Source organism: Paenibacillus alkaliterrae, assembly GCF_021532375.1.
GTDB lineage: Bacteria > Bacillota > Bacilli > Paenibacillales > Paenibacillaceae > Pristimantibacillus > Pristimantibacillus alkaliterrae.
The window spans coordinates 1-47,201 of sequence record NZ_JAKGAP010000056.1 but is presented as its reverse complement, the minus strand read 5'-3'; the positions used below and the strand labels follow the sequence as shown (position 1 = coordinate 47,201).

Genomic DNA, 47,201 nt, shown 5'->3' with positions numbered 1-47,201 from the left:
CACTGCGTAAACTAGGGAACCGCCGTATACCGAACGGTACGTACGGTGGTGTGGGAGGTCGGCTACTCAAATAATGAGTAGCCTCCTACCCGATTAGATGGCGGCCACAACAATTGAACACGATTGACATCTTCAAATTATAGTTTATAATAAAGTTAACAAATTTGTTAAGTTAACATAATTATAATGTGTATCGTTTTGTATAATTTCAGGCCCTTTGGAGGAAAATAATGTTGATATTCAATGATCATGGCCTATTAGCAACACAAGACTATCCTATGACGTTAGATCAATTACGGGCTTCCTTGCTCGTAACTGGCCCAAAAGATGGATCTCCATGGGATATGAATAAAAGGATGACGTTAGTCAACAACTTGGAGGTATTGGTTAATCAACTTTGGAGAGTCGGTATAGTGGAAATTTTTATAGATGGCTCTTTTGTCGAAGACAAAGCGAGCCCCGGAGATATTGACGGTTATTTTGTAGCTGACGTCAGGACCTTACCGGATATTGTAAGGGAACTTAACTCTATCGATCCTTTTAAAATTTGGAATTGGAAAGATCGCATTTATGACCGTAACTCTGCAAAGTGGCAGCTGCCAATGTGGCATCGATACAAAGTTGAACTATATCCACACGTTGGCCAATCATCCGGAATTCTCGATGAGCATGGATTTGAGCAGATGTTTCCTGCGGCTTTTAGAAAAACACGTGATACATTTGAACCTAAAGGAATTGTGAAGATAATGAAATAAAGGAGCTGAGAACGATGATAAAAAACGAAACAGCTTACCAAAAAGCAATAGGAAAGTTGAAACAAGATAAGGAATTTATTGCGAAAGAAAAGCTGCGGTTTAAGGAAATGGGTCTTAATGATGAGCAAATTGACATGGCGATTGAACCATTACTATCATTCCACGAACAACTAAAAGAAGAAGTTGAGTATTATGAAAGAATAAAAAGGGGTTCATTCAATCCCATTCTCAAGTTCACGGATATAGGAAAAAGCCTAATCGCTTATAGAATATATATGAATATGACTCAATCTGAGTTGGCTAGAAAACTGGAAGTATCGGAAACACAGGTATCCCGAGATGAACGAAATGAATATTATGGAGCCACAACAGAAAAAATTGAAGCTGTCATGAGTGCCATGGGGATGAAGGCAACTATAAATATTGAAGTTGCTCCGGGGTTAGGAGCATAAAAGATAGTAATATCATTTAGTTACACAGGAGGAACTACCCTATGTGGTTTTGGAACAAACATAAGAAGGATGAGCAGCTTGAAGCGATCAAAAATATGAAAGAAGCTTTGCTCAACCAGTCAGAGGAGCAGAGCAAGACAAGCCAGGACCTGATCAGCAAGCTTACCCGTTTGCAATATAAAAATTATCAGGATATGCAGACCAGGCTCGAAAGGCTGGAGACGAAGCTGCAAGAAAATGATGCTTCAGAAACATTAAGGCAGCAAGCAGCCGCTGATCAGGCATGGAAGTCGCAAAGGATGGCAGAGCAATTGCTTCGCTGGCTGGATGACATGGATGCTCTTCGGCTGCAACTGGACGTTGAAGGGGAAGCTGCTTGGCAGAAGCTGATTGAGCAATGGTCGGCACAGCTTGTTTCCACGCTCGCGATAGCGGAAATTCATGAGCTGCCGGTGCTGGGAACGAGCTTTGACCCAAGGTGGAGCGAGTCGATCGCCACATCAGACGGCAAGAAGAATGGACAAGCGTCTATTCCGTACGAAGTATTGCAGGTGGTGCGCAGAGGGTTTGTCACTGGTAACGGTACTCTGCTGCGGAAAGCGCAGGTTATTACATTGAAGGAGGATTATGAACATGTCAAGTCATGAACAGGAGCGAACCGGGGCCCATGCTTTTCGGCCTACCGTAGGTATTGATCTCGGAACAACCAATTCAGCAGTCGCATTTATTAGAAACGGACAGCCTACTATTATTCGATCACCGAGAGATGAGGCCATTATCCCGTCGGTCGTATGGATTGACCCTAAGGACAAGGCTGTTGTCGGGGAGGATGCCCGGGCCGCTTTGGTCGCAATGCCGGATCGGACGATCGCTGCCGTCAAACGCAAAATGGGCTCGGAAGAGCGGATTGCCCTTGCAGGGAGAGAATTGCTCCCTCAGGAAATATCGGCGTTGATTCTCAAGGAGCTGAAGGGCTACGCGGATACCCTGTACGGGGATGGGGAGAAGGAAGCGGTTATTACGGTACCCGCCTATTTCACCGATGCACAGCGTCGTGCGACGAAGGAAGCGGGAGAGCTGGCCGGATTTGTAGTAGAGCGAATTATTAATGAGCCTACGGCCGCTGCGCTTGCATTCGGGTTAAATCATGTAGATGAGGATCGGGTTTTTATAGTTTATGATTTGGGCGGAGGAACCTTCGATGTATCCGTAGTCGAGATGATGAGCGGCATTATGGAGGTTAAGGCTTCTGCGGGAAATAATTTTCTCGGCGGAGAGGATTTTGATTGGAGACTGGTTGATCTGTTCGCGGAACAAATGCTGGCAGATCATGCCGTTGATCCGCGTGACGATATTCGGGCCAAGGCGTTGCTGAAGGAAGAGGCAGAGCGCGTGAAGAAACAGCTGAGCGACGAGCTGACTGCCGAGGTGTCGCTTCCTTTTGTTACGGTCAAAGATAACCGGCCTGTCGGCTTGACAATGCAGGTCAGCCGCGAGCAGTTTCTAAAGCTGATTGAGGACAAGCTGGATGAAACGATGGACTGCATCCGATCCGTGCTGCAGGACTCGGGTCTAAAGCCGCAGGACATCGATGAAATTTTGCTTGTGGGCGGATCTACGCGTATTCCGCATGTCCACACTCGAATTGCCGATTTCTTCGGCAAGCAGCCGCGCAAGGATGTTAACCCCGATGAGGCTGTCGCACTTGGAGCGGCTGTGCAGGCTGGCTTGAAATCCGGTTTGCTGTCGGAAAGCGGTCTGATTGCCACCGATGTAGCTCCTTATTCTATGGGGATTGCTGTGCTGAAGGAAAGTATCGGAATGCGAGTCAAGCCAGGAGGTTTCGCGCCGATTATTACCCGCAACACGACGATACCTGTAACGAAGACGGAACGCTTTCAAACCTCCAGTCCTGGACAAACAACGGTAGAAATTGAAGTCTATCAGGGTGAGCATGAATGGGTAAAGCGTAATTTGCTGCTAGGCAAGTTTTTGCTGGAGGATATCCCGGAAAACTGGAAAGAGCAGGAGAAGCTCGATGTCACCTTCAGGTATAATTTGAACGGCATTCTCGAGGTGACGGCGCAATGCGTCTCTACGGGCTATAATATGACGGTGACGCTGCAGGATGGATTAGACCGCAACTCACGCGAGCAGTTTTTGAATAGCACGGTTCAGCTTGAACAGCTGTGGTCTGGACCTGACTTGGAGCCGGACGAGGATGAGGAGGCTTTGGACTGGGCTGAAGCTTGGGAGGCTCTGGATGCTGAGGCCGAGATTGATCTGGAGGATGAGGATGAGCTTGATGAGCTTCCTGAGCGTATGAGTGAGGATGAGTTCCGCAAAGAATCTGTTCAGCTATTGGAGAGGTTGGATGCATTGGCGCGTTCTGGCGATAGGGCTGTACAAGAACAGGCAAAAGAAATGATCCGCGAGCTTAAGGCGGCAATGGAAAGTTCAGATTTGGATGAGTTGTCAGAGCAGATCGACAGCGCAACGGATTTGCTGATTGAGGCTGAGCTATAAGAATGAGAGGGGGAGCGAGCTTTGACAGAAGGCAAGCGACCAAGAAAGCCGAAGAAAGCGAAAATCGAAAATTACTATAAAATTTTGGGCGTACGTTCTAATGCAACACCCGAATCCATTAAAAAGAGCTATATTCAGATGGTTAAGCAATTTCCTCCTGAGCAGCATCCCGAGCAATTTCAAGTCATTCGCAGGGCGTACGATACTTTGCGAGATCCTGTGAAACGCAAGGAATATGATTTTCAACGCAAATACGGCGGATCGATTACGAAAATTATGGAGGAAGCGTTTGAGTGGATGGAGGCTGAGAACTGGGATAAAGCGGAAAAGCTGTTCCGTCAGGCACTGGATATTTCGGCTGAAGCAACAAGCGCTCACCTGGGATTGCTGCAAATATCTATAATGAAAGAGCAAGACGAGCAAGCGGAGCAGCATATACAGGCTATGATCGAAAAGTCGGATACGGATGAAAGCTTGCTCAGCACGTATGCCGTCGTTGCGAAAATATGGTACGACATGGATCAGCCAGAGCGCGCATTGAAGTATCTTGAATTGTTAATGGAGAAATTTCCGGAGCATCAGGTTATGTATACGCCTTTTCTGGCTGCCGTATATCAGTCGCTTGGCCGGGCAGATGAAGCTTACTTCATGATCGAAGCGAGTATGCCGACTGAAGAGGAGGCGGAGCCGGAGCAATTTGGGCTATTCATCAATTGGATTAATGCGATGATTCATCTTGGCAAATGGCAGTACTGGAGCAGAGTCAATCCCAGGGTGAAGAAGTTTTTGTTGTCTATCCGGGATGAGGACGATCGAACGATCGTGCTTGCTGCGCTTATGGATGAATATTTGCACTATCGGGATTGTTACAGGTTTAAGGAAGCGGAGCTGTATATCAATTTGGCTCTGTTGCTCGATAAAAGCAGCTCTGAGGTATTGAAGTTCAAAGCTGAAATCCAGCTGCTGCAGCGGATCTCGAAGGAAGTGGGCGAGCTGCCGCGTGATCGGAAGTTGAACCCTGCTGTCGGGGTGCGCATACATCAATATTTTTTGGAAGAGTTCGCTGAAAACGATGGATTTTTTCAATTTGCAAGCCAGATGTTTGAAGAAATGTTTGATGAGATGACAGAAAAGGAGCTTCAAGACTCGCTAAAGCATATAAAAGCGAAATATAAGCTTCTTTATGCCCGTTATCATGAGCAAATAGATGCGCTTATTGCAGAAAAAGCAAGCGACAGCGCTTCATGAAGCTATAATCTGCACAATTTCTGTGATTTGTTAGAAAATTCCGAATTAATAGAAAATAGTTTTACTCCATCCATGAGCATATGCTATAATAAGCACATGTAAAGGAGGCGTTTCCCCATGAACTACAACATTCGAGGTCAACACTTTCAAGTGACAGATGCATTGAGAGACTACGTCGAAAAGAAGCTCAGCCGATTGGATAAGTATTTTGAAGAACCAATCACCTCCGAAATGAACGTAACCTTATCCGTCACCAAAGGAAAACATACTGTAGAGGTGACCATCCCAATCATCGGCTCCATGCTGAGAGCCGAGGAGAAGAGCGAGGATATGTACGCATCCATTGATGTCGTTGTAGACAAACTCGAACGGCAAATACGCAAACATAAGACAAAGGTAAATCGCAAGTTCCGTCAAGGCAGCGGCGTACGCGCCTTGTTCAGGGAAGAAGGCTCGGCAGTCGGCGTTCTGGAAGAGGAAGACGATTTGGAGCTGGTTCGAACAAAGCGCTTCGATTTGAAGCCTATGGACGTAGAAGAAGCGATTTTGCAAATGAATATGGTTGGACATAACTTTTTCGTATTCTCCAACGTAGACAGCAAGGAAGTTAGTGTTGTTTATAAGCGGAGCGACGGGAAGTATGGATTAATTGAGCAAGGCTAGCACTCATACTTATTGATTACAAGAGCCTTTTCTCCTATTCGGGGAAGGGGCTTTTTCATTTCCAGCAACCCTCGTTGCGGCAATGTCGACAAACTGATACAATTTAAGGCAATGAGGCGTTAGACGAAAGGGGAAAACCATGCTAGGAATTGTGAGGAAGATATTTGGTGATCCAAACGAGAAAGAAGTAAAACGGCTCCAACGGACGGTAGATGAGATCAATGCTATAGAATCGAAGTTTACGGATCTGTCGGACGAAGCGCTGCGCGCGAAGACCGAGGAGTTTAAGGCGAGAATCGAAAAAGGCGAGACGATGGACAAGCTGCTGCCGGAAGCTTTTGCTACCGTAAGGGAAGCATCCAAGCGTACGCTTGGAATGCGTCATTTCGACGTGCAGCTGATGGGCGGCATAGTGCTCCACGAAGGCAAGATCGCGGAAATGAGAACGGGTGAAGGCAAGACGCTCGTTGCTACGCTTCCTACTTATTTAAATGCGTTGCTTGGCAAAGGCGTTCATGTCATTACGGTCAATAACTATCTGGCTCAGCGTGACAGCGAGATCATGGGACAGCTGTATAACTTTCTAGGCATGACCGTTGGCTGTAATCTCCATGGCTTGTCTCATGACGAGAAGCAGGCCGCTTACGCCTGCGATATTACTTATGGAACGAACAATGAGTTCGGCTTCGATTATTTGCGCGACAACATGGTGCTCTACAAGGAGCAAATGGTTCAGCGCCCGCTTTATTATTCCATTATTGATGAGGTTGACTCCATTCTGGTCGATGAGGCGCGGACTCCGCTTATTATTTCAGGACAGGCTGCGAAGTCGACGGAGCTTTATTTTGCCGCGGACCGGTTCGTGAGCCGGTTGAATACAGAGGAAGATTTCACGATCGACATCAAGCTGCGCAGCGTCATGCTGACGGAAGCGGGCGTGGAGAAGGCCGAGAAGGCGTTCCATATTGAAAACCTGTTCGATCATGCTAATGTGCTGCTTAACCATCATATTCAGCAAGCGTTGAAAGCAAACTTCATTATGAAGCGCGATGTTGATTACGTTGTGGAAGAAGACGAGGTTGTTATCGTCGATGAATTTACGGGACGTCTGATGTCCGGTCGCCGTTACAGCGACGGCTTGCACCAGGCGATTGAAGCTAAGGAGCAGCTGAAGGTTCAGAACGAGAGCATGACGCTCGCGACGATTACGTTCCAGAACTACTTCCGTATGTACCGCAAGCTGTCGGGTATGACGGGTACGGCGAAGACGGAGGAAGAAGAGTTCAAGCGCATTTACGGTCTTGACGTTATTCAAGTCCCTACGAACCGTACGATGATTCGTGAGGATATTGCGGACGTCGTGTATAAATCCGAAATGGGTAAATTCAAAGCGGTTGTTGAAGAGATCTCGCAGCGCCACAGCAAAAATCAGCCGGTGCTCGTCGGAACGATTTCGATCGAAAACTCTGAGAAGCTTTCGGACATGCTGAAGCGCAAAGGGATTACGCATAAGGTGCTGAATGCAAAATTCCATGCGGAGGAAGCGGAAATCATCTCCCGTGCGGGTCAGTCCGGATCGGTTACGATTGCAACGAACATGGCCGGCCGCGGTACGGATATTTTGCTGGGCGATTCGGTTGCCGATTTAGGCGGATTGCATATCATCGGTACGGAGCGGCATGAGAGCCGTCGTATCGACAATCAGCTTCGCGGCCGTGCCGGCCGTCAAGGCGATCCGGGCTCGTCGCAATTTTATTTGTCGCTTGAGGATGAGCTTATGCGCCGCTTCGGCTCCGAGAACATTATGGGAATGATGGATCGTCTCGGATTGGACGAAGACCAGCCAATCGAGAGCCGCATGATTTCGAGGGCGATTGAGTCCGCGCAAAAGCGCGTGGAGGGCAACAACTTCGATATTCGTAAAGTGGTCCTTCAATATGACGATGTGATGAACCAACAGCGTGAAGTTATTTATAAGCAGCGCCGTGAAATTCTTGGCTCGGAGAATATCCGTCAAGAAGTTATGGATATGATTAAGCCGGTTATCGAGCGGATCGTCGAAGCGCATTGCGCGGAGGATATTCCGGAGGAATGGGATCTGCAGGCGATCGTTGATTATGCGCATGCGAACTTCCTGGAGGAAGGCGCATTATCGAAGGACGAGCTGTGGGGCAAAGAGAAGGAAGAGATTATCGGCTATATCTACAACGAGGTCGTAGCGTATTACGATGAGCGTGAAGAGCGTCTCGGCGCGGAGACGATGCGCGAGTTCGAGAAGGTTGTCGTACTGAGAGCCGTCGATAGCAAGTGGATGGATCATATCGATGCGATGGATCAGCTTCGCCAAGGCATCCATTTGCGCGCTTACGGCGGTACGGATCCGCTTCGCGAATATCAATTCGAGGGCTTCGAGATGTTCAAGGAAATGATCGAGAACATTCAAGAGGAAGTCGCGAAATATATTATGAAGGCGCGCGTGGAAAGCAATCTGGAGCGCCAAGAGGTCGCTAAAGGGCAAACGACGACGACAAGCGGCGGCGGGGAAGCGAGCGAGAAGCGCCCGGCTAAGCGCAAGGAAACCGTCGGACGCAACGATGCATGTCCATGCGGGAGCGGCAAGAAATATAAGCAATGCCACGGTCAGTAAGGAACGGCTCTTAACGGCGGGGCATACGGTAAGGGATAAACAACTATTTTGAGGTGAAGCTTACGCTATGATAGACATAACGGTGAAACAAGACCTGCGCGAAATGGCGGGGCGTCTCCAAGAGCTCAGGGGGTCTCTTTGACTTAGATATTAAGCAGGAGATCATCGCGAACTTCGAGGAAAAAATGACGCAGCCCGATTTCTGGGACGATAACGAGAAGGCGCAAAGCGTTATTTCCGAGCTTAATGCCGTAAAGTCGGTCGTCGAGCAGTACGAAAGGCTGAACAGCGACCAAGAGGACCTGCAGATGATGCTGGAACTGGCCGAAGAGGAGAGCGATGAGTCGCTTGAGTCGGAGCTGGTGAACGGCGTGCAGGAGCTTTTGCAGAAGGTAAATGGTTTTGAGCTTCAGCTGCTGCTTAATCAGCCATATGACAAGCTTAATGCGATTCTCGAGCTTCACCCCGGTGCGGGCGGCACGGAGTCGCAGGACTGGGGCTTGATGCTGTACCGGATGTATACGCGCTGGGCGGAGAAACGCGGTTTCAAGGTAGAGCTGCTTGACTATTTGCCCGGCGACGAAGCAGGTATTAAGAGTGTGTCGATTCTAGTCAAAGGCTATAATGCTTATGGCTATTTGAAGGCGGAGAAGGGTGTACACAGGCTCGTTCGTATTTCCCCGTTCGACTCGGCAGGCCGTCGTCATACTTCGTTTGCGTCCTGCGACGTGGTGCCGGAGATCGATGACAGTATAGAGATCGAGATTCGTTCGGAGGATTTAAAGGTCGATACGTACCGGGCAAGCGGAGCGGGCGGACAGCATGTCAATAAGACGGAGTCGGCCATCCGGATTACGCATATACCGTCGGGCATCGTTGTCGCTTGTCAGCAGGAGCGGTCACAAATTCAGAACCGCGAGCGGGCAATGAACATGCTTCGTTCCAAGCTGTATGAACGGAAGATCGAGGAACAGCTCAAGCATTTGGCGGAGATCCGCGGCGAGCAGTCGGATATTGCCTGGGGCAGTCAAATTCGTTCCTACGTGTTCCATCCGTACAGTATGGTGAAGGATCATCGGACGTCCGTGGAGACGGGCAATGTCGGCGCGGTGATGGACGGCGATTTGGACGCATTTATCGACGGTTATTTGCGTAATCAGATCCGTCATGACTAGGGCGTCTTCATGAAAGAATGCATAGCATGGGGGAAGAGTTCCAACACTTAGAGGTGTGGAGCTCTTCTTTTTGCGAATATGAGGTTGTAAGGGGATTGAAGGTATGGCGGGCGGCACGGTAAAAAGAAGAAAAGGCCGAAAGACACTGAGTCCGCGGGCGCAGTCGGTTTGGAGCGTAGTGCAGCTGCTTATCGGCTCGATCATTGTTGCGATAAGCTTTAATATGTTCATGTTGCCGAACGGCATTGCGTCCGGCGGGGTGTCAGGCGTGTCCATTCTTGTTCAGCGGCTGGCGGGCATCACGCCGGCGATCACGCAATGGGCGATCAATATTCCGTTGTTCATAGCAGGCTTATGGCTGTTGGGGCGGCGATTCGCGTTCAAGACAGCGCTCGGCTCGATGCTGCTGCCTTTAATCGTGCTGCTAACGGATGGGGTGTCGTCTCCGACGGAAAATCCGCTGCTTGCAGCAATCTACGGCGGTATCGGCGTTGGTTTGGGTCTTGGTTTAGTGTTTCGCGGCGGCGGCTCGACGGGGGGCGTCGATTTGGCTGCGCAAATATTGCATAGGTATACGGGGCTTCCGCTTAGCCTTGCGGTCGTATGCTTCGATGGCTGCGTCATTGCGGCTGCAGGGTTTATCCTATCGCCGGAGATTGCGCTGTACGCGCTGATCGGGCTGTTCGTCACGAGCAAAACGATTGATTTTGTGCAGAGCGGGCTGCAGCTTTCTAAGGTTGCTTTTATTATAAGCGATCATTCCGAAGCGGTGGCGGATGCCATTCTAAATGATTTGGACCGCGGATTGACGAGACTGGACGGGCATGGGGGGTATACGGGAACGGGGCGGACGGTACTTATGGTCGTCGTTGGGCAAAATGAGGTGCCGAAGCTGAAACAGCTGGTGCGGGCGATCGACGCCGGCGCTTTTGTAATCATAAGCAATACGGCTGAGGTGCTGGGGCAGGGGTTTAAGCTGGAGAGTTGATGGGCGGTGATGGGAAAGGGGAAGAGGTAAAGAAAGAGTAAGGATACAAGAGCGATGAGTAAGATGGCGAGCTTCCTGATATCCAATTATGTATCCTTCCAGATACTCAATCGAATATCCTTGCTCGTATTTCTTTTTTATTTTTTCAAATAAAGGTCTATCTAACGCTTCGAATTTCGAATCCAACAACCAATTCACACGAATGACTCCTTTCTAACATTAATAAAGAAGACATTTATTTCTTATTGCGATTTGGAAAGCTTCTGAATATCATTTAGAGGCAATTCAAGCATGTCTTGTTCTTTCCGATGTTGCTCGAATAGTCGGCTGAAGTAAATAAACATCCGCTCATTAAAGTCTGCTTCTTTGTAAGACTGTGCCTCCAGATGAACGAGTACGTAGGCATCTAACGATTTGTAACGGGTTTCCACTAATAAGTCAAGGCTCCGACGTTCTTCGCCGACAATGTCAATGAGCAGCTCCTGCATAAGCAGCTTGGTACGATTGTGATCGAGCAAGCCATTTACTTCGGGGAAAAAGAGCTCCAAAAAGTCTGCGAAATAATAAAACAGAACACTCGTTCCCTTTTATATTATCATAAGCTATAATGGCGAGGGAAGCTTTAAATTGCTCTGCAAAGTTAAAAAACGTTCAAACAAATGCTCCAAATGTTCGTTGTATTTTTATGAATTCGAATGTATAATAATACGAAACCATAAGCGTATTTCCATCAACTGCCGAATGATGTACAATAATAAGTTGAAGAAGAAGACAACCTTTCCACCTGTCGGAAAGAGCAATAGATGGAGCTGCAACGAGCTTGCCGAGCAAGCGAAAAAACAGGTCTGCGGCGTCCAGTTTCGGGGAGAGATTACTATGACAACAAAGGTGAAAATTGCGATTATCGGCTCTACCGGCTACGGTGGCGTAGAGCTAATCAGATTGCTCGCTTCCCATCCGCTGGCCGAGGTGACATCGGTCATTTCATCGTCCAGCGCAGGAACGCCGATAGCGGAAGGCTACCCTCATCTGACGGGCATCCGCGAGGAGCTGCTCGATGATGTGGAGCCTGCGGTGATCAAGGCGAAGGCAGACGTTGTATTTTTGGCGACACCAGCGGGCGTGGCGGCTAAACTTGTGCCGCAGCTTCTGGAGGCAGGCTTGAAAATTATCGATCTGTCCGGAGATTTCCGGTTGAAATCCCCAGCCCTTTATGAGCAATGGTATAAGAAAACAGCGGCAGAGGAGTCTTTTTTGCAGCAGGCGGTATTTGGACTTTCCGAAATTTATGGCAATCGCTCGCTTGACGCGCCTTTCATTTCCAACCCAGGCTGTTACCCAACGGCAACTCTGTTAGGACTTATTCCTGCGGTAAAAGAAGGCTGGATCGATCCTTCGACAATTATTATCGATGCGAAGTCGGGAGTATCCGGTGCGGGCCGCGGCGCTTCACTCGGTACTCATTATTCGGAGCTGAACGAAAATTTAAAAGCTTATAAGCTGAATCAGCATCAGCATATCCCTGAAATCGAGATGGTCTTGTCGGATGTTGCAGGCAAGCCGGTCATTACGACATTCACGACACATCTCGTGCCGATGACACGGGGGATTATGTCGACGATGTATGCGAACGTTCTGGGCGAGCGGAGCACGAAGGATTTTATCGAATTGTATCGTTCCTATTATGAAGGCCGCCGCTTCGTTCGTGTTCGTCCGGAAGGCCAATGGCCGGCGACGAAGGAAGTATGGGGCTCTAATTATTGCGATATCGGCTTCGCGGTTGACAAGCGGACGAGTCGCGTCACAATCGTGTCTGTAATCGACAACCTTGTTAAAGGCGCAGCTGGCCAAGCGATTCAAAACCTGAATTTAATGATGGGCTGGGACGAGACGCTAGGTCTGCAATTTGTTCCGGTTTATCCGTAATCATACTTATACTCATATCCGTGAAGGAGATTCGATTTTACGATGGGACAGGATAATTCGGCAAAGGCAGCTTTCTCGGTCGTCGAGGACGGCTCGATAACGACGCCGCAGGGCTTTAAGGCGGGCGGACTGCACTGCGGTCTGAAAAAAACGACGCGTCATGATCTGGGCGCAATCGTCTGCGAGGTGCCGGCAGCGGCGGCGGGCGTTTATACGACGAACGTGTTTCAAGCGGCACCGCTTCAAGTAACGCGCGAGAGCATCGGATCGGGCGGCGTGCTGCGCGCGGTGCTTGTGAACAGCGGCAATGCGAATGCATGCACGGGCAAGCAAGGCGAAGCGGACGCTTACGAGATGCGTGCGCGCTTTGCCGAGTCGATTGGCGTATCCGCGGATCATGTGGCGGTTGCTTCGACAGGCGTCATTGGCGAGCCTCTCAAAATGGACAAAGTACGCAGCGGAATCGAAGGCCTTCCAGCGCGTCTGGATGGCAATCGCGAAGGCGCGGATGATTTCTGCCAGGCGATTCTGACGACGGATTTGGTTCAAAAAATGGTATGCGTCGAGCTTGAGCTTGACGGCAAGCGCGTGTATGTAGCGGGCGCGGCTAAGGGCTCGGGTATGATTCACCCGAACATGGCGACAATGCTTGGCTTCGTTACGACGGATGCCGCTATCGGCGGCGCGGCGCTGCAGCAAATGCTGCGCCAGGCAACGGATCTGACGTTTAATATGATTACGGTTGACGGCGATACGAGCACGAACGATATGCTTGTCGCCATGGCAAGCGGACTTGCCGGCAACAGCGAGCTTACGCCGCAGCACAAGGGCTGGGCAGCATTTGCGGCAGCCGTTCGCCATGTGTGCGAGGTGCTGGCGAAAGCGATCGCGCGCGACGGCGAAGGCGCGACGAAGCTCGTTGAGGTGCAGGTGAGGGGAGCGGTCAGCGACGATTCCGCCCAAGCGATTGCGAAGACGGTAATCGGGTCTTCGCTCGTGAAATCGGCCGTGTTCGGCGCAGACGCGAACTGGGGCCGCATTATCGCGGCGGTCGGCCGCGCAGGCCAGCCGGTTAATCCGGAGACGGTCGATATTCGTCTCGGTTCTATTTTGACATTGGAGCAATCCCGTCCGATCGTCTTCGATGAAGAGGCTGCTTTGGAATATTTGAAGGGCGATACCGTGGTCATTCGCGTCGATCTTCATATCGGCGAAGGTCAGGCGACAGCTTGGGGCTGCGATTTAACGTATGATTATGTCCGCATTAACGCGGCATACCGGACGTAAGTAAAGTGGATGCTGGAGGGTATGGAACAGTGACGGAACAGCGGTTTGTTATGAAATGCGGAGGCAGCACGCTGGCGGCGCTTCCGAATAGCTTTTTTGATGAGCTGCGGGAGCTGCAGCTTGCGGGCGTGCGTCCGGTTATCGTGCATGGCGGCGGTCCTGCTATTTCGGAGACGCTCGGCAAGCTCGGCATCGAGACCGGATTCGTGAATGGCTTGCGAAAAACCAATGATGCGGTGCTTGACGTGGTCGAAATGGTGCTTGCGGGCCGCATTAATAAGGAGATCGTTCGTAAAATTCAAATCAACGGCGCGAAAGCGCTCGGCCTGTCCGGTGTCGACGGCATGTTGATTCAAGCCAAGCCTGTTGCCAATGCTGCGGAAATTGGCTTCGTAGGCGACGTAACGGATGTGAATGCGGCGATCATCGAAGGCGTCATGGAAATGGGCTACATTCCCGTCGTTGCGCCGATCGGTATTGACGCGCCAGGACAGCGCTACAACATTAACGCGGATACGGCCGCTGGCGCCGTCGCCTCGCATCTCGGCGTAGAACGGATGATCGTTGTGACGGATGTTCCGGGCATTTTGAAGACGGTGGATGGGGTAAAGCAGGTGCTCCCTGTTGTCACGGTTGAACAAATTGAAGAGATGATCGCAAGCGGCGAGATTTACGGCGGCATGATTCCGAAAGTGCGCGCGGCGATTCAATGCATTCAAGGCCGGGTGCGCGAGGTTGTCATCGTGAGCGGCGAGGAGCCGGGCGTGTTAACGAAGGCGGTCCGCGAGGGCGGCGTAGGTACGCGTATTGTCCAAACGAACGAAGGGCAGGTGTAAGGCTAATGAGCGAGACGCAAACGGCGGCAAACGCCGATCAATCTCTGTTTCCTACATATGCAAGATACCCGATGGCTTTGGTAAAAGGCGAAGGAAGCTGGCTTTGGGACGATAAGGGGAACAAATATCTCGATTTCATGTGCGGGATTGCGGTCACGAATCTTGGGCATGCGCCAAAGCAAATTAAAGAGGCGCTCGTTAAGCAGCTGGATGAGCTATGGCATGTGTCCAATCTGTTCCGCATTCCGAATCAAGCGGAAGCGGCGAAGCTCATTACCGATAACAGCTGTGCGGATGCGGTGTTCTTCTGCAATTCGGGCGCCGAGGCGAATGAAGCGGCCATTAAGCTGGCTCGCAGATATAACCAGAAGGTACTAAACAACGATCGTTATGAGATCATTACGTTCGAGCAGTCTTTCCATGGACGTACGCTTGCGACGCTTACCGCCACCGGCCAAGCGAAGGTGAAGGAAGGCTTCGCTCCGCTGCCGGAAGGCTTTAAGACGATCCCTCTGAATGATCTCGATGCGCTGGAAGCGGCGGTGAGCGACAAGACGGCTGCGATCATGCTGGAGATGGTGCAGGCCGAGGGCGGGATCTATCCCGTAGACGCGGCATATATAAAGGGGCTTGTCGCGTTGTGCGAGAAGCACGGCATTCTGCTGATCGCGGATGAAATCCAGACGGGAATGGGACGTACGGGCAAGCTGTTCGCGTACGAGCATTACGGCATCGAGCCGGACATCTTCACGATGGCCAAAGGACTCGGAAGCGGCTTCCCGGTCGGCGCGATGGCCGCGAAGGAGAAGCTGCGCGAAGGCTTCTCAGCAGGCAGCCACGGCTCGACGTTCGGCGGCACGCCGATTGCGACGGCGGTCGTGAAAGCGACGCTGGAGACCATTGTAGGCGAAGGTTTGCCGTCGCGTGCGGCGAAGCAAGGGGATTACTTGATTTCGCAGCTTCGCGGGAAGCTGGCTGGGAATGCTTTTGTGAAAGAGGTTCGCGGACTTGGTCTGCTCGTAGGCATTGAATGCGCGGAGCCGATCGCGGGCATCTTGAATGAAGCGCAGGAGCGCGGGCTGATTGTCATCTCGGCTGGACCGAATGTCATTCGCCTCCTGCCTAATTTGCTTGTTTCGGATGAAGAAATCGATACGGCTGTGGCGATTCTAGCGGAGCTATTAGAAGCGAAGCGGCCACTTTAACTATACAGCTTCAACCAGAAGGAGGGCTTTGCCATGCAAGGAACATTGAACGAGGAATTGGCGCTTAGCTTGAAAGGGCGCGATTTTCTAATGTTGGTTGATTTCAAGCCGGAGGAAATCCGTTACTTGATCGACCTCGCGATTGAATTGAAGCAAAAGCAAAAAGCAGGCGTAACCCATCATGTGCTGAAGGGAAAAACGCTTGGCATGATTTTTGAAAAATCATCGACGCGTACTCGCGTTTCGTTCGAAGTAGGGATGTATCAGCTTGGCGGACAGGGTCTGTTCCTAAGCGGAAATGACCTGCAGATCGGCCGCGGCGAAACCATCTGGGATACGGCGCAGACGCTTTCGCGCTACTTGGACGGCATTATGATTCGCACGTTTGCTCACCGCAAGGTCGTTGAGCTTGCGCGCGGAGCTACAATTCCGGTTATTAACGGCTTGACTGACCTGTCGCATCCTTGCCAAGCGCTTGCCGACTATCAAACGATTCTCGAGCAGAAGGGCCGCCTGGAAGGACTGAAGATCGCTTACATCGGCGACGGCAATAACATGACCCATTCTCTTCTAATGGGCGCAGCCAAGCTAGGTTTGCATATGTCGGTAGCAACGCCGGAGGGCTATGAGCCGGATGCCGGCATCGTTCAGCAAACGAAAGATCATGCAGCCGAAACGGGCTCGCGAATTCACATTTGCCGCGATCCGAAGGAAGCGATTGCTGACGCAGACATCGTATACACAGACGTATGGGCGAGCATGGGGCAGGAAGCGGAGCAGAAGGAACGCGAGGTTGCTTTTGCCGCTTACCAGGTGAACGAGGAGTTATCGAAATACGCGAAGAAGGAATTCCTGTTCATGCACTGCTTGCCTGCGCATCGCGGCGAGGAAGTTAGCGAAGGGGTTATCGACGGCGACCATTCGATTATTTTCGACCAGGCCGAAAACCGTCTTCACGCGCAAAAAGCGATTATGGCCGCAATCATGTCCTAAATAATCACTCCATATAAATTCATTCGAAGGGAAGTCATACACGACCATGGCAAAAGAAAAAATTGTATTAGCCTACTCAGGCGGCTTGGATACATCGGTTATCCTCAAATGGCTGAAAGAAACTTATGACGCAGAAATTATCGCTTTCACGGCGGATATCGGACAGAAGGATGAGCTTGACGGTCTAGAGGTGAAAGCACTTGCGACAGGCGCTTCCAAAGTCTATATCGACGACCTCCGCGACGAGTTCGCGAAGGACTTCATCTACCCGATGTTCCAAGCGGGCACCTTATATGAGGGCCAATACCTGCTCGGCACATCGATCGCTCGGCCGCTTATCGCGAAGCGCATGGTCGATATCGCCCGCGCGGAAGGCGCAACGGCGATTGCCCACGGCGCAACAGGAAAAGGTAATGACCAAGTGCGTTTTGAGCTTACAGCTGCTGCTCTTGCACCGGAGATTGGCGTTATTGCGCCTTGGCGTCTGGAAGCATTCCGCGAGCAGTTCCCGGGCCGCGCCGAAATGATCGCATACGCAGAGAAGCACGGCATTCCGGTTACGGCTTCTGCGGCGAAGCCGTATTCGACGGACCGCAACCTGCTGCACATCAGCTTCGAAAGCGGCATGCTGGAGGATCCTTGGTTCGATCCCAGCTCCGAGGAGAACGAGAGCATGTACGTCCTGAGCGTATCCCCGGAGAGAGCGCCGGACAAAGCGGAATACGTAGAGCTAACTTTCGAAGAAGGCAACTGTACGGCGGTTAACGGCAAACAGCTTAGCCCGCTTGAAGTGATGGAGACGCTGAACGAGCTGGGCGGCAAGCACGGCATCGGACGCGTGGATATGGTGGAGAACCGCTTCGTCGGCATGAAGAGCCGCGGCGTGTACGAAACGCCGGGAGGTACGATTCTTTTCACCGCTCACCGCAAAATGGAATCCCTGACGATGGACCGCGAGGTAATGCACCTGCGCGACTCCTTGATTGCCAAATACAGTCAGCTTGTTTACAACGGCTTCTGGTTCGCGCCTGAGCGCCTTGCTTTGCAAGCACTTGTATCCGAATCGCAAAAGAACGTAAGCGGCGTCGTTCGCCTGAAGCTGTATAAAGGCAATGTCATCGGAGCAGGCGTGAAAAGCCCTGTCAGCTTGTACAATCCAGATATCGCTACGATGGAGGCTGATCCTTCGCAAGCCTACGATCAAGGCGACGCGACTGGCTTCATCCGTCTGAACGCATTGCGTCTGAAGGTATCATCCGCAGTTACGAACAAGTAAGCTTTACAAGGGAGTGGAACGAACCAGTGAGCAAATTATGGGGCGGTCGGTTTACGAAGAAAACGGACCAATTGGTAGAGGAATATACAGCTTCGATTCTATTCGACAAAGAGCTGGCCGAAGAGGACATTCAAGGCAGCCTGGCGCATGTTACGATGCTCGGCAAGCAGGGCATCCTGCCTGCTGACGACGTGGAGAAGATCAAGGACGGCTTGCACCGCGTCCTGCAGCGTATCAAGCGCGACGATATCGAATTCTCGATTGGGGACGAAGACATTCACATGAATATCGAGAAGACGCTGATCGATGATGTGGGTTCCGTCGGCGGGAAGCTGCATACGGGCCGCAGCCGTAACGACCAAGTGGCGACGGACATGCACCTGTGGCTTCGCAAGCGTGTCGTCGAATTCGTTGACATGCTGTATAAGCTGCAATCGGCGCTCGTGGAGCAAGCGAAGGAGAACATCGACACGATTGTGCCGGGCTACACGCATTTGCAGCGCGCGCAGCCGATCCTGTTCGCGCATCACCTAATGGCGTATGTGTCCATGTTCGGACGCGATATCGAGCGCCTGCAGGACAGCTACAAGCGCATCAATGTGCTGCCGCTTGGAGCAGGCGCTTTGGCGGGAACGACGTTCCCGATCGATCGCCACTTCGTAGCAAGCCAGCTGAAGTTCGACCGCGTCTACGAGAATAGTCTCGACGCGGTAAGCGACCGTGACTTCATTCTGGAGTTTCTGTCCGACGCTTCGATCATCATGATGCATCTTTCCCGTCTGAGCGAAGAGCTTATCATGTGGTCGAGCACGGAGTTTCATTTTGTGGAGCTGGACGATGCGTTCTGCACAGGCAGCAGCATTATGCCGCAAAAGAAAAATCCGGACGTTCCCGAGCTTGTCCGCGGCAAAACAGGCCGCGTCTACGGCAATCTCGTCGGCTTGCTGACAGTGCTGAAGTCGCTGCCGCTTGCCTACAACAAAGACATGCAGGAAGACAAAGAGGGCATGTTCGATACGGTGAAGACGCTGCAAGGCGCGCTTCAGCTGTTCACGCCGATGATTGCCACCATGAAGGTAAACAAGGAACGGATGCGCCAAGCGGTCAACCAAGATTTCTCGAACGCGACGGATATCGCCGATTTCCTCGTGAACAAAGGCTTGCCTTTCCGTCAAGCGCATGAGGTTATCGGCAAGACGGTATTGTACTGCATCGAGCAGAACAAATACTTGCTTGATCTGACGCTGGAGGAGTTCAAGCAGTTCTCGACGCTGTTCGACGATCGCATCTATGCGGTGCTCCAGCCGGAGCAGGTCGTCAATGCCCGCAACGTCTACGGCGGTACGGCAAAAACACAGGTGCAGGACGCCATCTCCCGCGCCGATCAAGCGCTGGAAGGCACGGCTGCTTGGGTAACCGAGTATCTCGAGCGCAGCCGGTAATTCTTATAGCTATTGAAAACAGCTCAGCAGCAGCCAAACCCGGCCGCCAGCTGAGCTGTTTTATTTTTTTCTCGAAACAGGGCAGAGAAACGTCGAATGGCGCTCCCGGCACGAAATTGCCTGATTCAACCAGACGCACCTACAAACCATCCTCCAGCAGCGGCTCTACAGGATCCGGCGTCGGTGTCGGCGCAGGCGCAAGCCCGCCGCCGTTGCCGCCAAACATCGGGCCCGTTTCGACAATCGTCGGCTGCGCTTTGTACGTATCGCGAGACACCTTTTCCCGAGTAACGGCTTCGCCGTCACGAACGAGAGTACGGTACGTTTCGACCACGTAGCCCTGCTTGCCCTTTTCTACGGTTATCTTCTTTCCGGGAAATAAATTGTCATTTATTATTTCCTGAACGGTCGGCTCGATCGTTTTCACCGTGACCGACTCGATATCATAGCGCTCATTAGCGTCCATCGTGCCGAACAGCTTCACGGTCAGCTTGCGATCCTTCACCTCGGTACGAATGATCAGATGTTTGCCGGTGTTGTTTTTGAATCGGAAATTAATGGCTCCGCCCGCATAGGTTGCATCTTGACCGAGGGGCAGATAAGTGACCGGAATGGAGTGGTTCCGGCGTTCTACGATCTCTAAGCCTGAGCGCAGTACCGCATTATAGAGCGTGCTCGACACCTGACAAATACCGCCCCCAATGCCGGGCACCAGCTTGCCGTTCAAAATAACCGGAGCCTCGCGATACTCGTACAGCTCCTCCGCGCGTGCAATCAGCTTGCCGTAGTCAAACACTTCATCCGGTGCGAGATGCCAATCATGAAGAGCCTCCGCTGTGACCGTCACGTTAAACGCCCGTCCATCGGCGCTTGTGGCGAAATCTGTTGAAAACGCGATGATTTTACGCTCGATTCCTTCGTCCTTTAGCTTCTCCAAAGTAATGTCAGGTTGAATGACGGCAACAGGAAGCTCTGCTTCAAAATGCTCCTCGACGGGTTTTCCGATTTGCTCTCTCTCGAGGATGACCCAATTATCAACCTCATCGACGAGCTTGCTCAGATTCAAGCGGAAGGCGTCGACATGCGGCTCGTACATCACTTCATCGTTATCTGTAATGATGCGCTCAGCATTTTTGGTTTCGCTTTTTTCGATCCAGCTCCATTGCTTGCGAACGGCAGCGTCGAAGTTATCGGGATTCCAGCTTTGCTTAAGCGGATAGGACTTTTGGAAGTTGTAACGGTAAGTTGCACGCTCCCATGTATCCCCTTCCCCCAGTACCAGCAACGCTTCTCGAATGCCGGCAAATTCAGCCTTATAGCCAAGCTCGGAAACCGTCCATTGCTTGCTGTCTTTGGCTGCGGCAGCGGCTTGAATCGTTATCGTACGCTGCAGCAGCGAGTTCTCATACTGCTCCAGCAGCTTAATGGCATCATCTATAAGCATGCCTCCGATCGGTATCCCTCCTGCATTAACCTCCGCGGGAACGGTTTTTTGAAGCGCGTAATTCCACACAACCCCCCAGCCAACGGCTGCCAAGAGCAGCAGCGAAGCGATGACAATAACGCCAATATGAATTCTTTTTAAAATAGCGGTTCTCTCCTTTCTGGACGATAAAAAAAGGCAGTTTTACATGTATATGCAGCTTGCTCGACATATTTGTCTCTGCCTTCCAGATACCGGATTCGACAAGGCCAGCTTAAATTAGATTTGTGAAATATGAAGAAAGCGAGCCGCTTATGAAGGAATTCAGCGCAATCTGTCGAAATAGTACAACTGACTATTAACAGGATGTGATGATGTGATTGAGATGCAAGACATATGGAAAACGTACACCGACGGTACGCATGCGTTGAGAGGCGTCTCCGTTCGTATAGATCGCAATGAATTCGTCTACTTGGTAGGGCCTTCAGGAGCGGGTAAATCTACCTTCATGAAATTGATCTATCGCGAGGAAGTTCCGACAAAAGGACAGATTTCGGTAAACGGTTTTAACATCGGCAAGCTGAAGCCGCGCAAAATTCCTTTCGTTCGACGCAATATCGGCGTCATTTTTCAAGACTTTAGACTGCTGCCCAAATTAACGATATATGAAAATGTCGCCTTCGCGATGGAGGTTATCGAGGCGCCTCGCCGCATCATTAAGAGACGCACGATGGAGGTGCTGGAGCTTGTCGGTTTAAAGCACAAGCATGCGAGCTTACCGGCCCAATTATCAGGCGGCGAGCAGCAGCGAGTCTCGATCGCGCGCGCGATCGTGAATAATCCCTCCGTAATTGTAGCGGATGAGCCTACGGGCAACCTTGACCCGGAAACCTCTCTCGGTATCATGAATTTGCTGGAGGAAATTAACTTACGCGGTTCAACAATAGTGATGGCAACGCATAACAGAGATATCGTAAACTCCATGCGCAAGCGCGTCATTGCAATCGAGAACGGCAATATCGTTCGTGACGAGGCTAGAGGGGAGTACGGCTATGAAGTTTAGCACGATTCTCAGGCATCTTCGCGAAGGCGCCAAGAACATCATCCGCAACGGCTGGATGTCGTTCGCTTCGATGAGCTCGATCTTCATCTCCTTATTCGTTTTGGGCGTCTTTTTATTACTGGCCATGAATGTAAACAGTATGGCGGCGCAAATCGAAAGCCAAGTTCAAATTCGCGTTTTTCTGCAGCTTAATGTCGATCAGGCGAAGATAACGGAACTGCAAAACAAAATAGGCAACATGACCGAAGTAAGCCAAATAACATTCGTCTCAAAAGAAGAGGGACTTGAGCTCCTCCGCAAAAATTTAGGCGAGGAGAACAAGGATTTGCTCGACGGTTATGAGAACGATAAAAATCCGTTGCCGGATTCGTTTACCGTTGAGGTGTACAATCCGCAATCGGTCGCGCTTGCTGTCGAGCAAATCAACAAGATCAACCAGGCCGACGAGCAGCAGCCGATCGAGAGAGTCAAATATGGTCAAGGCACGATAGAAACGTTGTTTAAAGTGACCAACGCCCTCCGTTACGCAGGGCTTGTCCTCGTGATCGGGCTCGCGGTAACGGCGATGTTCCTTATTTCCAACACAATCAAAATGACGATTATAGCCAGACGCCGCGAAATCGGAATTATGAAGCTGGTTGGAGCGACTAATTCTTTTATCCGCTGGCCGTTTTTTATTGAAGGAGCGCTCATCGGAATTATAAGCTCCATCGTCACAACAATTTTGTTATTGGCAGGCTATGCGCAGCTCGTGAATTTTACGCAGATGGAGCTCTCGCTAATGATGATAAAGCTTGTCACCCTGCAGGAGTCCGGCTGGCAAACCGCGGGACTAATCATTGGACTTGGTACGGTGATCGGTATTTGGGGAAGTACGATTTCAATCCGAAAGTATTTGAAAGTGTAGGTGAACGAGAGCGTGCAGAAGAGGAAATCGTTGTGGTTCATTGCCGTTGCCATGCTGTTCGTATTGGCGGTACAGCCAACCGGGGGCGAGGCGGCATCTCTTACCGATATTCAGAGGCAGCTTGAAGCAACGAAACAGGAAAAGCGCGAGGCGGAGAGAAGAGCGGCCAATGCCCAGCAGCAGGCGAACAATGCGAAGAACAAGGCGGCTAATGCGGCTCACGAGAAGGAAGATTTAGAGGTCAGGATTAAGGAAGAGCAAGCGGCGATCACCAATCTTATGGTTGAAATTGACAATGCCTCTTTGAACAAAATGAAAACGCAAGAGGAGCTCGATCAGAAGGAAGAGGAACTCTTGAAGACGACGATTGAACTGGAGCAGGCAGAGGATCGGGTCGCCGAGCGGGACAAGCTGCTCCAATCGAGGATGCGCCTCATGTATACGAACGGCTTCGTTTCCTATATGGACGTTCTGATGAGTGCGACAAGCTTTTCCGATTTTATTGACCGCTTTGACGCACTGCAATCGATTTTGATGCAGGACCGCGACATTTTGGAGCAGCAAAAACAGGAGAAGGTTTTTGTCGATCAGAAGAAGGCGGAGCAAGAAATACAGTTGGCGGAAGTGAAGACAAAATACAAGAAGCTTGAGGTATACGAGCTCCATCTGGTGAAGAAGGAGCAGGAAAAGGAAGTTACAATCGCCAGCTACAACAATAATGTGAAATTGTTGGACAGCAAGATTGCGGAATACGGAGAATTAGCCGAGCATTATGAGGACATCAGCGAGGAGCAGGAAAAACTGCTGCTTACAATTGCCTCGAAGGAATCCAAGCTTCTTGCCGAGCAGCAAAGAATCAAGAATCCATACACTGGCGGAAAACTAGGCATGCCGATAAAAAGCAGCTACAGACTCACCTCCAATTTCGGCACGCGGATCCATCCGATATCGGGCAAGAGGCATACGCATACAGGCATTGATTTCGCGGCGCCGCAGGGCACGTCTATTTATGCGGCAGAGGACGGTATCGTCATAGTCGCACAAACGATGAGCGGCTACGGGAATACGGTCATCATCGATCACGGAAACGGCCTTTGGACTCTATACGCACATATTCGTAACGGCGGCATTAAGGTCGATAAAGGCGACTCCGTGAAAAAGGGCGGGAAAATCGCCGAGGTTGGCAGCACGGGCAACTCGACGGGACCGCATTTGCATTTTGAAGTACGCAAAAACGAAGTGCCGATTAATCCGAGCAGCTACTTGAAATAAGTTACGACGCATACGCAGACTTCTTTGAGGCAGCCCATGTGGCTGCCTTGTTTGTACACAGTGCTGCAGATAAACGTAACTTTAACCGTATAAGACAAATAATTGAAAGCCTCTTGTCATATACTAGGGTGGTCTTAAATCAAAGACCGTGCAAGATGAGAAGGTGGTGTAGACAGGTGCAATTCAAAGGACGAACAGTATTCGCGTTCGTTATGCTGACGATGATCGCGTCCGTGCTCGTAACCTTAACGTTGGCGGATCAGTTCATAAAGCCGGACGAGCAGTCTGCGCCTGCACTCACGGCTGCCTCAGCCGAAGAGGGTGAGCGCTTCAGGCTGAAGGAAAATGAGCTGACGAAGCTGAACGCGGTACTGGAATTGATCGAAACGAAATATTACCAAAAGGTCGATCGCAGTGAGCTGGTCGACGGCGCGGTGAGCGGAATGATGTCCTCGCTGGAGGATCCTTACTCCGTGTATATGGAGAAGGAGGTAGCGACGCATTTTTCGGAATCGATCGAAGGCTCCTTCACCGGGATTGGCGCAGAGGTAACGTTGGAAAATGGACGCGTCGTTGTCGTATCCCCGATCAAGGGATCTCCCGCCGAGCGCTCGGGCTTGCTGGCTAAGGACGTGCTGCTCACCGTAAACGGCGTGAAGCTGGATGGGCTGAACCTGCAGGAGGCCGTCGCGAAAATACGCGGCCCGAAAGGTACGAAAGCAAAAATTCAGGTGCAGCGGGCGGGCTTCTCGGAGCCGATACAGCTCGTACTCATCCGTGATGATATTGATGTAGAAACGGTCTATGGCAGTCTAAGGCCGGATGGTGTGGGCGTGATTGAGATTCGGCAGTTTTCGCTGCACACGGCTGAACGGTTCAAGGAAGAACTCGCGAAGCTGGAGAAGCAGGGCATGAAGGGACTCGTACTGGATGTACGCAACAATCCGGGAGGAGTGCTCCCGGTCGTCGTCGAAATCGCGCAGTCCTTCATGGCGAAGGGCACGACGATCGTGCAGGTGGAGGATCGGGACGGGAACCGGGAGAAAACGTTGTCCGAGGGCCAAAGCAAACCGTATCCGATCGCGGTAATTATGAATAACGGAAGCGCAAGCGCATCGGAAATTTTGGCCGGAGCTTTGCAGGAGGGCGCTGGCGCGAAGCTGGTAGGCGAGACGTCCTTCGGCAAAGGGACGGTTCAGGTAAGCTATAACAAGGCGCTTGGAGACGGAAGCATCGTGAAAATGACGATTGCCAAATGGTTAACGCCAAAGGGAAATTGGATCCATGTGAAGGGCATTAAGCCGGACATTGAGGTTCAGCCGCCGGATCTGTATACGGTAGCCAGACTTTCTCTGAACGAGACGCTAAAGCAGGATATGATCAGCGAGCAAGTGAAGAGCATGCAAATTATGCTGCACGGACTGGGTTACGAGCCGAAGCGCGAGGATGGGTACTTTGGCGCAGAGACGGCGGAGGCCGTTAAAAAGTTTCAATCCGAGCACGGCTTGCCGGCTACTGGACAGGTCGATAAGCAGACCGGCGAGGCGCTTGAGAAAGCGGTCATTGCATGGATTCAGGATAAGCGGCATGATACGCAGCTTCATGAAGCAATTAAGGCTGTAGGCAGGAAATGATACAAGCATGTCGAATGAATAAAGGGTTGGCTCCGTGTCATTGAGCCGGCCTTTTATTTTTTTTCTGGAGAAGTACGGGTGAAGGAGTGATAGCTTTGGAAACGGCGGCAGAAGTGCTCGAAATGCTTGGACAAGCGGCTGTTCGACTGGTTGCGCAGCCATTTTACTATATTGCGGTGTTATTTATCGTTTTGCAGACTATGAGGCAAATTCGAATGGAGCGGCAATTATTTGCCGTTAAGCTTCACAATTGGCCAGGTCTTGTCGCTAAGTCGTTGCTCGCAGGATTGTTGATCGGTGCAGCCGTATCGGTCGCGGGAGCCTTTATCGGCGCTGCCATGACCGCCGAATCGGTTCTGTGGCTGTGGGCCGTTGCTGCGGTTCTCATGCTTGTAAAAATTCGTTACCTTTGCTTTGCCTACAGCGCGGGGATCATTGCTTTGCTGCAATGGTTGTTTGGATGGACGAGCCTTTTGGAACGGCCGGATTGGATCGGATCGCTTACTGCTTCGCTTGCCGGCATAGATGCTGCAGGATTATTGATGCTGGTGGCGCTGCTTCATTTGGCTGAAGCGGCGCTCGTACGCTGGCAAGGCGATCGGCTGGCAACACCCCTATTTGTGGAAGGAAAGAGAGGCAAGCTCGTCGGCGGTTATATGCTGCAAGGCTTTTGGCCCGTTCCGCTGCTTATGCTTGTGCCTGCTGCGGGAAGCGGTGCGTCAACGGCAGCGCTGCCTTGGACGCCGCTATTCGGAGCGGATTGGTCGCAAGGCTGGACTTTCGTTGCGCTTCCGATGATCATCGGCTTCACCGAAATGACCCGCTCGATGCTGCCGCAGGATAAGGCAAAGCATGCGGCGAGAGGGCTGCTGCTTTATAGTGTTTGTCTAGCGGCGGCAGCGCTTCTTGCCTGGCGGCAGCCGCTGCTGCTGCCGGTTGCGGCGCTGGCTTCCCTCCTGCTGCATGAGGCGATCGTTTGGCGCAGCCGGTCGCTCGAGGCGGCTCGCTCGCCGCTGTACGTGAATGACGCAAGAGGGTTGCGTATTCTCGGCATTGTACCGGGCACGCCAGCAGCTGCGATGGGACTGGCCATCGGCGAAATTTTGCATAAGGTTAACGGAGTGCGCGTCAAAACGAAGGAGGAGCTCTACGAAGCATTAGTGCAAAATTCAGCTTTCTGCAAACTGGAGGTGTTAAACCTGGAAGGCGAGCTGAAGTTCGCGCAGCGGGCGCGCTTTGCCGGCGAGCATCACCAGCTGGGTGTCATTCTGGCTCCGGATGAGCAGGCCAATTATTATGCCGCTTCAGGACCGGCATCGCTGCTCGAGCTGCTTCGCGGTTCCCGCGCCTCGAATCGCCGCGGCGATCAGGCTGAGAGGATAGATGCTTAGCAGATACAGGAAACTTGAATGGGGCTGCCTGTTAGGGTCAATGAGACCATGACAGGCAGTCTTTCGTGTAGGCTTCTGATACTCGGATTGCTTCTCGAGCTGAAAAGCGATATAATAAACGGGAACAAACATTCCTATTTCTATGACAGCCGATGAAATGAAATTCATATATTTGACTATAATGTTAAGATAATTCGGAAAGACGGGGGTGGATGACAGGCGTGAACGAGCTTACAAAGGATACGAAGCTGTTCGAATTGAAATCGGAATATACGCCTCAAGGGGATCAGCCGAAAGCGATCAAGGAGCTTGTGGAAGGACTTGCGGCAGGGAAGAGGCATCAGACTCTGCTTGGAGCGACGGGTACAGGCAAGACATATACGATCGCGAATGCGGTAGCGAAGGTGAACCGGCCGACGCTCGTCATTGCGCATAATAAGACGCTGGCTGCGCAGCTTTGCAGCGAGTTTAAGAACTTTTTCCCCGACAATGCCGTTGAATACTTCGTAAGCTACTATGACTACTATCAGCCGGAAGCCTACATCCCTTCTACCGACACCTTTATTGAGAAGGATTCCAGCATTAACGATGAAATCGATAAATTGCGGCACTCGGCGACGAGCGCCTTGTTCGAACGAAGAGACGTTATCATTGTGGCGAGCGTGTCCTGTATATACGGTCTGGGATCGCCGATAGAATACGGGAGCCTGGTGCTTTCGCTGCGCGTCGGGATGGAAAAGCCGCGAGATGCGATTTTGCATAAACTCGTCGATATTCAGTATCAACGGAACGATATTAGCTTTACGCGGGGAACGTTCCGGGTACGCGGCGATATCGTTGAGATTTTTCCCGTGGCGAATAACGAGCGGGCGCTCCGGGTCGAGCTTTTCGGAGACGAGATCGAACGCATATCCGAGATTGACGTCCTGACCGGTGAAATTATCGGCGAACGCGACCATATCGCGATATTTCCGGCCTCTCACTTCGTTACTCACGAGGATACGATGAAGCTCGCGATCGTGAATATCGAGCGGGAGCTGGAGGAGCGTTTGACGGAGCTGCGCGAGGCAGGCAAACTGCTGGAGGCGCAGCGTCTGGAACAGCGGACGCGCTACGACCTTGAAATGATGGCGGAGATGGGCTTCTGCTCGGGCATCGAGAACTATTCGGGTCCGTTGACCTTTAGGGAGCGCGGAGCTACTCCGTATACGCTGCTCGATTATTTTCCGGACGATATGCTGATTGTTATCGACGAGTCCCATGTATCGCTGCCGCAAATTCGCGCGATGTTCAATGGGGACCGCGCGCGTAAGGAAATGCTCGTCAATCACGGCTTCCGTCTTCCGTCGGCGATGGACAATCGCCCTTTGCGCTTCGAGGAGTTTGAAGCGAAGGCGAAGCAGCTTATTTATGTGTCTGCGACACCGGGCCCTTATGAAATCGAGCATTGTCCGACGATGATAGAGCAAATCATTCGTCCAACCGGCCTAATCGATCCGATAATTGACGTTCGTCCTACTAAGGGACAAATCGATGATTTACTGAACGAAATTCGCGACCGGATCGCGAAGGATGAGCGGGTGCTTGTCACGACATTAACGAAGAAGATGTCGGAGGACCTGACCGACTACATGAAGGAGATCGGCATTAAGGTCAGGTATCTCCATTCCGATATTAAGACGCTGGAGCGGCTGGCTATTTTGCGCGATCTGAGATTAGGCGTTTTCCATGTTCTCATCGGAATTAATTTACTTCGGGAAGGGCTTGATTTGCCGGAGGTATCCTTGGTTTCGATTTTGGATGCGGATAAGGAGGGCTTCCTTCGATCCGACCGCGCGCTTATTCAAACGATCGGACGCGCCGCACGCAACAGCGAGGGCCGCGTCATCATGTACGGCGACAAAATAACCGATTCGATGGATCGGGCGATCAAAGAAACCGAACGCCGTCGTACGATTCAGCTTGCATACAATGAAAAGCATGGCGTTACGCCGCAAACGATTCGCAAGAAGGTTCATGACGTGATTGAAGCGACGAAGGTAGCGGAGCAGAAGGCCGACTACTTAACCGGCGCAGGCGCAGGGAAGATGTCCAAGAAGGATCGCTTAGCGCTCGTACAAAGGCTGGAAGCAGAAATGAAGGAAGCGGCGAAGAGCCTGCAGTTCGAACGCGCCGCGGAGCTTCGCGATGCGCTGCTGGAGCTGCGCGCAGAGATGGGATAAGTAGGAGGAGAACGGATTGGCTAGCGATAAAATAGTAATTAAGGGCGCGCGCGCCCATAATCTTAAAAATATTGACGTTACGATTCCGCGCGATAAGTTCGTCGTGCTGACGGGGCTTAGCGGCTCCGGGAAGTCCTCGCTCGCATTCGATACGATCTATGCGGAAGGCCAGCGGCGATATGTGGAATCCTTGTCCGCATATGCGCGCCAGTTTCTCGGACAAATGGAGAAGCCCGATGTCGATTCCATCGACGGGCTTTCTCCCGCAATCTCGATCGATCAGAAAACGACGAGCCGCAACCCGCGCTCGACGGTTGGAACGGTTACCGAAATATACGATTATTTGCGTCTGCTTTTCGCGCGCATCGGCAAGCCTCACTGTCCAGAGCACGGGATTGAAATTACATCGCAGACGGTCGAACAAATGGTCGACCGGATCATGGAATACCCGGAGAAAACAAAGCTTCAAATATTGGCGCCTATTATTTCCGGCCGAAAGGGCGAGCATACGAAGCTGCTGGCCGACATTCAGAAACAAGGTTTCGTACGTATTCGCGTGAACGGCGAGCTTCGCGAGCTAAGCGAGAAAATCGAGCTGGAAAAGAACAAGAAGCACAGCATCGAGGTCGTTGTCGACCGGATCGTCGTAAAGGCAGACGTTCACAGCAGGCTGGCCGATTCTCTCGAAACGGCGCTTAAGTTGTCCGAAGGCCGTGTGCTTGTCGATATTATAGATCAAGAGGAGCTGCTGTTCAGCTCGAACCTGGCTTGCCCGGAGTGCGGCTTCAGCATCGATGAGCTGGAGCCGAGGATGTTCTCGTTCAACAGCCCGTATGGAGCTTGTCCGGATTGCGACGGCCTAGGCGTGAAAATGCTCGTCGATCCCGATCTGCTCGTCCCGGATACGTCCAAATCCATTGACGACGCCGCATTTCTGGCGTGGGCGGGAAGCACCTCTAATTACTATCCGCAATTTCTAAGCGCGGTTTGCGTACATTACGGCATACCGCAAAACGTTCCGGTATCGGAGCTGTCTCCGGAGCAGATGAAGAAGCTGCTCTATGGCACAGGCGGAGAGCGTGTGCGCTTCCTTTACGAGAATGATTTCGGACATCGCAAGGAAGCCTACGTTCCTTTCGAAGGTATCGTGAATAATCTGGAACGCCGTTACAGAGATACGGCCTCGGATATGATGCGTGAGCATATTGAAAATTATATGAGCGCTAAGCCATGCGGAGGCTGTAAGGGACAACGGCTTCGCAAGGAAAGCCTGGCCGTCACGATCGGCGCGCAGAACATTGCGCAGGTCACGTCGTTTTCGATCGGCGAAGCCAATCGTTATTTCGGAACGTTGAAGCTGAGCGGCAAGGAAATGGCGATCGCAAGTTTGATTATGAAGGAAATTAACAGCCGGCTTGGCTTTCTGGTCAATGTCGGGCTTGAATATTTGTCATTAAGCCGTGCGGCCGGCACTTTGTCTGGCGGCGAAGCGCAGCGTATACGACTGGCTACGCAAATCGGGTCCAGCCTGATGGGTGTCCTCTATATATTGGACGAACCAAGCATTGGCTTGCATCAGCGTGATAACGACCGCTTGATTCAGACGCTTGAGCATATGCGCAACTTAGGCAATACGTTAATTGTCGTCGAGCATGATGAGGATACGATGCTGGCGGCAGATTATATTATTGATATCGGTCCAGGCGCCGGTATTCATGGGGGAACGGTCATTGCGCAAGGAACGCCTGCGGAGGTGATGGCCGACGAGAACTCCTTGACAGGCCAATATTTGAGCGGACGCAAGTTTATTGATGTTCCATTGGACCGTCGGCAGACGAGCGATAAGTGGCTGGAGGTTCACGGCGCGAAGGAAAATAATCTGAGAAACGTGAACGTAAAAATTCCGCTCGGCGTATTCACGGCTGTAACGGGTGTCTCCGGATCAGGGAAATCGACATTCGTTAACGAGATTCTTTACAAAACATTGGCGCGAGACTTGAATAAGGCGAAGACCCGTCCGGGGCAGTATAAGGAATTGCGCGGCTTGGAGCATTTGGAGAAGGTCATCGACATCGACCAATCGCCCATCGGCCGAACGCCGCGCTCCAATCCTGCGACGTATACCGGCGTATTCGATGATATTCGCGATTTGTACGCGAGCACGAACGAAGCGAAGGTTCGAGGCTATAAGAAAGGCCGGTTCAGCTTTAACGTGAAGGGCGGACGCTGCGAAGCGTGCCGTGGAGACGGTATTATTAAAATCGAAATGCATTTCTTGCCTGATGTTTACGTGCCTTGTGAAATTTGCAAAGGCAAACGCTACAACCGGGAGACGCTTGAAGTGAAATACAAAGGCAAAAATATCGCCGAAGTGCTGGAAATGACAATCGAGGATAGCTGCTCGTTTTTCGAGAACATTCCGCGTATTCATCGTAAAGTGCAGACGCTTCTCGATGTTGGGCTTGGCTACATGAAGCTGGGACAACCGGCGACGACTTTGTCTGGAGGCGAAGCGCAGCGCGTGAAGCTTGCTGCTGAGCTATATCGCCGTTCAACGGGCAAGACACTATATATTTTGGATGAGCCGACAACGGGCTTGCATGTCCATGACATCGATCGGCTGTTGACGGTGCTGCATCGTTTAGTCGATTCGGGTGAATCGGTGCTTGTCATCGAGCATAATTTGGACGTGATCAAGACGGCGGATTATTTGATCGATCTTGGTCCGGAGGGCGGCAATGGCGGCGGTATGATCGTTGCGACCGGTACGCCGGAGCAAGTCGTCAAGGTAGATCAATCCTATACGGGCAAGTATTTAAAGCCTGTCCTGGAGCGCGACCGAGAACGGACCATCGCCCAGCAGAAGGTTGCCGCCGCGGTGAAGTAACATTTGCAAAAAGCCTCAAGCTGGAAATCAGCTTGAGGCTTTTTTAGAATAAGAATGAATGAGCTGCCTAGTTTGAGTCGCAACTTGGGATATGGAGAGGACTATTATAGCATAAGACTATCTCTTGAGCAGATGGGATAATGGATCAAAGAGTTTGAAAGTAGGGTGGTATCCTGCAAAAAAACGTTAATTACCTTTACCAGAGGCGAGCGACGTGTTTGGGCCGGCTCGTAAGCGTAAGGGAAAGGAATTCCATAAAATTGATTGGTTGTAAACATACAAAAAACCGCTGCGGTCTAGTGCGAGAGCATAGACAAACAGCGGTTTTTATTGTTTATTGATTGTGGTTATACAGCCAAAATTGAAGTCAGCTTTTCTTGGAATGCAGGGACGCCTACACGTCTTACGAATGCATTAAAGGTTTCTTCCGGATTGCGCTGAGCCTTGTAGAACTCGATCAATTGCTTTAGTACATCGCCGATGTTGTCGCCTTTGACACGGCCTTTAAGCGGCGAGTTGAATTGGGCATTAGGCCCAAGAATACCACCGACAGCGATATCAAACGCGTCAACCATACCTTCAGGCGTTTTGATAAGCGAGCCTTGAAGGCCGATATCCGCGATATGCTTCTGACCGCACGCATTCGGGCAGCCAATGAAGTGAATGCGGATCTTCTCGTCCAGCTTTACGTTTTCATCCAAGTAATTCGCAACGATGCGCGCGCGTTCCTTTGTCTCAACGACAGCAAGGTTACAGAATTCGTTGCCCGTGCAAGAAACCGTACGGCTCATGAAATGTTCAGGGTTAGGCGTCAAACGTTGAAGAACAGGTGCTGCGAGCACTTCTTCTACTTTATCGTCTGGAATGCCGGCAAGCAAAATGTTTTGCGACATCGTTGTGCGAACCTTGCCGTCGCCGTATTTCTCGGCTAGATCGGCTAACTGCTCGAGCTCATCCGAGTTCGTGCGGCCTACAGGCACGTTAAGACCGATGTAGTTCAAGCCTTCTTGCTTTTGCGGGTGAACGCCGTCGAAATAAGCGGCTTGCCAGCCAACGGTTTTATCTTCGCCTCTTGATGGCATTTCGCCGATAATTTCTGTAAGCTTCTCGAGAAATTTTTCCGGACCCCAATCCGCAACCAGATATTTTAGACGCGCTTGATGACGCTTCTCGCGGTAGCCGTAATCGCGGAAAATCGTAGTAACGCCAATGGAAACCTTCAGCACATCTTCAGGGCGCACAAAAATATCGATCGGCTTTGCCATGTGCGGCTTAGCTGACAGACCGCCGCCAACCATAATGTGAAAACCGATTACTTCTTCTCCATCAATTACTTTGGTCGCCGGAATATAAGCAAGGTCATTGATTTCCGCCAAAGCGTTGTTATAGACATTGCCAGAGATGGACATTTTATATTTGCGGGGCAAATTTGAGAAATCACGATTCATTAAGTAAAAATCGTTTACTTCATTTACAATATCAACCGTATCGATGAGCTCGTCTTTATCAATGCCTGCCAGCGGATTGCCGACAATCGTACGCGGGCAGTCGCCGCAAGCTTCAAAGCTGTATAGACCAACTTGCTCTAAACGGTTAAAGATATCCGGCAGGTCTTCGACTTTAAGCCAATGGTATTGAATCGCTTGACGAGTCGTAACGTCGATGAGGTCACGGCCATAATCGCGTCCGATGGAAGCGATCATACGCGCTTGAGCAGCTGTCATAATACCGGTGTTGATACGAATACGCATCATGAAATGGCCGTCGCGCGGCTTTTGCTCATACACGCCCGCCCATTTGAAACGATTCATGTCATCTTCCGGAATGGAGGAGTAGCCCTCCTTGGAATATTTCTCGATAATGGTGCGAATAACGTCGAGGCCGTCCTTTTCCATCTTAACAAATTCGAATTTATTCAATTTGGATGTATCGTTCATCCAAACAGCTTCATAAGCCATGAGTGTTATCCCCCTTGTGAATGGCATCCATACCATTAAATTCCGACGAACTAGGTATGAATATACTATGTTGATGGTAACATATTTTAGATGCAGCTACAATGACTGAGAGCAGGCTACTAATAAGACTTTATTATGTGAATCATTTAGAAATATTATATTGCGGCGATTTTCAGGAAATCGTGACAAAGTTGTTACGATTCGAGTTTTGGACTTGCGTCTGCAGCAACTTATAGCTAACATATAATATTATAGGCTACGTGCGAATTAAAAGGAGGTCCCTTCATGTTTTTAGCAGAAGAAGCAGTTCAAGAAGTAAGTAAAATCGGAACTTTCGACTGGTTCATGCTTGCGTTTACCGTGCTGATTGCAATCGGTTTCGTTCGACTGCTGAGCGCTCGTCCGAAAAAGAATCTGTTCGCGATTGGATTCACGGCCGTATCGCTTGGATTGTTCCTGTTGATCGACTTCATTATGATCACTAAAGTATGGTTGGCATAGACCATTCAAATTGCACAAGAAAGAAGGTCTGGCGGACATGTCCGCCAGACCTTCTTTCTTGTGCTTATTATACCCACCACATCTCGCCAAGCGGCTCGCGGATAAGAATTTGCTGCAGATTTTGAACGGCTTTGGTGAAGCCCTCGTCAACGGACATCAAGCCGTCTTCATGCTCGATGCTGACAACGTAGTCGTAGCCGACCAAACGCAGGGCGCTAAGGATGTCAGCCCATATCTTCAGATCATGTCCGTAGCCGACAGTACGGAACTGCCACGCGCGGTCAAGCATAAGCGCATAGGATTGCATATCCGTTACGCCATGATGATTGACGTTGATTGGATCAATTGTCGTATCCTTCGCATGGAAGTGGTGAATCGCGCCGGCGCGTCCAAGAATATGTACCGCTTGTACCGGATCGATGCCTTGCCACCACATGTGGCTCGGGTCAAGATTGGCGCCGATCGCATTGCCGGCCGCTTCGCGCAGGCGAAGCAAAGTCGCCGGGCTGTGCACGGAGAAGCCGCCATGCAGCTCAAGACCGATTTTTACGCCGCCAGCTTCAGCCAGCTTTCCGATCTCGGACCAATATGGAATAACTTTCGCTTCCCACTGCCATTTCAATATATCCTGGAAATCGTTCGGCCAAGGCGCTATAGGCCAATTTGGATATTTCGCATCCTCATGGTCGCCCGGGCAGCCGGAGAACGTGTTCACGACCGCTACCTCAAGACGGTTAGCGAGCTCGATCGTTTTGCGGATAACCTCGTCATGCTCGGTGGAAATGGCCTTCTGCGGGTGAAGCGGATTAGCGTGGCAGCTAAGTGCGCTGATCATCAAACCGCGTGATTCCACTGCTTGCTTAAACGCTTTCAGCTTACCTTCGTCAGCAAGCAATCCATCCAAATCGCAGTGCGCATTTCCCGGATAACCGCCTGTTCCGATCTCAATCGCATCAAGCCCTTTGGAGGCAATATAGTCGAGCGCTTCCTCGAACGGCTTTTGTGCAAAAAGAACGCTGAATACACCTAATTTCATATACTTCGTTACCTCCCGAATCCATCAAATGGATTGATTTAGCATTCTCTCCTAGTATAACACTTCTGCAAAAGGAACACATAACCGAAATCACATTTAGCAAAATCGCATAATAACAAAACAAAACTAGCATGAAGAGTGCAAGCTGGCAGTAATGGGTGGTGGATTAGACCGTCGCGGTTTGTTACACTAGTGAAAGCATGTTTCAAGAATGTGAGGGATTGATCGTTCAGATGACTTCTACAATAGTAAGATCGGATATAGAGCTGCTGGCTCCGGCCGGCGATTGGGATTGCATGCGGGCGGCTGTGGCGAACGGCGCCGATGCGATATTTTTTGGCGTGGAGAAGTTTAACGCCCGCGCCCGTGCGAACAACTTCCGCAGCGAGGAGCTGCCGGAAATTATGGCATTTCTTCATACGTACGGTGTGAAAGGCTTTTTAACGTTCAACATTCTCGTGTTTGAAGATGAGCTGCGGGACGCGCAGAAGCTGATTGAAATGTGTATCGATGCAGGTGTGGATGCCGTAATCGTGCAGGATTTGGGACTGGTAAAGCTTATTCGCGAGCTGTCGCCGGACTTCCCGATTCACGGCTCGACGCAAATGACGATCACTTCCCCCGAGGCGGTGGAGTTCACGAAGCCGTTCGGCCTTGAGCGGGTGGTGCTCGGACGGGAAAATAACCTGAAGCAAATCCGGACGATCGGCGAGCAGGCGAAGCTGCCGATGGAGGTATTCGTGCATGGCGCGTTATGCGTATCGTACTCGGGACAGTGCCTCACTTCAGAAATGTGGGGAGGCCGCTCCGCGAATCGCGGCGAATGCGCGCAGGCTTGCCGGCTGCCGTACGATCTGATGGTCGACGGCGAGGTGCAGCCGATGGGAGACATCGCGTATTTGCTGTCGCCGAAGGATTTGGCGGCGATCGATATTGTGCCGGAGCTCATCCAGGCGGGCGTCACGTCCTTTAAAATCGAAGGGCGTCTCAAAAGCCCGGAATATGTCGCGAATGTCGTGAGCAAGTATCGGCGCGCGATCGATAAATATTTCGACGGCGACCTGTCGAAGCCGTCGGCGGAGGAGGTGCGTGAGCTGCAGCAAAGCTTCTCGCGCGGCTTCACGCACGGTTTCCTGTCGGGAACGAACAACAAGCAGCTCGTAGAGGGCACGTTCCCGAAAAGCCGTGGCGTCTACCTCGGCCGGGTAGAGCGCATCATGCGCGATGCGGTTACGCTGCGCATCGAAGCGCCATTGAAGCGCGGCGATGGCATTGTGTTTGACGCAGGCGATCCGACGAAGAAGGAAGAGGGCGGCCGCGTCTATGATATACGACGTCAGGGCGTCAAGATCGAAGGCGAAGCTCAGGAAGGCACGCTGATTGAATTGGTAGCGGGGCGTGATGACGTTGACTTGCGCAAGGTCCACGTCGGCGACCGCGTATGGAAGACGAGCGATCCGGCACTGGACAAGCGTCTGAGAGCGACGTTCGAAACGGATAAGCCGTATCGCGTATTTCCGCTTCATGTCCGCGTCACCGGCGCGCTCGGACAACCGATGCGTACCTGGTGGACGGATGTCCAGAAGGGGACGACCATAGAGGTGGTCTCCGAGCTTGAGCTGGAGCAAGCGCAGAAGCGTCCAATGGACGCGGCTCTGCTTGAGGACCAGTTGGGCCGTCTTGGAGGCACCGTATATCAGCTGGATAAGCTGGAGGTCGATCTGCAAGGAGACCTCATCGTACCGATCCGCGAGCTGAACCGGCTGCGCCGCGAAGCGGTCGAGCTGTTAACCGGCGAGCGTCCGAAGCCGCCTGTATATGTGAAGCGCGAGGTCGATGCGCGCGCGGATGCGTTCGAAGGCGGAGCGGCGCAGAAGGATATTTTGGCGCCGCGTAGCGGCAAGGACGCCAAGCTGACAGCGTTATGCCGCAGCCTTGAGCAGGTGCAGGCGGCGGCGAAAACCGACGTTGCCTGCATTTATGCCGATTTTGAATTCATTAAGCAGTTTCCGGCAGCGGTAGCAGCTGCTCGCGAAGCGGGCAAACCGATCGCGCTGGCGACGCCGCGCATTCATATGCCGGGGGAAAACGGCTATCACGTGAATATTTTGAAGCTGCAGCCTGACGCGGTTCTCGTCCGCAACACAGGCGCGCTTTACTATTATCTGCGCGCCCGGGCGGAGAACCCGAATAAGCCGTTTCCGAAGCTGATCGGCGATTTCTCACTGAACGTCGCGAACCATAAAGCAGTAAACTTGTTTACTGAGGTTGGGCTTGATCTCATTACGCCGTCGTACGACCTGAACATTCAGCAAATGGTCGATTTGCTCGAAAGTTCGGATACGTCGAAGCTGGAAGTTGTTATCCATCAGCATTTGCCGATGTTCCATACGGAGCATTGCGTGTATTGCACCTTCATGAGTGAAGGTACGGACTTCACGAATTGCGGCCGTCCATGCGAGGAGCAACGCGCTTCCCTGCAGGATCGGATCGGCATGGCGCATCCCGTTCGCGTCGACGAAGGCTGCCGCAATACGGTATACAACGCGATCGAGCAGTCGGGAGCGGAATATATCCGCAATTTCGTCGGACTTGGCGTATCCCATTTCCGCGTCGAATTTCTGGAGGAAACGCCGGATAAGGTGCTCGAGGTGCTGTCGCTCTACCGCGATGCGCTCGACGGCCGCATTAACGGCACGCAGGTTTGGCGCAGCCTGAAGGCGATCAACCAGCTAGGCGTAACGCGCGGCCAACTGGTGAAGTAAGAAGCCTGACTTCGTAACAGCTATGATGCACCGTTATCTCTGAGAATGGGGAGAGCGGTGCATTTTTACTGTAAACGGCATGATTGAAGCTAAAGGCAAAGAAAAAGCTAGATTAAATGGGAGCGTTTGACATGGTATTCTCTCTGGCATAGCATAGAGGAATAACCTCATAATGAGTATTCTATTTTTTGTGATAAAGCGAGGCTTGATCTTTAATGAGTGAGAGATGGTTTTCCGGCTGGAGGCATGTGTTTAAGCTCGACCCGGATCGGACAATAACCGACGAGGCGCTCGATGCGATATGTACGTCAGGGACCGATGCGATAATCGTTGGAGGCTCCAGCGGCATAACTTTTGAAAATACGGTCGACCTTATGGCACGCATTCGCAGATATGCGGTAGATTGCGCGCTTGAGGTGTCCACCCTGGAGGGTGCCGTCCCCGGCTTTGACGGTTATTTCGTGCCCCTCGTTCTTAACACGAACCGGGCAGAATGGATTAACGGGCGGCAAACCGAAGGGCTGAAGGAGTACGGCACCTTCGTCCCCTGGGAAGAGACAGCAGCTCAAGGCTATATTATTCTGAACGCAGAGGCGACAGCGGCAAAGCTGACCGGGGCGCAGACCGAGCTTGGCGAAGACGAGCTGATCGCTCATGTCCGGATGGCCGACCGTCTCATGCAGCTGCCGGTTATCTATTTGGAATACAGCGGCCGATTCGGAGATATGCAGCTTGTGAAGCGGGCGCGCGGGGCGGTCGTTAACGCGCAGCTGTTCTATGGCGGCGGCATCGACGATGCCGACAAAGCGCGGCAAGCGGGGGAAGCAGCTCATACCGTCGTCGTCGGCAACGTTATTTATACGGATCTTACGGCTGCGTTATCCACTGTAGCAGCTGTACAGAAAGCGCCGCGAAGCGGCCTGCATACAAAGTAGTTTGGTACAAAATCGCGCGGCGCATCATGAGGGACATACCTTTGTTATGATGAGCTGCGCTATTTTTTTGGAGCCGGAAGAGGGGGTGAGGCTAAGGCCTCATGCATATGATTAGCTAAATATCGGATAATGTGTTTTTCTCTTCTTTGCTCCACTATCCCGTCAGCTCAGTAACGTTCATTAAGGATTCGCCGTATACGTTTTATTTGCCGCGATTGAGTCATGTGTATAGGCTAGTTGATGAATGGGATTGTAGTGTGTTTTTTTGGCCTTGTAAATTGACACGGGGGGTGGTCGTTGTCTACACTTAGAGGAGGCGAACATATGCGAACAAAGGAGTCGGAGCATGTTGAATCAAATGGGCATCGAGCAAGCGGTGCAGAAGCTTAATCCGCCGCAGCGGGAGGCCGTTTTGGCAACTGACGGGCCATTGCTGATTATGGCCGGTGCGGGCAGCGGTAAGACGCGCGTGCTGACGCATCGAATAGCTTACTTAATAGAGAAGAAGCGTGTAGCGCCATGGAGCATATTGGCCATCACCTTTACTAATAAAGCGTCACGGGAAATGCAGGAACGCGTAAGCGCACTGGTCGGTCCATCGGGCAGGGACATATGGGTATCGACCTTCCACTCCATGTGCGTGCGTATTCTTCGCAGAGACATCGATCGGATCGGCTTCACGTCTAGCTTTTCGATTTTGGACTCGTCAGACCAGCTTTCGGTCATTCGCAATTGTATGAAGGATATGAATATCGATACGAAGAAATTCGAGCCGAAGGCTGTGCAAGCCGCGATTAGCGGCGCAAAGAACGAGCTGATCTCGCCGGAGCAGTATGAGCAGAAGGTCGGGGATTATTTTCAGGGCATCGTGGCCCAGGTGTTCACGAAATATCAGAAGCGGCTGAGAAGCAACAACTCGCTCGATTTCGACGACCTGATCATGATGACGATTCAGTTATTTAAGGATGTACCAGAGGTGCTTGATTTTTATCAAAATAAGTTCCGTTACATCCACGTCGATGAGTATCAGGATACGAACCGGGCGCAGTACATGCTGACCCGCATGCTTGCGGACAAGCATCATAATATATGCGTAGTCGGCGACAGCGACCAGTCGATTTACCGTTGGCGCGGCGCCGATATTACGAATATTTTGAATTTTGAGGGAGACTACCCCGAAGCTCGGACGATTATGCTGGAGCAAAATTATCGTTCGACCGCGAATATTCTTGATGCTGCGAATGCGGTCATCAAGCTTAATACCGGACGGAAGCCGAAGAAGCTGTGGACGGATCAGGGCGCGGGCGATTTGATTTCCTTGTATCAAGCTGATTCAGAGCATGAGGAAGGCTATTTCGTGACGGGCGAAATTCGCAAAAACGTGAATAAGAGCTATAAGTTTGCCGATCATGCGATTTTGTACCGTACGAATGCACAGTCGCGGGTAATTGAGGAAATACTGATAAAATCGGACATTCCTTATCAAATTGTAGGAGGCATTAAGTTCTACGACCGCAAAGAGATCAAGGATCTGCTCGGCTATTTGAAGCTCGTCTCCAATCCGGATGACGATATTAGCCTGCAGCGTATCATTAATGTACCGAAGCGGGGAATTGGAGATACGACGGTTGGAAAGCTCGCGGATGAAGCGGCAAGACGGGGGACCTCCATCTATAGAGTATTGAATGATCTGGGCGATGTAGAGGTGAATGGCCGGACCCGAACTCTGCTTAGGGAATTTCACGATATCATCGACAACCTGACGAGAATGGTCGATTATTTGTCGGTGACGGAGCTGACCGAGAAGGTGCTGGAGCTTTCACAATACAGACTGGAGCTGCATCAGGAGAACACGCTCGAGTCAAAGGCCCGACTCGAAAATATTGAGGAGTTTCTGTCGGTGACGATGGATTTCGAGAAACGGAACGAAGACCGGACGCTCGTATCCTTCTTGACGGATTTGGCTTTGATCGCGGACATCGATTCCATGAACAAGGATGAAGAGGATGCCGAGAAGAACAAGGACGCTGTCGTGCTTATGACGATGCACAGCGCAAAGGGGCTTGAGTTCCCGGTCGTGTTCATTATCGGCATGGAGGAGAGCGTATTCCCGCACAGCCGGGCGCTGGCCGACAACGAGGAGCTCGAGGAGGAGCGCCGCCTCGCTTACGTAGGTATTACGCGCGCGGAGAAGCGCTTGTACTTGACCTGCGCCCGGATGCGGACCCTGTTCGGCCGCACGAGCAGCAACATGCCCTCGCGCTTTCTGCAGGAAATTCCGGAAAGCGTGAGGGAAGGCGTCTCGGCCGGCGGCGGCTATTCCCGCGCGATCGGCCGAAGCGGCACAAGCGGCGGCGGAGCTGCTGCGCAGAGCGCCGCCGGCCGCTTAGGCGCAGGGCGCACGCCTGCAAGCGGCGCGCCTGGCGCGGGCGGCCGTTCCCCGGGAATCGGGGGAACGGGACCGGCCGCGATGGGCGGCAGCGGCGGCGTGCGGGTGAGCACGCCGATGCAGGATGCCGCTCGGGCGGCCCAGGGCAGCGGTGCGGCGGGCGATGCCGCCGACTCCCGCGATTTTGCTGCCGGTGACAGAGTTTCGCACGGCAAATGGGGCATAGGCGTCATCGTATCCGTCAAGGGGACGGGCAAGGACATGCAGGTAAATGTCGCGTTTCCCGCGCCGGTAGGGATCAAGCCCTTGCTTGCAGCCTTTGCGCCGATAACGAAAGTGTAGCGTTAATCAGTTATTTTTGGACGAATAGAAGGAGGAGCCTCCCGTGAACGCTCAGATGGAACGGATGCAGCAGCTTGCTGCGATTATTACGGAGCATAACTATCGCTACTATACGCTCGATCAGCCTGCGATAGACGATGTGGATTACGACAAGCTCTACGATGAGCTTGTCGCATTGGAGACGGCTTCCGGCATTGTTTTGCCGGATTCGCCAACGCAGCGGGTGGGCGGTGAGCTTCTGGGAGGGTTTGAGCCTTACAAACACCGCGCTCGCTTATGGAGCCTCGATAAGGCGCAGGACAATGAAGATTTGCTCGCATGGAACACCCGTCTGCTTAAAGCTGTCGCGGATTATAACGCAAAACATCCGGACAAGGAGCCGCTTCCTCAGCCGGCCTATGTGGTCGAGCTGAAATTCGATGGTCTGACGCTGAATCTTACCTATGAGGACGGGCAGCTCGTTCAAGCGGCGACCCGCGGCAATGGTACGGTCGGGGAAGGCATTTTGCAGCAGGTGAAAACGATTCGCTCGGTACCGCTAACGATTCCTTTTACAGATGGCATCATTGAGGTGCAGGGTGAAGGCATCATGCAGCTATCGGTACTGGCAAAATATAACGAGACAGCGGCCGAGCCGCTTAAGAACGCACGCAATGCGGCGGCCGGCGCACTCCGGAACTTGAATCCGAAGGTCACGGCGGAACGGAAGCTGAATGCTTTCTTCTATAATATCGGCTTTGCCGACGGCGCAGCATTTGCGGATCATCGCGAAATGCAGCAGTTTTTGCATGACAATCGCTTCAAAGTGAACCCGTATGTGACCTATCATCATACGATCGAGGAGGTGCAGGCCGAGCTGGCGCTAGTGACCGAGAAACGGGAGCAGCTGGATTTTCTGATTGACGGTGCAGTTGTGAAGGTTGTCGATATGAGGACACGCGAGGCGCTGGGTTACACGGATAAATTTCCCCGCTGGGCGGTTGCCTTCAAGTTCGAAGCGGAGGAAACGACGACGGTGCTGGAATCAGTATCGTGGGAGGTAGGCCGCACGGGCAAAATAACGCCGGTAGCCAGGGTTGAAGCGGTCGAGCTGGCAGGCGTTACCGTGCAGAACTGTACGCTCAACAATATAGGAGACATCGAGCGCAAAAACCTGAAGTTTGCATTAGGCACGCTTGTTACGATTCGCCGTTCGAATGATGTCATTGTGCGCCCATAAAGGCGCTTCAGCAGAATCTGCTTTGCAAGCAGCAGGCGAACCATCAAAGCCTGTCACCAGCCAACTTATCTTGGAGGGAAACCGAAGAGGGAGTGTAGCATGTTGGTCAAAGCACTAAGTCGCCTAACTACCAGGGCGCTACTGAAGTGCAAGGTGAAAAGTTACAGACGAGGATGAAAGTTGAATTACTTGAATGCCAGTCCAAGCAGGGTTAACGTTCCCTCCGACCAGGTAGGCGCAAAAGTCGGACAGCTGAAATACGCCGATCGAAATAACATTGGTGTATAATGGATTAACTATCGGGATGACATAGTTAATCAGATGGTCAAAAGCTGGGCAAGCTCAATCAGAGATTAAAGGACGAACGGCACATCCGACACTGTAACGCGCATGTCTCTGAAGCGTAAATGGGGATTACCTAAATCGGGAGTTAATGAAGCCCGATACGGTAACAGAGTCCTCGTAGTAGTCCGAGGTGGTAGGGTGGAACAATGGATGCATGGTGACATGTCTTCTCCACTCGAACGGGGGCAGCGCCCTTAGGGAGAACCCACTACATGGCGAAGGGGGACAGCTTTGTCCAGTTTAATACGAAATGGAAAGGGGCGTGAGGCTCTTGAGAATTCCAGAAGTCGTGTTAAACAGTCTATCTTCCAAATCAAGAGATAAGGAATATAAATATCGCGACTTGTACAGGAACCTGTACAATCCCGAGTTTTACCTGAGAGCGTACCAGAAGGTTGCCCCTAAAGAGGGCAACATGACGGCGGGAACGGATGGACAAACCATCGATGGCATGAGTACAAAAAGAATCAACGACCTCATCTCTAAAATAAAGGATGAATCGTACCAGCCGAATCCCGCAAGGAGAAAGTATATCGACAAGAAAAACGGCGGTAAAAGACCGCACGGTATACCCTCCATGGACGACAAACTCGTTCAAGAAGTCGCTAGAATGGTGCTGGAAGCTATCTATGAAGGTAGTTTCAAGGACTCCTCGCATGGTTTCAGGGCAAACAGAAGCTGTCACACAGCACTTAAGCAAGTTAAGAATCTGTTTACCGGAATAAGGTGGTTTGTAGAAGGAGACATTAAAGGATTTTTCGACAACATCGACCATTCTACGCTAATCGAAATCTTAAGAAAACGAATCGAAGATGAGAAGTTTATCCGGTTAATTTGGAAATTCCTTAGAGCAGGATACATGGAAGACTGGGAATTTCACGGCACCTACAGTGGGACACCACAAGGAGGTATCGTGAGCCCGCTCTTGGCAAATATATACCTGAATGAATTTGACAGGTATATGAGCAACTACCAGAAGGAATTCAACGCTGGTAAAGAGCGAAAGAGGAATCCTGAATATCGGCTTATCGAAAGCAGACGAAGATCATATCAAAGGACGCTGGAGAAGAACAAGGAAATTTGGGACGAAGCCAAAAAGGCGGAGTACATCGAAGAAATAAACCGGATAAACGAAAGAATCAAGGTCATTCCAGCCTTACACCCGATGGATGAAGAATTCAGAAGATTTGTCTACGTAAGATACGCGGACGACTTCTTGATTGGAATCATTGGTTCTAAGCAGGAATCGGAAAAGGTCAAAGCAGATGTGGGCAAGTTCCTTAAGGATAGGCTTAAACTGGAACTCTCCATGGAAAAGACCCTGATCACTCACTCATCAAAGTTCGCAAGATTCTTGGGGTATGGCATCTCGGTTCAAAGAGATGAATCGTTTAGCAAATTCGGGAGAACTAGAAACTACAAACCATATCTCCTTCTTCCCAAGGATGCTTGGGAAGGAAAGCTTAGAAGCTTAGGGGCATTGGTTACCAAAGTAGACAGTACGTGGAGATCCATCCACAGACGGTACTTGATCGATAACGACGACCTTGAGATCGTCAGTATCTATAACTCGGAAATAAGAGGGTTATACAACTATTACCGACTTGCTAACAATGTCAGTGTCCTTAACCAATTCCATTACATCATGGAATACAGCATGTATAAGACATTCGCGAGTAAATACCAAATCTCTGTTCGTCAAATTCTTGACAAATACAAGATTAATGGGAAATTCGCGGTAAAATACATGACAAAGAAGGGCGAGAAGATTAGATTCTTTTTCAACGAAAGCTTCTCGAGACACGAGAACCCGATTGCAGATCCAGACGTTGACAAAGAACCTAACACACTGATCTATTCAGGCAGATCGAGTTTAGTTGTACGATTGCTGGCAAATAAATGCGAATGGTGCGAAGCTGAAACCGAACTCGAAATGCACCACGTAAGAAAACTCAAGGACTTGAAAGGTAAGGCGAAATGGGAACAATTTATGATTTCGAGAAGGAGAAAGACTCTCGCTATCTGTAGAAAGTGTCACGATGACTTACACGCCGGAAGATTAGATTGACAAGGTGGCGAGCCGTATACTCTGAGAGGAGTACGTACGGTTCTGGAGGGAGTCTTTGGAAACCTACCGCAAATATGCGGCAAGGCGCCGGGGGCTTACCTCATCCCGAAATATTAGGCAAGGCAGACGAGGAACCGGGTACCCAAATCGTCTTTCCAACCGCTTGTCCATCCTGCGGAACCGAGCTGGAGCAGCGAGGCGCTCATCTTTTCTGCAATAATAAGCTTGGCTGCCAGCCGCAAATTATCGGGCGAATCACTCATTTCGCTTCACGGGATGCGATGGACATCGATACGTTCAGCGTGATGACAGCGGAACAGCTATATAAGGATTGCGAGGTTCGTGATCCGGCGGATCTCTATGCGTTGACGTTTGACGATCTCATCAAGCTGGAACGCTTTGGGGAGAAAAAGGCGCGTAAGCTGCTTGATGCGTTCGAGAAGTCCAAGGACCGCGAATTGGCATCCTTCTTATTTGCGCTTGGCATCCCGAATACAGGTAAGGCCACGACCAAAATGCTGGCCGAACACTATGGAAATTTGGATCTGATCATGCAAGCGCAAGCGGAGGATCTGATCGCTCTCCCTGATGTCGGCGGCATTGTGGCTGATAGCATTGTGAACTATTTTAACGATCCAATTATCGCAGCCAGCATAAAACGTATGCGCGAGCTTGGCGTGAAGGCCGAGGCTGAGCAGCAGCCGGTTGTTAGACAGAATAGCGTGTTCAGCGGCAAGACGGTCGTTCTAACGGGTACCTTGCCTACCATGTCCAGGGACGAGGCGGGCAAAAAACTCGAAGCCTGTGGCGCCAAGATTTCAGGGAGCGTCTCCAAAAAAACGGACTTCGTCATTGCCGGTGAAAGCGCCGGAAGCAAGCTGACGAAGGCGCGCGAGCTTGGCATAACGGTCATTGAAGATGAGAGCGAGCTGCTGCGTCTATTAGGAGAAACGGTTTAATAACTGATTTATGTAAAAGAATGGCCCCTGCATTCGATGCGGGGGCCATTTATGATAAATTAGGAAATGATGCGGTTGAAATAAGTGTTCTTCAAGCAGTGAGTAGAAGCAAATGTGTCGCAAAAAAATGTAATTTTTTTCAACTTGCATTGTTGTTGGCCAAATGATATATTATTTCTTGTCGCTTCTGAGGCATCGGGAAACAACGATACGAATCAATAGCAAATGTAAAACAAGCTGTTGACAACGCCAAATGAAGATGATACCATAGTTTCTTGTCACGACAAAATGTGACAGCAAGTTCTTTGAAAACTGAACAAATGGATCACGTCAAAATCCGACAATGTTTTAAAATAGCTAGTTAAGTTTTTGAGCAAGTCAAACACATGAAGCTTTTCTCATCGACATCGCGTCGATGCGAAAACTTCCATTTGGAGAGTTTGATCCTGGCTCAGGACGAACGCTG

General features: G+C 51.3%; 32 protein-coding genes and 2 pseudogenes. 30 read left to right on the top strand and 4 right to left on the bottom strand.

Going from position 1 to position 47,201, the window contains the following annotated elements; translation table 11 throughout:
• The first annotated feature begins 230 nt into the window (after positions 1–230).
• The 9 genes from L1N85_RS20135 to L1N85_RS20095 all read left to right on the top strand — a co-directional run bounded on the left by L1N85_RS20135 (position 231) and on the right by L1N85_RS20095 (position 10,454).
• Positions 231–755 (top strand): DUF6932 family protein, encoded by a 525-nt coding sequence (locus tag L1N85_RS20135; protein ID WP_235240840.1) that lies wholly within the window; start codon positions 231–233, stop codon positions 753–755.
• Positions 756–769: 14 nt separating this feature from the next.
• On the top strand, positions 770–1,207 hold the full coding sequence (locus L1N85_RS20130; RefSeq protein ID WP_235240839.1) for a transcriptional regulator: 438 nt from the start codon (positions 770–772) through the stop codon (positions 1,205–1,207).
• A 41-nt stretch (positions 1,208–1,248) separates the two neighbouring features.
• The gene (locus L1N85_RS20125; RefSeq protein WP_235240838.1) at positions 1,249–1,854 is read left to right on the top strand and encodes a nucleotide exchange factor GrpE; all 606 of its coding nucleotides are present in this window, start codon (positions 1,249–1,251) and stop codon (positions 1,852–1,854) included.
• Positions 1,841–3,733 (top strand): Hsp70 family protein, encoded by a 1,893-nt coding sequence (locus L1N85_RS20120; RefSeq protein WP_235240837.1) that lies wholly within the window; start codon positions 1,841–1,843, stop codon positions 3,731–3,733. The genes L1N85_RS20125 and L1N85_RS20120 overlap by 14 nt, the downstream gene beginning before the upstream one ends.
• 21 nt (positions 3,734–3,754) lie before the next feature.
• Complete coding sequence (locus L1N85_RS20115) at positions 3,755–4,981, top strand: J domain-containing protein (RefSeq protein ID WP_235240836.1); 1,227 nt, start codon at positions 3,755–3,757, stop codon at positions 4,979–4,981.
• Positions 4,982–5,098: 117 nt separating this feature from the next.
• Complete coding sequence (gene hpf / locus L1N85_RS20110) at positions 5,099–5,644, top strand: ribosome hibernation-promoting factor, HPF/YfiA family (protein ID WP_235240835.1); 546 nt, start codon at positions 5,099–5,101, stop codon at positions 5,642–5,644.
• A 139-nt stretch (positions 5,645–5,783) separates the two neighbouring features.
• The gene (gene secA / locus L1N85_RS20105; RefSeq protein ID WP_235240834.1) at positions 5,784–8,291 is read left to right on the top strand and encodes a preprotein translocase subunit SecA; all 2,508 of its coding nucleotides are present in this window, start codon (positions 5,784–5,786) and stop codon (positions 8,289–8,291) included.
• 67 nt (positions 8,292–8,358) lie between these two features.
• Positions 8,359–9,466 (top strand): peptide chain release factor 2 gene (prfB, locus tag L1N85_RS20100; protein ID WP_235240833.1). Its coding sequence is split into 2 segments (ribosomal slippage): positions 8,359–8,430 and positions 8,432–9,466, totalling 1,107 coding nucleotides; the frame shifts between segments, so codons are not numbered across the junction.
• 103 nt (positions 9,467–9,569) lie between these two features.
• The gene (locus L1N85_RS20095) at positions 9,570–10,454 is read left to right on the top strand and encodes a YitT family protein (protein WP_235240832.1); all 885 of its coding nucleotides are present in this window, start codon (positions 9,570–9,572) and stop codon (positions 10,452–10,454) included.
• 242 nt (positions 10,455–10,696) lie between these two features.
• On the opposite strand, the gene L1N85_RS20090 is transcribed toward L1N85_RS20095, so the two are convergent.
• Positions 10,697–11,002, bottom strand: coding sequence for an RpnC/YadD family protein (locus L1N85_RS20090; RefSeq protein ID WP_268818389.1), 306 nt, complete (start codon positions 11,000–11,002; stop codon positions 10,697–10,699).
• A gap of 328 nt (positions 11,003–11,330) precedes the next feature.
• Between L1N85_RS20090 and argC the strand changes: the two genes are divergently transcribed.
• From argC to argH, 7 genes are read left to right on the top strand one after another with little or no spacing between them, the layout of a single operon-like run.
• A complete protein-coding gene (gene argC, locus L1N85_RS20085) occupies positions 11,331–12,380 on the top strand; it encodes an N-acetyl-gamma-glutamyl-phosphate reductase (protein ID WP_235240830.1) in 1,050 nt (349 codons plus the stop codon).
• 42 nt (positions 12,381–12,422) lie between these two features.
• Complete coding sequence (gene argJ, locus L1N85_RS20080; protein WP_235240829.1) at positions 12,423–13,667, top strand: bifunctional ornithine acetyltransferase/N-acetylglutamate synthase; 1,245 nt, start codon at positions 12,423–12,425, stop codon at positions 13,665–13,667.
• Positions 13,668–13,717: 50 nt separating this feature from the next.
• Positions 13,718–14,503, top strand: coding sequence for an acetylglutamate kinase (gene argB / locus L1N85_RS20075; protein WP_235240841.1), 786 nt, complete (start codon positions 13,718–13,720; stop codon positions 14,501–14,503).
• Between the two features lie 5 nt (positions 14,504–14,508).
• Complete coding sequence (locus L1N85_RS20070) at positions 14,509–15,708, top strand: acetylornithine transaminase (protein WP_235240828.1); 1,200 nt, start codon at positions 14,509–14,511, stop codon at positions 15,706–15,708.
• Between the two features lie 33 nt (positions 15,709–15,741).
• Positions 15,742–16,701, top strand: coding sequence for an ornithine carbamoyltransferase (gene argF / locus L1N85_RS20065; RefSeq protein ID WP_235240827.1), 960 nt, complete (start codon positions 15,742–15,744; stop codon positions 16,699–16,701).
• A gap of 46 nt (positions 16,702–16,747) precedes the next feature.
• A complete protein-coding gene (locus L1N85_RS20060) occupies positions 16,748–17,977 on the top strand; it encodes an argininosuccinate synthase (RefSeq protein ID WP_235240826.1) in 1,230 nt (409 codons plus the stop codon).
• A gap of 26 nt (positions 17,978–18,003) precedes the next feature.
• The gene (argH, locus tag L1N85_RS20055) at positions 18,004–19,419 is read left to right on the top strand and encodes an argininosuccinate lyase (RefSeq protein WP_235240825.1); all 1,416 of its coding nucleotides are present in this window, start codon (positions 18,004–18,006) and stop codon (positions 19,417–19,419) included.
• A 139-nt stretch (positions 19,420–19,558) separates the two neighbouring features.
• Here argH and L1N85_RS20050 read toward each other — a convergent pair whose 3' ends face one another.
• Entirely contained in the window at positions 19,559–20,932 is a 1,374-nt protein-coding gene (locus L1N85_RS20050) for a VanW family protein (protein WP_235240824.1), read from the bottom strand.
• Between the two features lie 286 nt (positions 20,933–21,218).
• Here L1N85_RS20050 and ftsE point away from each other — a divergent pair, with 286 nt between their 5' ends.
• The 7 genes from ftsE (at position 21,219) to uvrA (ending at position 32,218) form a co-directional block, all read left to right on the top strand.
• On the top strand, positions 21,219–21,905 hold the full coding sequence (gene ftsE, locus L1N85_RS20045) for a cell division ATP-binding protein FtsE (protein ID WP_235240823.1): 687 nt from the start codon (positions 21,219–21,221) through the stop codon (positions 21,903–21,905).
• Entirely contained in the window at positions 21,895–22,812 is a 918-nt protein-coding gene (gene ftsX, locus L1N85_RS20040) for a permease-like cell division protein FtsX (protein WP_235240822.1), read from the top strand. Before ftsE ends, ftsX begins: the two co-directional genes overlap by 11 nt.
• Positions 22,813–22,824: 12 nt before the next feature.
• On the top strand, positions 22,825–24,084 hold the full coding sequence (locus L1N85_RS20035; protein WP_235240821.1) for a murein hydrolase activator EnvC family protein: 1,260 nt from the start codon (positions 22,825–22,827) through the stop codon (positions 24,082–24,084).
• 176 nt (positions 24,085–24,260) lie between these two features.
• A complete protein-coding gene (locus L1N85_RS20030; protein WP_235240820.1) occupies positions 24,261–25,718 on the top strand; it encodes a S41 family peptidase in 1,458 nt (485 codons plus the stop codon).
• A gap of 95 nt (positions 25,719–25,813) precedes the next feature.
• Positions 25,814–27,109 (top strand): PDZ domain-containing protein, encoded by a 1,296-nt coding sequence (locus L1N85_RS20025; RefSeq protein WP_235240819.1) that lies wholly within the window; start codon positions 25,814–25,816, stop codon positions 27,107–27,109.
• A gap of 212 nt (positions 27,110–27,321) precedes the next feature.
• Entirely contained in the window at positions 27,322–29,331 is a 2,010-nt protein-coding gene (gene uvrB, locus L1N85_RS20020) for an excinuclease ABC subunit UvrB (RefSeq protein WP_235240818.1), read from the top strand.
• A gap of 16 nt (positions 29,332–29,347) precedes the next feature.
• A complete protein-coding gene (gene uvrA, locus L1N85_RS20015) occupies positions 29,348–32,218 on the top strand; it encodes an excinuclease ABC subunit UvrA (protein ID WP_235240817.1) in 2,871 nt (956 codons plus the stop codon).
• Positions 32,219–32,565: 347 nt separating this feature from the next.
• On the opposite strand, the gene L1N85_RS20010 is transcribed toward uvrA, so the two are convergent.
• Positions 32,566–34,176 carry a nitrite/sulfite reductase gene (locus tag L1N85_RS20010; RefSeq protein WP_235240816.1) on the bottom strand — a complete coding sequence of 537 codons (1,611 nt, stop codon included), beginning with the start codon at positions 34,174–34,176 and terminating at the stop codon, positions 32,566–32,568.
• 285 nt (positions 34,177–34,461) lie between these two features.
• Between L1N85_RS20010 and L1N85_RS20005 the strand changes: the two genes are divergently transcribed.
• On the top strand, positions 34,462–34,677 hold the full coding sequence (locus tag L1N85_RS20005) for a hypothetical protein (RefSeq protein ID WP_235240815.1): 216 nt from the start codon (positions 34,462–34,464) through the stop codon (positions 34,675–34,677).
• A 67-nt stretch (positions 34,678–34,744) separates the two neighbouring features.
• Here the strand turns inward: L1N85_RS20005 and L1N85_RS20000 are convergent, their stop codons facing one another.
• Positions 34,745–35,713 (bottom strand): sugar phosphate isomerase/epimerase family protein, encoded by a 969-nt coding sequence (locus L1N85_RS20000; protein ID WP_235240814.1) that lies wholly within the window; start codon positions 35,711–35,713, stop codon positions 34,745–34,747.
• A gap of 233 nt (positions 35,714–35,946) precedes the next feature.
• On the opposite strand from L1N85_RS20000, the gene L1N85_RS19995 reads away from it, so the two are divergent.
• The 6 genes and pseudogenes from L1N85_RS19995 to L1N85_RS19970 all read left to right on the top strand — a co-directional run.
• A complete protein-coding gene (locus tag L1N85_RS19995; RefSeq protein ID WP_235240813.1) occupies positions 35,947–38,478 on the top strand; it encodes a U32 family peptidase in 2,532 nt (843 codons plus the stop codon).
• Between the two features lie 215 nt (positions 38,479–38,693).
• Positions 38,694–39,413 (top strand): heptaprenylglyceryl phosphate synthase, encoded by a 720-nt coding sequence (pcrB, locus tag L1N85_RS19990; protein WP_235240812.1) that lies wholly within the window; start codon positions 38,694–38,696, stop codon positions 39,411–39,413.
• 346 nt (positions 39,414–39,759) lie between these two features.
• Entirely contained in the window at positions 39,760–42,144 is a 2,385-nt protein-coding gene (gene pcrA, locus L1N85_RS19985; protein WP_235240811.1) for a DNA helicase PcrA, read from the top strand.
• Positions 42,145–42,199: 55 nt separating this feature from the next.
• Positions 42,200–43,351, top strand: a pseudogene (gene ligA / locus L1N85_RS19980) (NAD-dependent DNA ligase LigA); the annotation flags it as partial.
• Positions 43,352–43,979: 628 nt separating this feature from the next.
• The gene (locus L1N85_RS19975; RefSeq protein WP_235240810.1) at positions 43,980–45,776 is read left to right on the top strand and encodes a reverse transcriptase/maturase family protein; all 1,797 of its coding nucleotides are present in this window, start codon (positions 43,980–43,982) and stop codon (positions 45,774–45,776) included.
• Between the two features lie 104 nt (positions 45,777–45,880).
• Positions 45,881–46,735: pseudogene (locus tag L1N85_RS19970) on the top strand (helix-hairpin-helix domain-containing protein); the annotation flags it as partial.
• Positions 46,736–47,201 lie beyond the last annotated feature (466 nt).

Excerpts from the sequence above, each read along its gene's own strand:
- L1N85_RS20010 (WP_235240816.1), bottom strand. The coding sequence starts at position 34,176 with ATGGCTTATGAAGCTGTTTGGATGAACGATACATCCAAATTGAATAAA.
- L1N85_RS20060 (WP_235240826.1), top strand. The coding sequence starts at position 16,748 with ATGGCAAAAGAAAAAATTGTATTAGCCTACTCAGGCGGCTTGGATACA.
- L1N85_RS19995 (WP_235240813.1), top strand. The coding sequence starts at position 35,947 with ATGACTTCTACAATAGTAAGATCGGATATAGAGCTGCTGGCTCCGGCC.
- L1N85_RS20000 (WP_235240814.1), bottom strand. The coding sequence starts at position 35,713 with ATGAAATTAGGTGTATTCAGCGTTCTTTTTGCACAAAAGCCGTTCGAG.
- L1N85_RS20095 (WP_235240832.1), top strand. The coding sequence starts at position 9,570 with ATGGCGGGCGGCACGGTAAAAAGAAGAAAAGGCCGAAAGACACTGAGT.
- uvrB (WP_235240818.1), top strand. The coding sequence starts at position 27,322 with ATGACAGGCGTGAACGAGCTTACAAAGGATACGAAGCTGTTCGAATTG.
- L1N85_RS20135 (WP_235240840.1), top strand. The coding sequence starts at position 231 with ATGTTGATATTCAATGATCATGGCCTATTAGCAACACAAGACTATCCT.
- L1N85_RS20125 (WP_235240838.1), top strand. The coding sequence starts at position 1,249 with ATGTGGTTTTGGAACAAACATAAGAAGGATGAGCAGCTTGAAGCGATC.
- L1N85_RS20120 (WP_235240837.1), top strand. The coding sequence starts at position 1,841 with ATGTCAAGTCATGAACAGGAGCGAACCGGGGCCCATGCTTTTCGGCCT.
- secA (WP_235240834.1), top strand. The coding sequence starts at position 5,784 with ATGCTAGGAATTGTGAGGAAGATATTTGGTGATCCAAACGAGAAAGAA.
- argJ (WP_235240829.1), top strand. The coding sequence starts at position 12,423 with ATGGGACAGGATAATTCGGCAAAGGCAGCTTTCTCGGTCGTCGAGGAC.
- pcrB (WP_235240812.1), top strand. The coding sequence starts at position 38,694 with ATGAGTGAGAGATGGTTTTCCGGCTGGAGGCATGTGTTTAAGCTCGAC.
- L1N85_RS20070 (WP_235240828.1), top strand. The coding sequence starts at position 14,509 with ATGAGCGAGACGCAAACGGCGGCAAACGCCGATCAATCTCTGTTTCCT.
- L1N85_RS20005 (WP_235240815.1), top strand. The coding sequence starts at position 34,462 with ATGTTTTTAGCAGAAGAAGCAGTTCAAGAAGTAAGTAAAATCGGAACT.
- L1N85_RS20130 (WP_235240839.1), top strand. The coding sequence starts at position 770 with ATGATAAAAAACGAAACAGCTTACCAAAAAGCAATAGGAAAGTTGAAA.
- hpf (WP_235240835.1), top strand. The coding sequence starts at position 5,099 with ATGAACTACAACATTCGAGGTCAACACTTTCAAGTGACAGATGCATTG.
- argC (WP_235240830.1), top strand. The coding sequence starts at position 11,331 with ATGACAACAAAGGTGAAAATTGCGATTATCGGCTCTACCGGCTACGGT.
- pcrA (WP_235240811.1), top strand. The coding sequence starts at position 39,760 with ATGTTGAATCAAATGGGCATCGAGCAAGCGGTGCAGAAGCTTAATCCG.
- argB (WP_235240841.1), top strand. The coding sequence starts at position 13,718 with ATGAAATGCGGAGGCAGCACGCTGGCGGCGCTTCCGAATAGCTTTTTT.
- argF (WP_235240827.1), top strand. The coding sequence starts at position 15,742 with ATGCAAGGAACATTGAACGAGGAATTGGCGCTTAGCTTGAAAGGGCGC.
- ftsX (WP_235240822.1), top strand. The coding sequence starts at position 21,895 with ATGAAGTTTAGCACGATTCTCAGGCATCTTCGCGAAGGCGCCAAGAAC.